This window comes from Brucella sp. NBRC 113783 (assembly GCF_040372265.1).
In the GTDB taxonomy this organism is placed as follows: Bacteria; Pseudomonadota; Alphaproteobacteria; order Rhizobiales; family Rhizobiaceae; genus Brucella; species Brucella teleogrylli.
In genome coordinates this window covers 56,763-111,334 of the sequence record NZ_BAABRX010000008.1, presented here as the reverse complement: position 1 = coordinate 111,334, position 54,572 = coordinate 56,763, and the positions used below count along the sequence as shown (strand labels likewise).

Below are 54,572 nucleotides of genomic sequence, written 5' to 3'. Positions count from 1 at the left end.
GCCCACAATGGCCGCAATGGCGCCGCCCGCGATCGTCAGGTCGAAGCGCATTGCGGTTTCGCCATAGCTGAAGCGCACGTCGGTAAGGCGGATGTCGGCGGATGCAGTCATGCGTTGAAATTCACTTTCCGGGATATGGCAGCACGGTCGGCAAGCATCATCAGACCAAGGCAGAGAAGCCCCAGAATGAGCGCCAGACCGGCGGCATCGAATGTGCGGTAACTGCCCATGCGCTGCAAGAGAAGATAGGGCAGGGTCATCAGCGCATCGCTGCCGAACAGTGCGATTGTGCCAAGATCGCCGATGGAAAGCGCCATGGCGAAAGCGAAGGCCATGCCGAAAGGCTTGCGGATCGACGGCCAGTCGATGAGCCGCAGCCGGTTGAAGCCCTGAATACCAAGCTGGGCGCAAAGCCGGTTGTGGCGCGCTGCTGCCGTATCCCAGGCCGGGCGCAGCAGGCGAACGGCAAAAGGCATGGCCATGGCCGCGTTGACCGTCACCACCATCACCGGCGCAATTGTGAAGGGATCGGTGATGTGGCGAAGCAAGATGAACCATCCTGCACCGATCACGATGGGCGGCATGACGAGAATGAGGCTCGCGCCGGTATCGAACAGGCTGGCTATCCGGTTGCTCCTGACCGCTTCCCGCGCTGAAACCAGCGCCAATGAAAGGATGACCGACAAAGTGGCGGCAGAAAAACCGAGCGCAAGGCTCGTGACGATGGCCCGCCAGACGGTCCTTTCGCTGAGCAGGCGGGCGAGGTCGGCAGCGAGGCCAGACACGACCACGCCGGCAATCGGCAAGGCGACATAAAGAAAGCCGATGAGAATGGCGACGATGTTGAACAGGCATTCGCCCCCGGAAGGCTTGCCGTAGCGGCGTGGTGTTGCCGTGTGGGTAAAGCCTTCTTCGGAAGGACGACCGGTCAGACGCAAGGCCAGCAGGATCAACAAGGTCAGGCCGAGCTGGGTGGCGGTGAGCGCAACCGCACGCGCCGGGTCGAAATCGAAATGCAGGCTTTGATAGATCGCCACTTCCAGCGTTGTGGCGCGCGGGCCACCGCCGAGCGTCAGCACGGTGGTAAAACTCGTCACGCAGAGCATGAAGATCAGCCCCGCCATGCCGGGCAGGCTGCGGCGGATAACCGGCCACTCGATCAGCCGGAAACGGGCGCGGTTGCCCATGCCAAGCTGGGCCGCGAGTTTCCAGTAATCGGCGGGTATCGATTCATAGGCGGCGAGGATGAGCCGCACTGCCAGCGGCATGTTGAAGAACACATGCGCGATCAAAATGCCGGTAATGCCATAGATATCCGGCTGGAAAGGGTATCCCACGGCGTCCGACATATGAGCGATGAGGCCGTTGCGGCCATAGATACTGGTCACACCCAGCACAGCGACGAGGGCAGGCAGTGCGAGCGGCAGAGCGAAAAGCCGCAGGATAAGGCCGCGTCCGGGAAAATGCGCTTCCGAATGGAGGGCGCGGGCAACGGGGATCGCGAAGGCGACCGAAAGCAGGCTGGATGCGATGGCTTGTGTGATGGTGAAACGGGCGGTTCGCCAGAGATAGGCATCGAAATTTGCGGCGGCATCGAAGCCGCCGCTGGCCTCAAAGGCAAGTGCGACGAGCGCACCACCGGCCAGCACGGCAAGGAAAGCCAACGCCAAAGCCCCCGCGATGGGTTTCATCGCGGGGGTGGGGTGCGTAGCTTTGCTTGCCGGAGCGTTTATCATTTGCTGGTGGCTGCCAGCCATTCATCGACCCAGGCCTTGCGGTTCTTCGCAACCTCGTCGGATGGAATGAGCAGGGTCTTTTCCGGCTTCGGCAAAGCGTCGAATGCGGCGGGCAACGGCGTCGAGGTCTTGCCTGCCGGGAACATCCAGTTGGTTTCGGGAATCACATCCTGAAAGCCGGGGCCGGTCATGAAGGAGAGGAATTTCTGCGCCAGCGGGTTCTTGGCGCCGGTCGTCGTCTGGGCGGCCAGTTCGATCTGCAGATAATTGCCTTCCGGAAAGGCCAACGCCTTGTAGCGATCCGTCTTCTCCGCGATGACATGATAGGCGGGCGAACTGGTATAAGAGAGCACCATCGGCGCTTCACCCTTGGTGAAGAGACCATAGGCTTCCGACCAGCCCGGCGTGACGGTGAGAATGCGCTTTTGCAGCTTCTGCCAGGCGTCGTCCGCCTGATCGCCATAGACGGACTTCATCCACAACAGCATGCCTAGGCCGGGCGTCGAGGTGCGCGGGTCCTGAAGCACGAGCTTCTGCGACGGGTCGCCTTCGACCAGTTCTTTCAGGCTCTTGGGCGGATTGGGCAACTTTTCCGAATCATAGACGATGGCGAAATAGCCATAGTCATAGGGTACGAAAATATCGTCCTTGAAGCCGCCCGGCACGCTGACATTGCCAAGATCGATGCCGCTTGGCGCAAAGTAGCCGCTGGCGCGCGCTTCCGTGGTCAGATTGGTGTCGAGACCCAGCACGATATCGGCCTTGGTGTTGCCGCCTTCGAGCTTCAGCCGGTTGAGCAGCGCCACGCCATCGGCGGAAGCAACCCAGTTGATCTCGCAGTCGCATTCCTTCTCGAAGCTTTCCTTCACCTTGGGACCGGGGCCCCATTCGGAAATGAAACTGTCATAGGTGTAGATGGTGAGCTTATCTTTCGCCTGCGCTGCGGGCGTAAGGCTTACCGCTGCCGCGAAAGAGAAGGCCAGCAAAGATAACAGCCGCATAACGGCACGTCCTTTCATCAAGTTAAAAGGATATAGCGCCGCTTGGGTTCAGGAACACAATCATCACCGAAAGGTTGGAACTTGAAGCTGCAACTTTTCGGGATCGTGCCGCAGAGCAGCATCTAATCCCTCCGCCGGTGCAAACCGGATCAGGTTCGGCGGGTTGGCTTTTTGAAAAGCCTCTCAGCCATCTGCTTGCGCCGATGGCACCCCGTTAGAGCGTTGCGACATTAATATGTCAGGCCGTGAAGGGCAAGAGAGGCAAAACCATCGACAAGTCGGGCACAACGGACTTCCGGCTGCGATTCGCCCATGATATGAGCGACTTATGAGCACATTCGTCATCCTTCTCGGCGGCGATCTCGTCGTAACCGAACGGCTGCGGCAGCAGATAGCTGGCGCGCGCATTCTTGCCGCCGACGGCGGCATTCGTCATGCGGCGGCATTGGGCGTCGAGCCAGAACTTTGGCTTGGCGATTTCGATTCGACGCCACAAGCGCTCGTTGAACAATATGCGCATGTGCCGCAAAAGACATTTCCCCGCGCCAAGGACATGACGGACGGTGAACTGGCTTTCGAGGAAGCGTTTGCCCGTGGCGCAACGCGCGCCATTTTGTGCGGCGCTTTCGGCGGACAGCGCACCGATCACACGCTTCTGCATCTCACCATGGCGACGGCGCAGGCGGAAAAGGGGCGGAACGTCTTTCTTTCCAGCGGTGCGGAAGAAGCCTGGCCGGTGACATCCGGCGAATTTGCCTATGATTTTCCAGATGGTACGCTGTTCAGCGTCATCAGTTTCTCGGCTTTGGACGGACTTTCAATCACAAATGCCGAGTGGCCGTTAGACAACGTGACCTTGCCTTTTGGTTCTTCGTGGACTGTTTCCAATATAGTGCGTGGAACACTTCGTATTACTGTGCGTTCTGGCTTAGCGATACTTGTCGCAAACTTAAGTTCTGAACACGCCAACAGTGTGCCGCTAACCTTACCGATTGAAAAGGCTTGACGCTCGATAGCGAAACGTATTTCAAATGCAGCAAGCGGGTAAATTCGCTAACGCCGAAATTGGGGACGCAAAATCGGCACCTGAAATGTCAACTTTGACAGGAGATTGTTTGATGAAATCACGTCTTTCCATGATTGCGGTTGCCGGGGTGCTCGCTTTGTCAACAGCAGCCTGCACGACCAACGAACAGCGTACGGCTGGTTACGGCGTTGGCGGTGCAGCAATCGGCGCTCTCGCCGGTGGTGCAATTGGCGGCAATGGCCGTGGCGCTCTCACGGGTGCAGCGATCGGCGCTGTCGCCGGTACGCTGGTGGGCGCTGCCCAGTCGCGCAATGGCGTGCAGTACTGCCGCTATCGTGACAATTACGGCCGCATCTACGAAGCGCGTTGCCAATAAGTTCGCGCTACTAAGCTCGGCAAGCTCGCAGAGCTTGAGCCAGCTTAGGCTTGAAAACCAATCACGGCAGGCCGGGGAAACCCGGCCTGTTTGTTTTTCATGCCTCTTTCCTATCGATCCATTTGACAGAACGGCTTTTGTCGCGGACAAGCAGGGCGGAATTTCAAAGCCCATCGCGCGAACCGCCCAGAAAGCCTCAGAAGAACCATGGCACCACCGCTCCTTCGTCTAGACCAGATCAAGCTCACCTTCGGCGGCACGCCGCTTCTGGAGGATGCGAGCCTTTCGGTGAGCGAGGGCGACCGCATCGCGCTGGTCGGGCGCAATGGTTCTGGCAAATCCACGTTGTTGAAGATCGCCGCAGGCATGGTCGAGCCGACCTCGGGCGAAGTGTTCAAGCATCCGGGCGCGACGATTCGCTATCTGCCGCAGGTGCCGGACATGGACGGTTTTGCCAGCGTGCGCGCCTATGTCGAAGCGGGACTCGGACCGACCGACGATCCGCATCGCGTGACCTATCTTCTGGAGCATCTGGGCCTGACCGGCGAAGAAAATCCGGATCATCTTTCAGGTGGCGAAGCGCGCCGCGCAGCGCTGGCGCGTGTGATCGCGCCGCAGCCTGATGTGCTTTTGCTGGACGAGCCGACCAACCATCTCGATCTGACGACGATCGAATGGCTGGAAGGCGAGTTGCGCCAGATCCGTTCGGCTATCGTGCTGATCTCGCATGACCGTCGCTTTCTGGAAAATGTCAGCCGCGCGACCGTCTGGCTTGACCGTGGTATCACACGCCGTCTGGAGCAGGGATTCGGTCATTTCGAGGAATGGCGCGACAAGGTTCTGGAAGAGGAAGAGCGCGATCATCACAAGCTTGGCCGCCAGATTGCCCGTGAAGAGCACTGGCTGCGCTATGGCGTGACGGCGCGCCGCAAGCGCAATATGCGCCGCCTTGGCGAACTGCATTCCATGCGCGCCGATTTCCGCAACCACCGCAAGGCGCAAGGCACGGCGGTTCTGACCGCCAGCGATTCCAAGGAATCCGGCAAGCTGGTGATCGAAGCCAAGGGGCTGAACAAGGCCTATGGCGACCGCGTGCTGGTCAAGGATTTCTCGACCCGCGTACAGCGCGGCGACCGGATCGGTCTGGTTGGACCGAATGGTGCCGGAAAAACCACGCTGCTTTCGCTTCTGACTGACAAACTTGCGCCGGATTCCGGTACGCTTCGGCTGGGCGTCAATCTGGAAATGGCCGAGCTTGACCAGAAGCGTGACAGTCTCAATCTGGATGAGACGCTGTCGCATTATCTGACCGATGGGCGTGGGGAGAACCTCGTCATCAATGGCGAGCAGCGCCATGTCGTTTCCTACATGAAGGATTTTCTGTTCCAGCCGGAACAGGCGCGCACGCCGATCCGCGAACTTTCCGGTGGCGAAAGAGCGCGTCTGATGCTGGCCCGTGTGCTGGCCCGTCCGGCCAATCTGCTGATCCTCGACGAACCGACCAACGATCTCGACATGGAAACACTGGATCTGTTGCAGGAACTGGTGGCGGGTTTTCCGGGCACGGTCATTCTGGTCAGCCATGATCGCGATTTCCTCGACCGCACCGTGACATCGGTGATTGCGCCGGAAGGCGATGGCCGTTGGCTGGAATATGCGGGCGGCTATGCCGACATGATGGCGCAGCGCAAGGAACAGGCGCTGGAGCGTCGCAACGTGAAGACAGCGACTGCCCGCGATAAGAGCGACGACAGCGGTGACGAGGCTTCGCAGCCGAAGCGTGAGGAAAAGCGCAAGCTTTCCTACAAGCAGAAATTCGCGCTGGAAACGCTGCCGGGCAAGATGGACGCCTTGGGCAAGGAAATCACCGTGCTCGAAGGCAAGCTTGCCGATCCGCAGCTTTACGCCAAGGACCCGACGCTTTTCGCCAAGACCGCCGATCTTTTGGAAAAGAAGCGCAGTGAGAACGCGGCCATGGAAGAAGAGTGGCTGGAACTCGAAATGCTGCGCGAGGAGATTGAAGGTTAATCGAACCTGCCGATATGTCGACGAGGATGGTCTGCAAATGGCAATTTGCGACGCTTCCGGTGCTCACGTACATTGAGTACGCTGCGCTCCGGGTCTCGGAAATCACCATTTTCGCCTCATCCTGGCCGACATATATGCCAACTGGATAGGACTTTTAAGCGCTTGCCTTGTTGAGCAGGGCCAGATCGTTTTTGCTGAGCTTCAGCTCGGCGGCGCTGATCAGTTCTCCTAATTGGGTCAGGCGCGTGGCGCTGGCAATCGGCGCAGTGATCGACGGGTGAGCAACCAGCCAGGCGATGGCCACCTGCGCCTGCGTGGCGTCGACACTGCGGGCCACCTGGTCCAGCGCGGCGATGATCCGCGATCCGCGATCCGTCAGATATTTCTCAACCGACTTGCCGCGAGCGCTCTGGCCAAGATCGTCGGCAGAGCGGTATTTGCCGGTCAGAAAACCGGCGGCCAGCGCGTAATAGGGAATGACGCCAATTTCATTGTCGCGGCAGATGGCTTCCAGCCCATCCTCGAACCCCGACCGGTCATAAAGATTATAGAGCGGCTGCAAGGTTTCGTAGCGCGGCAGGTTGTGCTGTTTTGCAACGTCCAGCGCTTCCGTTAGCCGCTCCGGCGTCAGGTTGGACGCGCCGATGGCGCGCACTTTGCCCGCATCGATCAGCTCTTTATAAGTTCCGAGCGTATCCTCGAACGGTGTTTCAGGATCGTCCCAATGGGACTGGTAAAGATCGATATAGTCGGTCTGCAGCCGTTTTAGGGAGGCGTCCACGGCTTTGCGAATATAAGCGGGTGAAAGCCCCTTTTCGTCCGGCCCCATTTCCGAGCCGACCTTGGTGGCGATGACGACCCTGTCGCGCAAGCCGCGGGATTTCAGCCAGTTGCCGATGATGGTTTCGGATTCGCCGCCGACATTGCCATTTGCCCAGGCGGAATAGACGTCCGCCGTATCGATGAAATTCAGTCCTGCATCGACAAAACGGTCGAGCAGCGAAAACGACGTCGCTTCATCGACCGTCCATCCAAAGACATTGCCGCCGAAACAGAGCGGCGAAACTTTCAGTTCGGTACGTCCGAGCTTCTTATATTCCATGGACCCAATCCCCTTCCTCTGAATGCGAATCAGGCGTGATCCGCCGGGTTCCGATTTCAGGAAGAAGGGGTAAAAGCTCCGGGTAGAGCTTTGGGTCAGCCCATGCCAAGCGCGTCCATATAGAGCTGGAGCATCGCTTCTTCTTCCTGACGTTCATGGTCTTCTTTTTTACGCAGACGAATAATGGTCCTCACGACCTTGCTGTCAAACCCCGAACCCTTCAATTCCGCGTAAACTTCCTTGATATCGTCGGCGATGGTCTTTTTTTCTTCCTCGAGGCGCTCAATGCGCTCGATGAAGGCACGCAATTGGCCGACGGCAATGGTTTGGGCTTCGCTGGTAATGTCGTCGCTCACGCGGCTTCTCCAATTCTTGTCTTGATGGGTGCGAACAGCGCGGAGGCACGATTTCGCATGTCTGAAATTCTGCACCGGTTTTCCCGCGAGTCGCGGGCAAAATTAAGAGCCTTTTCGATGCCCGGCACGATTTATGGGGCCAAACCTTGTGGAAGAGTGTGGAACACTGTGGAAAAGCGGTGGTTCACGCCACCGTGCCGGTGCGCGAGCCGAAATGCCGGACCTCGTGCATGCCGTCGAGCGTGTTGATCTGCCGCAGCATCGGAGCAAGCCGTTCCGCCCATTCCACCGCTCCGGCCTCGTCTGCGATCAGATCCTGCCGCACCTCGATCAGCACATGGGCAAAGCCCTTGGCCGTGGCGTGGCGATACATGGCGTCGTTGCGCAATGCGCCGTCATAGGGCTCGTTGTCGCCGACCACCAGACCGGGCTCGGCGCGCAACAGCGACAGAAGCGGCGCGACGGCGCGGTTGTCCTTGTCCCACAGTAGGCCGATCTGCCAGGGGCGGGCCCTGTCTTTCCAGCGCGGTGTGAATGAATGGATGGATACGATGAAGGGCGCATGTCCGCTTTCGCGTTCCACGCGGGCACTCATTTCCGTCACAGCCTCATGATAGGGACGGTAAAAACGGGTCAGCCGATCTTCCCGCTCACCCGCCGACATCGGATAATTGCCGGAAATAACCGCGCCATCCGATAGCTGCATGATGAGCGTCGGGTCATCCTCGCCGCGATTGGGATCGATCAGCAGACGGGAAAAGCCGCCAAGCACTGCGGGCGCCTGAAGGCGGCCAGCCAATGCCCGCGTCAGGGCTTCGACACCGATGTCATAAGAGATATGACGGTCGAATTCGCTTTCTTCCAGACCCAAACTACCGTATTCGGCAGGCACGTCGCGCCGTGCGTGGTCGGCGGTCAGAAGCAGGCCGAGGCGAAAATCGCCTTCAATCCTGTAAACGGGCGAGAACGAAGTGGCTGACGGTTTTGCGAACGACACGGATTGAATTCCCAGGAACAATTCGGGATTGATTTTCATCGGGCGCGGGAAGCTGTTTCAGGTCTGTCATGAGAAAGCCGGGATTGCAACGATCATTCTTTCGTCATGTGCTTTCTTCTCGGCGGGACTGCGTTGACATCACCGGCGAAACTGCCGAAAAGAGAGCGACCGAAATGGGATTTCCAGACGTGAAACAAAAGCGATTGCGGGCTGAAGGGGTTCGGCGGATGCGACTTCCACACTTCCTGGCTGTATTTTCCGCCGTGTTGCTTGGTGCGCTCGGCATGACCTCTGTGGAGGCGCGGGCCGATTTCCGCGTCTGTAATTCGACGCAGAATCTTGTCGGCGTCTCCATCGGTTACCGGGCCAAGACCGGCTGGGTAACGGAAGGCTGGTGGCATATCGAAGGCTCGACCTGCAAAACGCTGATCGAAGGCCCGCTGACGTCGCGCTATTATTATCTCTATGCCGAGGATGCCCAAGGCGACGGCCGCTGGCAGGGCAATGTGAATATGTGCGTCGCGGAAAAGGAATTCCGCATCTCGGGCGTGCAGGATTGCTACGCGCGCGGCTTCCAGCGCAACGGCTTCCAGGAATATGATACCGGGGAACAGTCGAGCTGGATGGTTCAGCTTGCAGACGAAACACCGCCGGAAACCCCCACTGTTACAGGAACGAATAGTCAATGAAGCGCAACCGCAAGGTCAAGATTCTCGCAACGCTGGGTCCGGCGTCTGGCGAGGAAGCCGTCATCCGCAAGCTCTTTGAAGCCGGTGCCGATGTTTTCCGCATCAATATGAGCCATGCCGACCATGACCTGATGCGCACCCTCGTGAAGCGCATCCGCAATGTGGAAAAGGCCATTGGCCGCCCGATCGGCATTCTCGCCGACCTTCAGGGGCCAAAGCTGCGCGTCGGCAAATTCAAGGACGGAAAGGTCGATCTCGTTCCCGGCCAGACCTTCACGCTCGACAATAACGAAGCGCCCGGCGACGAAACCCGCGTCTTTCTCCCGCATCCAGAAATTCTGGAAGCGGTCGAGTCGGGCCACCGCCTGCTCATCGATGACGGCAAGCTGCATCTCGTGGCTGAAGCCACCGACGGCAAGTCCATCCGCTGTAAGGTCGTTTCCGGCACCCGCATCTCCGACCGTAAGGGCGTCAGCCTGCCGGACACCACGCTCGGTGTCGGCGCACTGACTGAAAAGGACCGCAAGGACCTTGATGCCGTGTTGAAGGAAGAAATCGACTGGGTTGCGCTGTCCTTCATCCAGCGCCCGGAAGATCTGGCCGAAGTGCGCAAGGTTTCGCGCGGCAAGGTCGGCATCATGTCGAAGATCGAAAAGCCGCAGGCGGTAACACGCCTTGACGAGATCATCGAGCTTTCCGATGCCCTGATGGTCGCCCGTGGCGATCTCGGTGTGGAAATGCCGCTTGAAAGCGTTCCGGGCATTCAAAAGCAGATCACCCGCCGCGCGCGCCGCGCCGGCAAGCCGGTTGTGGTGGCCACGCAGATGCTCGAATCCATGATCACCGCGCCGGTGCCAACGCGCGCCGAAGTGTCGGACGTTGCAACGGCTGTGTTCGAAGGTGCGGACGCCATCATGCTTTCGGCTGAATCGGCATCGGGCCAATACCCGGTCGAAGCGGTCGCCACGATGAACCGCATTGCCGAACAGGTTGAGCAGGAACAGACCTATTCGACCATCATCGATGCGCAGCGCGCAGCACCTGAACCAACCGGTGCCGATGCGATTTCGCTTGCGGCCCGCCAGATTGCCGAAACGCTGAAGCTCTCGGCCATCGTGACCTACACGGCTTCCGGCACCACCGGCCTGCGTGCCGCCCGTGAGCGTCCGCGCACACCGATCATCGCGCTGTCGCCGGTCGTCGACACCGCCCGCAAGCTGTCGCTCGTCTGGGGCCTGCATTGCGTCGTAACCGCCGATGCCCACGATCTGGAAGATATGGTCGATCACGCTTGCCAGATCGTCTTCGAAGAAGACTTCGGTAAAGCCGGTTCGCGCATCATCATCACCGCCGGTGTGCCTTTCGGTACGCCGGGTGCGACCAACATGCTCCGCATCGCCTATATAGGCGCCGACGGAAAGTCCGGCGTCTAAACTGGCGATATTCGGGCTCTGGTGGCCTGCAAATGGCACGTCTTTGAGCTTCCGGTGCTCACGTACTTTATGTACGCTCCGCTCCGGGTCTCAAAGCCCCATCATTTTCGGCACACCATCATCCCGAATCTCATCCAGTTTCGGTGCTCTTGCGTATAAGAAAAAAACGCGCTCCTTCCGGGGCGCGTTTTGTTTTATGGGATAGGTCTGTTTGCAGACCGGCATCACAAAGAATGCAACTGTAGTGTTAGGTGCGCGTGTCGGCCAGCTCATCGGCTAGATCGCTGAAATTTTTCTGGGCGTCCCGCATCATCGGATAAACAATCAGCGCCTGCTCATAAGCCTTCATGGCCTGCTCCTTGAGGCCACGGACGCGCAGAATGGCCGCCATGCCCGTCAGGGCGCCGTAATGGCGCGGCTCCAGCTCCAACGTACGATTGATGTCATACATGGCGTGAGCATAATCTTTTTGCAGGAAATAAACCGTCGCGCGGCGGTTCCATGCTTCCGCATAATCCGGATTGAGAGCGATGGCTTCGTTCAGGAAATCGAGCGCTGACGTATAGCGATGTTCCAGCATGGCGGCGTTCGCCCATTGGACCAGAAGGTCGATGGTGGCGCTGCCGGATTGCGACCAGAGCGTATTGATCTGTGATGCGATGCGTCGTGCCTTGGCTTCGTCCGTTGTTTTGCGAAGCTCGGCAAACAGCTTGTCGAGACGCTCTTCCGGCGTCTGGGGCGCTGCCGCTTTGGCGGGGGCTGTTTGCGAGGAGGAGGGCTTCTGCTCGCTGTCTGCGCCGATCTGTACAGGCGTGAGCGGAGCAGTCAGCTGGGCGTTCAACGGCGCCTTATCGGGTGCCATCTCGGCGCGTGCGCCGTGAATGGTCAAAGTCGCCGCGCTGAATGCGGCAACCGTCGCAAAAATCTTCAGACATGCAAAAACGTTCCGCATATGCATAGATTTCCCTATGCACGGCGGAACGTCAAATGCAAAATCAAAAATAAGATTAGCCCTGACGAGCCTTGTAGCGCGGAGCAGTCTTATTGATGATGTAAACGCGGCCCTTGCGGCGGACCAGCTGGCAGTCGCGATGACGGCCCTTAAGCGCTTTAAGCGAGTTCTTGATCTTCATGTCAATCACCGGTCTGGTTGGCCCATCGACATGAACACGCCGCCGGGCTTCATAAAAACAGCGCCCAAGGCGCCAATTGATTACAGACACGGTATATGTGCCTGAAGGGTTGGCCGAAATACACAAGGTTTCGGGTAAATGTCAACTCCTGCGCGGCAGATTCACGGGCGGGAGCCTGAAAATCTTGTCGCAGCGGGCGGAGTCATCGGGAATCGTCCAGATTCCCGACAAAGCCTAGCGCGCGCGGGGCTTGATATGGGTCACATGGCCCATTTTCCGGCCTTCGCGAGCTTCCTTTTTGCCATAGAGATGCAGCACGGCATTGGGTTCCGATAGAATCGCTGGCACGCGATCAATATCGTTGCCGATCAGGTTTTCCATCAGGCAATCGGAATGCCGGTCCGTATTGCCAAGCGACAGCCCGGCAACGGCGCGGATATGCTGTTCAAACTGCGAGATCGCGCAGGCGGCTTCCGTCCAGTGGCCGGAATTGTGCACACGTGGCGCAAATTCATTGGCGAGCAGCGAACCGTCCTTGAGGACGAAGAATTCGAGCCCCAGAACACCGACATAATCCAGCGCATGCAAAAGCTTCTCTGCCGCCTGCCGCGCAGCATCCGCCGTCTGTGCGGAAATGCGGGCAGGAACGGTCGATGTCGAGAGAATGCCGTCCTTATGGACGTTTTCGGCGATGTCGAAAATGGCAACATTGCCGCTGCGGTCGCGCGCGGCGATGACCGAGACTTCACGATCGAAATCGACAAACCCTTCGAGGATCGCCGGGGCCTTGTTGATGGCGGTCAGCGCGTCATGGGCAGCTGTTTCGTCCAGCGAAGTCAGGCGCACCTGTCCCTTGCCGTCATAGCCGAGGCGGCGGGTTTTCAGGATACCGCGTTCGCCAAGCGCACCAAGTGCTGCGATCAACGTTTCTTCGTCATCGACCAGACGCCAGGGGGCGGTTTCGATGCCGCTTTCATTGAGGAACTGCTTTTCGTTGAAGCGATCCTGCGAAATTTCCAGCGCCGCTGGCGGCGGCAGGACGATTGCGGTCTCGGCAAGCTTGTCTGCGGCGCTGACCGGCACGTTTTCGAATTCATAGGTAATGACGTCGGACGCTGCGGCCAGTTCGGCCAGCGCTTTCGGATCGTCATAGGCGGCGACGATCTGGCGGTTGGCAACCTGCGCCGCCGGGCAATCTGCCTGTGGCTCCAGAATGACCGTCTGGAAGCCGAGCCGCGCTGCGGCCATGGCCAGCATGCGGCCCAATTGTCCGCCGCCGATGATGCCGATCGTTGCGCCGGATGTGAGTGCGGATTTTTCCATATCAGACCTCATTGGTAGGACGTTCAGCCACGCTCTCGGTCTGGGCGCTCCGCCACTCATCGAGACGGGCAGCAAGAGCATCGTCGTGCAGCGCCAGAACGGCGGCAGCGAGCAGGGCGGCGTTGACAGCGCCGGCGCGTCCAATGGCCAGCGTGCCGACGGGAATGCCAGCCGGCATCTGCACGATGGACAGGAGCGAATCCTGGCCGGAAAGAGCTTTTGACTGAACCGGCACACCAAACACCGGCAGTGGGGTCATGGCGGCGGCCATGCCGGGAAGATGTGCGGCACCGCCTGCGCCAGCGATCACAACCTTGAAGCCGTCGGCCTTCGCACCCTTGGCAAAGGCGACCAGCCGGTCGGGCGTGCGGTGCGCGGAAACGATACGGGCGTCAAAGCCGATACCGAGCGCCTCCAGCGTATCTGCGGCATGGCGCATGGTTTCCCAATCAGACTGGCTGCCCATGATAATGGCGACGTCGGCGGTAACGCTCATTGGTCTTTCCTGCTCCGTTTCATGCTTTCGCGGATGAGATATTGTGTGGGTAAAAATGATAAAGCCGGGCGGACCCCGGCTTTGCTTTCGATATGAGGCGCGATCAGGCGATGATGTCAGGAATGACCTGATCTTCCATTTCCTGAAGCTTGTCCTTGATCGCGAGTTTTTTCTTCTTCATGCGCTGGACGCGCAACTGGTCGCAGCCGACGGCAATCATCGCATTAATTGCCGCATCGAAATCCGCGTGCTCCTGTTTCAGACGTGCGACGGCCAACCTGATCTCGGCCTGTTCCTGATCGGACATGCGAACCCCATTCTGTTGAATAGTTTTACGGGCTGCGCCGAACCTCGTTCAAGGCGCTGCGCAAGCCCGTTTCGGGCGAAGCCCTTATCACATTTTTCGCGATTGGAAAATGCTACCACGACAAATTCGACTTTGCACCAAACTCATGCCAAACTGTCATGGTTCTGTCATGGATGGCGGCTGTCGAAGGCGACAAATCAAAACCGCATGCATGGCAGCCGGGACTGCGTGTTGGCCCGGATAAACAGGAGGTGTGCCGGGCGTTCATGCAGTTAAGCAGATGGAACAACAGCACCTGCCGCAATGGTTGATCTGGGGTCGGTCTGGCTGTTCCGTTATCGTGTGGAAATCAACCAAAGGAGAACTGATGATGGCTATCGAGTCCCATCTTGCCACGCTTGAAAAGAAGCACGGCGCTCTGGAGCAGGAAATTTCCGATGCTTTGGCGTCACCGGCAATGGATGATCTTCACGTTGCGTCTCTCAAGCGCAAGAAGCTTATGCTGAAGGACCAGATAGAGAAGCTTAGATCTCAGGTAACGCGTCACTGACGCAAACCCAAGGGGCATGGACAGGGAAGCCGCAAAGGCGCTTCAAGCCATTTCATATCGGACGTGGAACAGACCGGCTTAAGCCGGGTGTTGCTGCAGCCTGATATAGCGATAAGCATCTCGGCCAGAACGGTCGATGGCGGCAGCGCCTTTGAGAGCGCATCTTGAAAACCGAAAAACGGTTTTCAGAAAAGATGTGCGTTGAAATAGACAGTTAGAGCGCCGATGTGATGAATCAGATCGAACCTCGCTCTCACGGCTGCACCTTGCCCGACCTGAGTTTAATATTGGCGGCTGTGCCACAGCCGCCGAACATTTTGATTCATGTTTTTTCTATCGGCGCGGTTTCAGCGCTATCCCGCTTCTTTCAATAGACGATCAGATCAGCTTTCCGTTTCGGCTCTCGGATCGAGGTTCATCGCTTCCGGTGTCGCACCACGTTCAGATGGCATGCTCTTGAACTGATCCTTCTCTTCCTTGGGCACAGCGGCGCGTTGGCGCGAGCGGAACAGCGCGTAGCCGGTAATCGAAATATGCGCCAGCATGGTTATGGCAAAGAGCCCGGACGGCCAGAATATATCCATGGCCGCAGCGGCCAGAAGCGGGCCGAGCATGGTGCCGAAACCGTAGAGCAACAGCAGGCCGCTGGAGACTTTCACAAAGCTTTCCGCCGTTGCATGGTCGTTGGCGTGCGCCACGGCGACCGGATAAAGCGCATACGCAAGTGCGCCGTAACAGCCTGTCATAACGATGATGACCGAGCCGTTCGACGGCCCGATGATGAATGCGACGAGGCCGACAAGCGCGGCCAGTGCGGCAACGCCCGCAAGTACAAAACGGCGATCCACCAGATCGGAAATGCGCCCGATAGGGATCTGCATCAATGCGCCTGCCGCAATGGTCACGCTGACCATGAGGGCGATTTCTGTGGTCGATATGCCGGATTTTGCGCCGAAGACAGCGCCAAGCGTGCCCCATGCGCCATTGGCGATGCCGATCAATATGCAGCCGACGAAGGCAGCGGGCGAGTTGCGGTAGAGCGCCTTTAGGTCGAGTTGCACTTCGGTCAGCGGTCTTGGGCTGACGGCTGTTGAAATGGCGGTCGGAATGAGCGCCAGACAGAAGAGAATGCCGCAAATCATGAACAGATGATCGGAGCGCACGTCGCCGCCCGCGACCAGCATCTGGCCGGTCATGGTCGCCCCGTAATTGACCATCATATAGAGGCCGAAAATCTTGCCGCGCGATTCGTTGGTGGCGCGCTCATTCAGCCAGCTTTCAATGACCATGAAGGCGCCGGCCATCGAAAAGCCGGTAAATGCGCGCAGGATCACCCATATGGTCGCATCGACGAATATGCCGGAGAGAAGTGCGATGACCGCCGCCGATGCGGCAAAGCAGCCGAAGGCGCGCACATGCCCGACACGGCGCACAAGGCGCGGAGCGAAAAGACAGCCCGCCACGAAACCGCCTGCCCAGGTGGTGCCCAGCATACCGAGCGAGGTGACCGAGAAACCTTCGGCACCGCCGCGCAGGGGCAAAAGCAACCCATGCAGACCCGATGCCATCAGGAGAAAGGCTGTTCCACAGAGAAGGGACAGGACCTGAATGTAAACGCGCACAACGACATTCCTATGTGATTGCCCCGCATTGATGCCGGGGATTTATGGAAGCCGCTGGCGTGGCTTCCACTGGCATTTTTAGCGAAACAAAGCTTCTGCCGCGGCGCGACTGTCGCCTTTCTTCAGTCTCTGGGTTTTCAGACGCTCGATTTCCGATTGCAACAAGACAATGCGCTGATCGATCTCCGCGACTGAAAGCAGCGACAATTCATCTTCGCTGAGCACAGCGCTGTCGCGTGGTTTTATCGCATCTTCTTCGAAACCGCTCATGGCCTTCCTCCGTGGTCAATGATGCCATAGTTACCGAGAAAAGATTTAACACCTTGAATCTTCGCATATACATTTGGGAAAATCGATTACGATTTCTCTAACGGAATTGCGTGTGGCCAGGATCGAACCCAGATCAGACCTTTTGTGAGGTATTTCTGCGACGGTGCGAAACTGTGTATGACGCATGCGCTTCCGGCTGCGTTGGAACAGGAGTTTTGATGATGATGGCCGATTTACCTTCACGGATGACTGCAATCGAGATTTCCGAACCGGGTGGCGCGCATATGCTGCGCCCCGTGCAGCGGTCCATGCCGGAGCCGGGGGAGGGACAGGTGCTGGTGCGTGTGCGGGCTGCGGGCGTCAATCGGCCCGACGTGCTGCAAAGGCAGGGAAATTATGCGCCGCCGACGGGTGCATCCGATATTCCGGGTTTGGAAATCGCAGGCGATATCGTGGCGGTTGGTGCGGGCGTGCAGCGCTTCAAGAAGGGCGATCAGGTCGTGGCGCTGCTGCCCGGCGGCGGCTATGCCGAATATGCTGTGGTGCATGAAACCAATGCGCTGCCGCTGCCCTCGGGCTATGGCTATATCGAGGCTGCGGCCATCCCTGAGACTTTTTTCACCGTCTGGCACAATGTTTTTCAACGTGGGGGCCTGAAGGAAGGCGAGACCCTGCTGATCCATGGCGGTTCGTCGGGCATCGGCACGACTGCTATCCAATTGGGCAAGGCGTTCGGAGCGACGGTGATCGTGACCGCCGGGTCCAAGGGTAAATGCGATGCCTGCGTGAAGCTCGGCGCCGATCACGCGATCAATTATCGTGACGAAGATTTCGTTACTGCCGTGAAGGAGCTGACTGGCGGGAAGGGTGCCGATGTCATTCTCGACATGGTGGGTGGCGATTATGTCGACCGCAATTATAAGGTTGCCGCCGAAGATGGCCGCATTGTGCAGATCGCGTTTTTGAACGGCGCCAAGGCGACCGCCAATTTCGCGCTGCTGATGACCAAGCGTCTGACCCATACCGGATCGACCCTGCGCGCCCGCCCGGTTGAATTCAAGGCAGAACTCGCACGCGAGCTGGAAGCAAAAGTCTGGCCGCTTCTGGCGGAGCGTCGTGTCGCGCCGGTCATGGATATGATCTTTTCCCTGAAGGATGCCTGGCGTGCCCATGAGCGCATGGAAGAGGGGCGGCATATCGGCAAGATCGTGCTCGATATCGCCTGAGAGTTTCGGCTCGTCATAGCCGCAATCGAGAAATCACGCACAGATTGTTGTGCGGGCTTCAGCGCATTCTTGCCCTGCTGCCAAAAAACCTATATATAGGCCGTGATTTCCCGGAAATTGTGGTTTTTTCCACGTCCCGCGCCACCGGAGCGGACGAACAGAAGGATTATATCTAATGGCCACTCAGCTTCTTATGCCGAAGGCAACGGCCGTCTGGCTTGTCGATAATACGGCTCTGTCGTTTGACCAGATTGCAGCTTTCTGCAAGCTGCATCCGCTGGAAGTGAAGGCGATTGCCGATGGCGAAGCCTCTCAGGGTATCAAGGGTCTCGATCCGGTCATTACAGGACAGCTTTCGCGCGAGGAAATCGCGAAGGGCGAAAAAGACCAGTATTACCGTCTGAAGCTTGCTGACCCGAAGGTTCGCGTTCCTGAAGCCAAGCGCAAGGGCCCGCGCTATACGCCGCTGTCAAAGCGTCAGGACCGTCCGAACGCGATTCTCTGGCTGGTGCGCAATCATCCCGAGCTGAAGGATGCGCAGATTTCGCGCCTGATCGGCACGACCAAGTCGACCATCGAACAGATTCGCAATCGTTCGCATTGGAACTCGGCCAATCTGACGGCGATGGACCCGGTCACGCTCGGCCTCTGCTCGCAGATCGATCTCGACATCGAAGTCGAACGCGCAGCCCGCAACCGTCCGGCTGCACCGGAATCCGACAGCACGCTGCTGCCGGCTTCGGCAACGGAAAACTTCGATTATCGCGACGAACCAGCTGCGGAAGAAGAACTCGACGCGGACAAGGTTTTCGCGAAGCTTTCGTCCCTCAAGGGCACGAACACCGACGAAGACGAAGAATAATCGTCAGGCATCCGCCTCTCGATATCTGTCAGTTGGCGCCCGGCTTTATGCCGGGCGTTTTCGTTCAGGCCGCCTTGTGTTCGGTTTTGTCCACGGGTGTTGCGTCTATCCAGCGCTCCAGAACCTGAACGTAGCGGCTTGCCGCGCTTTCGAGCGCATCCGGTGCCAGTTTGTCTGCTACATAGACGAAGAACGGCTCTGCCCATTCCAGCCCGCACCGATTGGCTGTGGCACGCAACGGAGCCATAAGATCATTCATTGGAAACAGGTTGCGTCCGCCGGGCGTATAGGCCTCGGGCACGTTGCCAGCGGTCGCGGCGATCATGATGGGCGTTCCTTCCAGTGCCCGGCCTTCCTGTTCATAAGTCACGTAAAACATGCGGGTCAGCACGGCATCCTGCCAGGCTTTTAAAAGCGGCGGCGTTGAATACCACTGGAGCGGAAATTGCAGCACGATGCGATCCGCCGCGAGAAGGCGTTGCGCTTCACGCTCGCCATCTTTGTAAAAGTCGATCCCGGTGGGATAGGCAGTCTGCATATCGACAATGTCCACTTCCGGCAGTTGGGCGGCTGCACCTGCCAGCGTGGCATTGGCTTTTGATTGCGACAAATCGGGATGAAAAAGCAAAATCAAAGTTCTGGACATCATCTGTTCCTTTCAACGGCTCCTTATGTTGGAAGGATGATGAAATCGATGCGGTAATTATTCCAATCTATTATTTATATATGTTATTATTGATTTTATGAATTTAAGGGCGCTCGATCTCAATCTTCTGGTCATTCTGGATGCACTTCTCGACGAGGCGCATGTCAGTCGCGCGGCGGATCGTCTGCATCTGACACAGCCAGCTGTGTCCAACGCCTTGCAACGCTGTCGAGCCGTCTTCGCCGATGAGTTGCTCGAACGCGGGCGCGGTTCGATGCGGCGCACGGCGCGCGCCGAAGCCTTGCGCGCGCCGTTGAAGACCTTGCTTTCCGATGTCATGGCGCTGGTCGACCCGCCGCATGTGCCATTGGCTTCGATCCGACAGACAATCAAAATCTGCATGGCCGATTATCCGGCCATCTTTGTGATCAAGCCGTTGTTGCAGGTCCTTGCTGCGGATGCGCCGGGCATCGATATCGTGGTGCAGCCGTGGCATGGCGCGGCGGCCGCAAAAGAAGCGCTGGTGAGCGGCGCAAGTGACCTTGCACTATCGGTGTTTCCAGATGCGGACGACGATCTTCAGCGCAAGCATCTGCTGGACGAGACGTACCGTGTCGTCATGCGCCGTGATCATCCAGCGGCCAGAGGGTTTACGCTCGATCACTGGCTGGCTTATCCGCACATACTGGTGTCGGGACGCGGCGACACCAACAGCCCGGCAGACAAGATTCTCGCTGAAAAGGGTTTGAAGCGGCGCATCGGTCTCGTGGTGCCCAATTTTGGCATGGTGCCGGATCTGCTGAAAAGCACGGATATGATCGCCATGCTGCCTTCGCATTGCGTTCTGGATGCGGATAGCGACCTTGTTGCCTTCCCGCCGCCTATCACAGTCAGCGGCTTTCCGTTGCATATTGCCTGGCACAAGCGCCGACAGGAGGATCAGGCGCTTCGATATATCGTGGCACAACTCAGTGCGATTCTGACGGAGCAATGAAGAAAAAACTCCGTCGAATGCAGAACATTCGACGGAGCAGAGGCTGCAGTCTTCTTGGGTGATTTCAATCCTTGAATGCGTTGTACTCGCTCATTTCCATCAGGCGGTAGAAATCGGCCAGCGTTTTGCCGCGCTCGGCGCGAAACCGGCGGCCCGCTTCGCTTGCTTCGACAATACGGTCGGTGCGGAAGGTGCGGAACGCATTGCGCAACTCGCACCAGCCGATGACGGTCCACACCTTGCCCCAGAACCACAGGCCGAGCGGGCGAATGTCGCGTTCGCTCTCGCGCGCTTCGAGGTCGCGGTAGCGGATATTGAGCACACTGCTTTCATCCACGGCGCGCTCGACAGCATCGATGATGCGGCGCTCGTCAATGCTGATTCTGGCAGTAGGGGCGTGGATCTGCGTGCCGGTGATCCGCGCACGTTCTTCCTTGGGCAGAACGGCTTCGATCTTGACCAGCGCTTCCTCGGCGCCGCGCGCCATGGATACGCCACCCCAGGCGCGGATGAGGCGCGCTCCTGCCACCAGCGCGACGATTTCATCCCGCGTGAACATCAGGGGCGGCAGCTCGAAACCCTGCCGCAATATATAGCCGACACCGGCCTCGCCATCGATCGGAACGCCGGTTGATTGCAGGTCGGATATGTCGCGATAGATCGTTCGTTCGGAGACTTCCAGCCGTTCGGCAAGCTGGCGCGCGGTGACAAGCCTGCCACCGCGCAGGTGCTGAACGATCTGGAAAAGACGGTCTGCTCTGCGCATTCCGGTTCACTCTCCGTTGCAATATTTTGTCTTGCGCTGTTCCAGATAGCGATCCGGCCAGCCCAAATCCTTGCGCAGATCTTTCGGTAAACCGTCCAGTGCCCGCTGGGTGCGGACAAAACGGCGGCGCTCATCATGCTTGCGCCGGTATTCCTTCAAGATTGCGATCAGCGGTGCGATTGCGAGTGCCATAGTTCATCTCCCTCATCCTTAGGGAAACACTATCGCACACCCCTCCTGACAGCTTTCTGTCAGGAGCAAAGCGATATTATTATGTCGCTAATATATGCCCACTGCAACAAGGGCGCGGGGTCTGCTTATGGTTTGAAGGGCGGTTCAGCCAGATAGCTGAGCGGCAGGCGACCGCCATCGGCATAGATCGTCTGGCCGGTGATGTAGCTTGCGTCCCGCGATGCGAGGAAGGAAGCGATGGATGCGATTTCCGCCGGATCGCCAATGCGGCCAAGTGGCGTTCGCGACAGGATCGTCTTTCGCGCCTCGGCGTCCGCATTCACTGCTGACAGCATATCGGTCTGGATCGAGCCGGGGCCGATGGCGTTGACGCGAATGCCCCATTTCGCCAGCGCCACGGCCATGGTGCGTGTCAGCTGACTGAGCCCGCCCTTGGAGACGGAATAGGCAAGCTGGTCCGGCAGTCCGAAAATCGCGTTGATCGATGACATATTGATAATCGTGCCCGCTTCGCCGCCAGCTTCCACACGCGCGACCATGCGTTTGGCGACGGCTTGCCCGCACAGAAATGCGCCCTTCAGATTGACGCGCATGACGCGGTCGAAATCCTCTTCCTTGAGGTCAAGAAAATCCGTCTTGTGAACGATACCGGCATTGTTGACGAGAATATCGATCTCGCCAAGATTGGTGACGGTATAGGTCATCAGATTATGGATATCGAGCTTGTCGCCGACATCCGCCGCCATGGCGCGCGCATCGCCGAATTGTTCGAGGTCTTTGACCGCCTGCAAGGTGGCCGTGTTGTCGATATCCGACAGAACGACGCTGGCGCCGTCCATGAGGAAGCGTTTTGCGATGGCATAGCCAATACCGCGGGCAGCGCCGGTGACGATGGCTACCTTGCCTTCAAGCTGCATGGTCTGTTCTCCGTTTCGCGCGGAGAGTGGACCGGCGAAAACCGCCGGTCAATAGTTTGGCTGATGCCGCTATAAAGCTCAGGCGAAGGCCATTCCGATATGGCGCTCCCGCAAAAGAGTGCTGATTTCATCGAGAACCGCCGGGTCTTCGATGGTGGCGGGCATTTTCCATGTCTCGCCATCGGCGATCTTCTGGATGGTTGAGCGCAGGATTTTGCCCGAGCGGGTCTTGGGCAGGCGCTTCACGGTCAGGGCCAGCCGGAAGGCGGCGACCGGGCCGATGGCGTCGCGAACCATGGCCACGCATTCCTTTTCGACTTCGTGCGGATCGCGGTCGATATTAGATTTCAGCACCAGAAAACCGCAAGGCGCTTGCCCCTTTACGGGATCGGAAATGCCCAGCACCGCGCATTCCGCCACATCGGGATGACCGGAAAGGACCTCTTCCATCGCGCCGGTGGACAGGCGATGGCCCGCGACATTGATGATGTCGTCGGTCCGGCTCATGATATAGAGATAGCCGTCGCTATCCATATATCCGGCATCGGCGGTTTTATAATAGCCGGGGAACTCCGCGAGATAGGCTTTCCTGAAGCGTTCATCGGCATTCCACAGCGTCGGCAGGCAGCCGGGCGGCAGTGGCAGCTTGATCAGGATATTGCCGAGCTGGCCGCGTTCCACCTCATGGCCTTCATCATCCAGCACGCGGATATCGTAGCCCGGAAGGCAGACCGCAGGCGATCCGTATTTCGTTTCCAGAAGGCCGAGACCAAGCGGATTGGCTACCATCGGCCAGCCGCTTTCGGTCTGCCACCAATGGTCAAGCACCGGGCGTCCGATCAGGTTCTCCGCCCAGTGGATTGTGTCCGGATCGGCGCGTTCGCCTGCCAGAAACAGCGCACGGAATTTCGACAGGTCATAGTTGCGGACGAAATTCCCGTCGGCATCTTCCTTCTTGATGGCGCGCAGCGCCGTCGGCGCGGTGAACATCACCTCCACGCCATGTTCGGCGATGATGCGCCAATAGGTGCCCGCATCCGGCGTGCCAATGGGCTTGCCTTCGAACAGGATCGTCGTGGCGCCTGCGAGCAGCGGCGCATAGACGATATAGGAGTGGCCAACCACCCAACCAACATCCGAAGCGGCCCAGAAGACCTGCCCCGGCTCCACGCCGAAGACGTGTTTGAGCGACCAGGCCAGCGCCACCATGTGCCCGCCATTGTCGCGCACCACGCCCTTTGGCTCGCCGGTGGTGCCGGATGTATAGAGCACATAAAGCGGATCGGTCGCGGCGACTGGCGTGCAGGGCACGTGTCGGCCCCGCGCGGCGTCCACAGCAGCCGTGTAATCGATGTCGCGCCCTTCAACCGGGGTATGGGCATGCTGCTCGCGCTGCAGAATGATGCAATGGCCGACCTTGTGGTGGGCGGATGCAATGGCTTTGTCGAGCATGTCCTGATAAGGCACCACGCGCGTCGGCTCGATGCCGCAGGAACCGGCAATGATCATCACCGGCTTGGCATCGTCGATGCGCGTTGCAAGTTCATTGGCGGCGAAACCGCCGAAAACGACGGAATGCACAGCGCCTATGCGCGCCGATGCAAGCATGGCAACTGCCGCTTCCGGCACCATCGGCATATAGATCAGAACGCGGTCGCCCTTCTTCACGCCATTGTCCAGCATGACGGCGGAGAGCGCCTCCACTTCCTCCAGCAATTCGCTATAGGTGAACTTGCGCACCTTGCCGGTGACGGGGCTTTCATAGATCAGCGCCAGTTGATTGCCGCGCCCATTGGCGACATGGCGGTCGAGCGCATTGTAACAGGTGTTGCATTCCGCACCGGTGAACCAGCGGCCATAGACGCCTTCGTCGCCTGCAAAAACCTGATCCCAGGGCTTGAACCAGTCGATCGCCTCTGCGGCTTCCGCCCAGAACCGTTCAGGATCGGCCTGCCATGCGGCATAGGTCTCGGCATATTTCGAAGTCATGCTGTTCCTCCCAGAAACACGCACCGCGCACCGCCCGCATGACGGACGTTCCAAGGTGCGATTTTTCATCCGATGTCAGCGCGAGCGCGGCCTCCTCAGACCGGCATCCTCCCGGATTTCTCCGTGCGCTTTCATCTCCTCCATCCTTAATTTACGCCGAGCCGTGAAGCTTCGTCCATGGGACTTAAGATGAAGATTGGAATAGAACAAGAAGACTTGCAGCTCGCAAGCGCCTGCGTCACAAGGAGGGGAGAGGTGTCGCCCGTGACCAAAGTTTTGCCTGTGCTGCTTGTCCTTTTGATGGGAATGCACATCATCAAACCGCTCGGCCTGCCGGGATTGAAGCGTCGCGGCGATTTCTGGAAAATTGCCGTCATCGCCATATTCGTCATGGCGCTGGCTGTCGGTTTTCATTTCCACGAATCATGAAAAAGCCCGGCCCAAAACCGGGCTTATCCTTTCTATCGCTGCCCTGAAAAAAATCAGGCTGCCTGTTCTAGTTCTTTTTTCCAGCCGCCGGTTGCGGCAAGGCCGTTCATGCGGGCGCGGTGGGTGAAGGCACGCTGACCGGCGGCGACGTTCTCCGGCTTGCCACCCCACGCTTCGAGGGCTGCCGCCTGCAAGGCGCGTCCGTAAGAAAATGTCATTTTCCACGGCATGTCGTAAGCTTCATTCATGGCCGAGAGATGCGCTGTCGCCTCTTCGCCCGTCTGACCGCCGGACAGGAAGGCGATGCCCGGAACTGCGGCGGGAACGGTGTTGAGGAAGCAACGCACGGTCTTTTCAGCCACTTCCTCGACCGACGCCTTGCGCGCATTCTTGCCATCGAGAACCATGTTCGGCTTCAGGATCATGCCTTCCAGCTTGACGCGGGCGTCATAAAGCTCGGCAAAAACCGTCTTTAGAACCAGCTCGGTCACTTCATAGCAGCGGTCGATGCTGTGATCGCCCGGCTTGCCATCCATCAGGACTTCCGGCTCGACAATCGGCACAATTCCAGCTTCCTGACAAAGCGCAGCATAGCGCGCCAGCGCCTGTGCATTCTGCCTGACCGCGCCCCATGTCGGCAAAGCGTCGGAAATTGATATGACGCCGCGCCATTTGGCGAAACGCGCCCCCAGGCCGTGATATTCGTTCAGGCGTTCGCGCAGGCCATCCAGACCTTCGGTGATAGTCTCCCCGGGGAAACCAGCCAGAGGCTTCGCGCCCGCATCGACCTTGATGCCCGGAATCGAGCCCGCATTGCGGATGATGTCGTTGAGCGGCGTGCCGTCCTTGGCTTTCTGGTGGATGGTCTCATCGTAAAGAATGACGCCGGAAATATAGTTCTTCATCGCATCGTCGGCGCGGAACAGCATCTCGCGGTAGTCGCGGCGCGTCTCTTCCGTGGATGCCAGATTGATGGAATCGAAGCGCTTCTTGATGGTTCCGGAGCTCTCGTCAGCAGCCAGAATGCCCTTTCCGGAAGCGACCAGGGCAATCGCAATATCTTCAAGACGTTCGGTCATTCGTAAGCTCCTCTTCAGAACCGGCCGACTGGAGTTCGCCTCGGTCGGCATCGGAAATTGATGACTTATCGCCGATGGCAGAAGTGTCCGGTAAAAAGATGGCATGCGCAACTGATTGAAACGATTGAAAATTTTTTAAACGATTTAGACTGGACATGTTTTCTTGTCGCCAGTCGAACGAGGCCGGTTCAAGGTTTTTACGGTGAGGGGTTTCATCTGGGCGACAAGACCCCATGTAACGATAACCTGCCGTTCTCATCGCCCAACGCCTCCGAGGAGAAGACATGCGCGCCGCTCATCTTAGCCTGTTATTTGCTCTCGCCGCATCGGTTACATCTATTCCGATGCAATCCGCCTGGTCCGCCAGCATCAATGCGGGCGACCGCGAAACCAAGGCCGAAGCGCCATTCACCGTCACAAGTGTTGCGGAGTTCAACACGCCGTGGGCAATTGCGTTCCTGCCCGATGGCCGTCTGGTCGTGACGGAAAAACCCGGAAAGATTTTCATTGTCACACAGATGGGTAGAAAGTCCGAAGTTGCGGGCGTGCCCAAGGTTGCCTTTGGCGGGCAGAACGGTTTGCTCGACATAGAGGCTGCGCCGGATTTCGCGAAGAGCAAGGCGCTTTATTTCACCTATAACGAACCTGCGGACGGCGGCAGCAGCGTGGTGCTGGCGCGGGCGAGACTGGCAGAGAGCGGCGACAAGGCCACGCTTGAAGACCTGACCACGCTGTGGAAGCAGGATGTGGTCGCCAAGGGCGGTCAGCCGGGCGGAAAGATCGCCTTCGCACCGGACGGCAAGCATTTGTTTCTCACGGTCGGGGACCGTATGCAGCCTGCCACAGCGCAGGATGACAAGGCCCCGATGGGCAAGATTCTCCGCATGAATCTGGACGGGTCCGTGCCGCAAGATAATCCCAATGCGGGGGAGGGTGGCATTCGCGGCCTGACCTGGACGACCGGTCACCGCAATCCTTATGGGCTGGCCTTCGCGCCCGATGGCACGCTGTGGGAACACGAGATGGGGCCGCGCGGCGGCGACGAGTTCAATCTGATCAAACCCGGCCTCAATTATGGCTGGCCGGTGGTTTCCAATGGCGACAATTACAGCGGCAGGCCGATCCCGCGCCACAGCACGCGCCCGGAATTCGAAGCGCCGCGGGTCTACTGGAATCCGGTGATTTCGCCGGGCGGTCTGACCTTCTACAAGGGTAATTTGTTCAAGGCGTGGGACGGTTCCGCCCTGATCGCCGGTCTTTCTTCGATGGCGCTGGTGCGTGTCGCTTTCGACAGCAAGGGCCAGCCGGACGAAGCCGAGCGCTTCGATATGGGCAATCGCATCCGCGACGTGGCCGTTGGTCCAGACGGCGCGATCTGGCTGATCGAGGATGATGATCCCGGACGCCTATTAAAACTGACGCCGAAATCTTGAACTGAAAAAGGCCCCGTTTCCGGGGCCTTTGATTTGTTCTTCCGCATTGTCCTGCGCATCGAAGCGGGATCAGAAATCAGTCTAGTGGACTGATTTCCCCGCGTAGGCGCTTCGCACTTTTGCTGGAAATGCTTTATTTCTTCAACACATCGACGCCCGGAAGCGGCTTGCCTTCCATCCATTCCAGGAAAGCGCCGCCTGCGGTCGAGATATAGGTGAAGTCGTCGGCCACACCGGCATGGTTCAGCGCCGCGACCGTATCACCGCCGCCGCCGACCGAAACGAGCTTGCCAGCCTTGGTGCGGGCCGCGACATGCTTGGCGGTCTTGACCGTCGCGGTGTCGAACGGGCGCAGTTCGAATGCGCCGAGCGGGCCGTTCCAGACCAGCGTTGCCGCATCGTCGATGGCCGAGGCGATCAGATCGGTGGACAACGCACCTGCGTCGAGGATCATGCCATCGCTTGGTACAGCGTCGACGCCATAGGTCTTGTTCGGCGTATCGGCGGCAAAGTGCCAGCCCACAACCGCATCGACCGGCAGGATGATGGCGCATTTGGTGGTTTCGGCCTTGGCCATGATTTCACGCGCCGTATGGGCGAGGTCATGTTCGCAAAGCGACTTGCCGACATCGTGGCCCTGTGCCGCGAGGAACGTATTGGCCATGCCGCCACCGATCACCAGCGCATCGACTTTTTCGATAAGGTTCGAAAGAAGGTCGAGCTTGGTCGAGACCTTGGCGCCGCCGACAATGGCGACAACCGGACGGGCCGGATTACCGAGGCCCTTTTCCAGCGCTTCCAACTCGGCCTGCATGGCGCGACCGGCAAAAGCAGGCAGGACATGGGCCAGACCTTCGGTCGAGGCATGGGCGCGGTGGGCAGCCGAAAACGCGTCATTGACGTAGAGATCGCCATTGGCGGCCAGCGCCTTGACGAATTCTGGATCGTTCTTTTCCTCGCCCTTGTGGAAACGGGTGTTTTCCAGAAGCAGAACGTCACCGTCCTTCAGCGCATCGACAGCGGCCTTGGCCTTGTCACCGATGCTGTCTTCCGCGAAATGGACGCCCCGACCAGAAATATGGGGCCCGAGCACCTTGGCGAGCGGCTTCACGACATGCTTCAGCGAATTTTCGTCGGAGGCAACGCCTTTCGGGCGACCGAAATGGGCGAGCAGAATGACCTTTGCGCCCTTCTTCGACAGTTCGGCAATCGTTGGAACGATGCGCTCGATGCGGGTGAGGTCGGTCACCTGTCCGTCGGCCATTGGCACGTTGAGGTCAACGCGGACCAGAACGCGTTTGGATTTGACGTCGGCGTCGTCGAGAGTGCGGAAACCCATAAGTTTTCTCCCTGGCTTGTTCCGGCGCGTGGTGAAGCCTTATCGCTCTGACAGTTTGGCTTAACCAGGCAGACGCTGGAACAGGGTTGGATAATCGGTAACAAGCCCGTCTTCATCGACGGGTAGATCGGCGGTGAAAGAGCGGTCCGCCGCCGCGTAACGATAGAGCCTGCCTTCTTCCAGACAGCGGTAACGCTGGCTGTCGCGGAGGGGCTGAAAACTGTCGAACGGCACATAAAGCATGTCCAGCTGAACGGTGCCGCTTTCCGGTGTCAGGCCAAGCCTGCGTATTGGCAGTGTGTTGGTGAAGGGCGTTCCTGCCAGATCGATGTCGATGCAGCCGTCGAATTCCGGCAAAGGCTCGCCAGTCACCGACTGCCAATGGCCCTCGCCATCGGAGGAGAATTCCAGCTTCTGGCCGGATGTGGTTTCGATAAGGAAATGAAGAACGCGCCACGTGCTGTCGCAGTCGATGCTGTAGCGGACACCGTAAGCATCGCCGCCGCGATTGCCGATCACCACGCTTTCGGCATGAATATTGCGGCCCGCGGGCGCAAGATTCAAATGTTCGAGCCCTTCTCCTTCCAGCGGACGCCAGCGGGCGACAGTGGGGAGAAGGGCGCGAAACATAGTCAGGCCACGGGGCTTAGATCAGCTTGCCGAGAGCGACGGCGGTGTCGCCCATACGGTTGGAGAAGCCCCATTCATTGTCGTACCACGACAGGATACGAACCATGGTGCCGTCCATGACCTTGGTCTGGTCCATGTGGAAGACCGAGGAATGCGGATCGTGGTTGAAGTCGTGCGAGACAAGCGGCTCGTCCGTGTAGCCGAGGATGCCCTTGAGGCGGCCATTGGCGGCTGCTCGGATCGCGTCGTTGATTTCCTGCACGGTGGTCGAACGCTTGGCAATGAAGGTCAGGTCAACGACCGAGACATTCGGGGTCGGGACGCGGATAGCGACGCCGTCCAGCTTGCCCTTCAGTTCCGGCAGCACGAGACCAACAGCCTTGGCTGCACCCGTCGAGGTCGGGATCATGGAGAGCGCTGCCGCGCGGGCGCGGTAGAGATCCTTGTGCATGGTGTCCAGCGTCGGCTGGTCGCCCGTATAGGAGTGGATCGTGGTCATGAAGCCCTTTTCGATGCCGATGGCATCATTGAGGACCTGTGCCACCGGCGCAAGGCAGTTGGTGGTGCACGACGCGTTGGAGATGACCTGATGCTCTTTGGTGAGCTTGTCGTGATTGACGCCATAAACGACTGTCAGGTCAGCGCCGTCGGCAGGAGCCGAAACGATGACGCGCTTGGCGCCAGCTTCCAGATGCATTGCCGCCTTGTCACGCGCGGTGAAAATGCCGGTGCATTCCAGCGCGATGTCGACGCCTTCTTCCTTCCACGGCAGTTCGGTCGGGTTGCGAACGGCGTGCACCTTGATCGGACCATAGCCGACGTCGATGCTGTCGCCAGCGACCTTCACTTCCTTGGGGAAACGGCCGTGGACGCTGTCATAGCGCAGAAGATGCGCATTGGTTTCCACCGGGCCGAGATCGTTGATCGCGACGACCTGAATGTCGGTGCGGCCCGATTCCACGATGGCGCGGAGAACATTGCGGCCAATGCGGCCAAAACCGTTGATTGCGACGCGAACTGCCATTTTCTGTAAATCTCCCGATAGGATACTGCACTTGCAGTGCTTCATAATTCAGTCAGTGCCGGGCATTCGGACAAATCCCGCGCGGCACTGACCGGAAACTTAAACGCCGGCGTTTTTGAGACGCCGGCGTTCAAAAAATCATGCTGCGGCGTTGAGCTTCTTTTCCGCGGCTGCAACGGCGTGTTCTGCCGTGATGCCGAAGTGCTTGTAGAGATCGTTGATCTCACCCGAAGCGCCGAAGCCCTTCATGCCGATGAAAATGCCGTCTTCGCCGATGAAGCGCTCCCAGCCGAGCGAGATTGCCGCTTCGATGGCAAGCTTGACCGGCGCATTGCCGATGGTTGCCTGCTTGTAGGCGTCGCTCTGGCCTTCGAACAGTTCGAAGCACGGCACCGAGACCACGCGTGTGGCAATACCCTTGCCTTCGAGAAGGTCGCGGGCCTTGAGCGCGATTTCCACTTCCGAGCCCGTGGCGAAGATCGTCACCTTGGCGTCGTCGCTGGCGGTCGCCAGTTCGTAAGCGCCGTAAGCGGAGAGGTTTTCTTCGCGATGCTCGGTGCGCACGACCGGCAGGTTCTGACGGGTCAGGGCCAGCGTCGACGGGGTTTTGGTCGACTGCAGGGCGATCTGCCAGCATTCCGCCGTTTCCACAGCGTCAGCCGGACGGAAGACATTGTGGTTCGGAATGGCGCGCAGTGCTGCCAGATGTTCGACCGGCTGGTGGGTCGGGCCGTCTTCGCCCAGACCGATGGAATCATGCGTCATGACATAGATGACGCGGATGCCCATCAGCGACGACAGACGCATGGCCGGACGCGCATAATCCGAGAAGGTCAGGAAGGTGCCGGAATAAGGGATCAGGCCGCCATGCAGCGTGATACCGTTCATGGCTGCCGACATGCCGAGTTCGCGGATGCCGTAATGGACATAACGGCCGCCGTAGTTTTCCGGCGTCACTGCCTTGGTCTGGCTGGTCTTGGTGTTGTTCGAACCGGTGAGATCGGCAGAGCCGCCGATGGTTTCCGGTACGACGCCGTTGATGACTTCCAGCGCCATTTCCGAAGACTTGCGGGTGGCGACCTTCGGCTTTTCAGCAGAAAGCTTCTTCTTGTATTCGACGATGGCCGCATCGAAACCGGCAGGCAGATCGCCACGCATGCGGCGTTCGAATTCTGCGCGGGTTTCCGCGTCGGCAGCGGCGAAGCGCTTTTCCCATTCCTGGCGCTTCTTGGCGGCGTTGAGGCCAGCCACGCGCCATGCGTCCAGAACTTCAGCCGGAACGACGAAAGGTTCTGCCGACCAGCCGAGCGCCTTGCGGGTGGCTGCGATTTCTTCCGCGCCGAGCGGCGAGCCATGCACCTTGTTGGTGCCGGCCTTGTTCGGTGCGCCAAAACCAATGGTCGTCTTGCAGGCGATCAGGGTCGGCTTGTCGGAAACCTTGGCCAGTTCGATGGCCTTGGCGATGGCTTCCTGATCGTGACCGTCAACAGCCAAGGTGTTCCAGCCGGAAGCAGCGAAACGGGCTGGCTGGTTGGTGTTGTCGGCCATCGAGATCGGGCCGTCGATGGAAATGTTGTTGTCGTCCCAGAAGGCGATCAGCTTGTTGAGCTTCAGGTGACCGGCCAGCGAGATGGCTTCCTGGCTGATGCCTTCCATGAGGCAGCCGTCGCCGACAAGCACATAGGTGTAGTGGTTGACGAGGCTATCGCCGAACTGTGCGTTCAGGATGCGTTCGGAGAGCGCCATGCCAACGGCATTGGCAATGCCCTGGCCGAGCGGGCCGGTCGTCGTTTCGATGCCGGCAGCATGGCCGTATTCCGGGTGACCGGCGGTACGCGAGCCGAGCTGGCGGAAATTCTTGATTTCATCGATGGTGATGTCTTCGTAGCCCGAAAGATAGAGCAGCGAATAAAGCAGCATCGAGCCGTGACCGGCTGACAGCACGAAACGGTCGCGATCCGGCCAATGCGGGTTCTGCGGGTCGTGCGAAAGGAAACGGGTATAAAGCGTCGTCGCTATGTCAGCTGCGCCCATCGGCAGGCCGGGGTGGCCGGAATTGGCTTTCTCAACCGCGTCCATCGAGAGGAAGCGAATTGCGTTGGCCAACTGATTTTGTTTGTCGGAATTGCTCATGGTCTCAGCCGTCTTTCCATGGGAGGGTTTAACGGGGTTGCGGCGATGCCTTTTGGCTGAGCACGAATGGCGCCGAAAACCGTCCTCCGTTTTTCGGGTCCGTACTCCAGAAGGCACCGGGACACATAGCACCTGCGCATGAGGAGTCAATAAATGCGTGGCTTTTGGGCAATAAACTGTCTGCGACTAATCGATTGAGTTCTGTGGAAAGCAGCCCGATAATCGCTCAAAAGCCATTTTTGCACCGATTAACGGTGCATGAAAGCTCATATGGACACCTCATTTGTTGCTTATCCGGCGGTCGATTATTACAATCTTTTCAAAGAGGCCTGTCCGGCAGACGCGATTCGATGCCGTTGAATGGCATCAGAAAGGACATGGATGGCACCCGAAGCGACCCTCAGGCAAGTTTTGGAACGGCTGGAAAAAGCACTCAACACGCTCGAAGGCGCGGTTGATCTGCGGCTGGACAAGGAAGGCGATTTCGCCGAAGCCGAGGAAGAGGTGCAGCGCATGAATGCTGACCGCAGCCGTCTCGCTCAGGAACTCGACCAGTCCGAAGCCCGTGCAGAGCGGCTTGAAGCTGCCAACCGCGAAGTGTCGCGGCGCCTTGTCACGGCGATGGAAACCATTCGCGCCGTTCTGGATCGATAGGAGGCTATCATAGCGACCGTTACCGTAACCATCGATGGCAAGGCTTATCGCATGGCGTGCGATGAGGGGCAGGAAGAGCACCTCAGCGGACTTGCCGACCGTTTCGATCAATATGTCACGCATCTCAAATCGTCGTTCGGAGAGATCGGCGATTTGCGCCTGACCGTCATGGCCGGGATCATGGTGATGGACGAGATGGCCGAGATGCAGAAGCGCATCAATGGTCTGGAAAGCGAAGTCGAGACGCTGCGCCGCGCGCGTGATGAAGCGCTCGGGCGCGCCGACAGCAACGATGCGGCGCTAACCGGCATACTGTCGGATGTCGCGTCGCGTCTGGAACAGGTGGCGTCCCGCATTGCGCCACGCGCCAGTTCATAAGCTAAGCGCTTTCTGAATTTTCTGAAAAGATTTCGCGGTGAAAGCCTCGCAGCCTCTGGCGCAGCCCGTTGCGAGCGACTATATTCATCAGCGGCGTACTGCGCTTCCCGACAGGTGTAACAGCATCCCCGGGGCCTTATTGATCTCTAAGGGAACTGTCCCTGTGAAGGCTTGCGGGCTTTCGCATATGGTGCCCACCTACTTTGTAGGTTCCCGGGATCAATCACTACCATCGGTTGTCGTGGTCGCCGCTTTCCTTTCATCTTGCAATGCGTATGAAAATCCAGTCCTCAAGACTTGATCTGTGCTACGCATTGCCCGTAAACATGCGATAAACCTTAATTATTCGCATGTTCCGATGGAATCTCCCCAAGTTGCACCGCCCCAAAAGCCGCGCCCATTTGAAAGACTGTCGGTCGCCGTGCCGGTGGCTTTCGCCTATGGCCTGATTTTATACATGCTGATCTGGTCCGGTGCGGCTGACGATGAGATGCCGTTCTTTGCCGGGCTTATGCTGCTGCCGATGGCGGTGGCAAGCCTCGCATCCAGTCTGGCCGACCCGCGTGCCGAAAAAGACCTGTGGCGGCATGTCCGCATGGGCTGGGCCATCATAGGCGGGCTGGTCGTTGTCAGCATGGTGCTGTTCCACGAAGCGGGCATCTGCGTGGTGATCGCTGCGCCCTTCTTCGTGGTGTTCTCGACACTCGGCTCGACATTGACGCTGTGGATCATCCGCAAGCTCCGCTCGCGCCGTTCGACAATGCTGGTGGTCGCCCTGCCGCTGGCCGTCTTTCCGGCAGAGCTTCAGTTTTCCTATGCCCCGCATGACGGGTCGGTGACGACGGTGATCGATATTGCCGCACCGCCGGAAGTGGTGTGGAAGCAGACCGTCGAAATCCGCAATGTGCGCGCCGATGAACTGTCCTGGACATTCAGCCATGGTATTGTGGGCGTGCCGCAGCCGGTCGATGCGCGCATCGAAGGGGAGGGCGTGGGCGCCGTGCGCCAGTTGCAATGGACGCGCGGGGTGACTTTTCAGGAGATCGTGACGCAGTGGGAGGAAAACCGCCTGCTGGCCTGGGATTTCCGCTTCGGCCCGGGCTCCATTCCCGCAGCCGTCGAAGCCCATATCAAGGTGAACAGCAGCTATCTTCAACTGGCCAATGGCGACTACCGGCTGGAGCCTCTGCCCGATGGCCGCACCCGCCTGACGCTGACCACGCATTATCGCATCGCAACGCCGATCGACTTCTATTGCGACCTGTGGGGCAAGGTGTTTCTCAATGATTTTCATGGCGTCGTGCTGAAGGTGATCCGTGACCGGTCGGAGCGGATTGCCGACGCTGTCTGATCCATCACTTGACGGATCGTCTCATTGCGGTTCCACTGTTACAGTCGGATTATGCAAATGGAGAGGTTTTGGGGATGGCAGCAGCGGCTCCGGATGGCAGTCAGGAAAAACAGGCGCTCAGGCGTGCCGTGCTTGCCCGCCGCGATGCGCTGGAACCCCGTTACCAGTATGAAGCCTCGCTCGCGGCCGCGAAACACGGCGAAGAGGCGCTGGTCATTCCCAAGGGAACGCTCGTGGCGGGCTATTGGCCGATCCGCTCTGAAATTGATCCGCGTCCGCTTCTGTCCGTCCTGCGCGGCAAGGGCGCAAGGCTCTGCCTGCCGGTGGTGCTGGACAAGGAAACCATTGCCTTCCGCGAGTTTCTGCCCGATGCGCAGCTTGTGCAGACAGGGTTCGGCACGATGGGTCCCGATGCACGAGCGCCGCTGGTGGACCCGACCATCATGCTGATGCCACTTGCCGGTTTCGACCCGCGCGGGCATCGTCTGGGCTATGGTGCGGGACATTATGATCGCGCGCTGGCACGGTTTGCCGAACGTGGTTTGCAGCCCTTGCTCATTGGCATGGCCTATGATTGTCAGCAAGTGGAGCATGTGCCCGACGAGCCGCACGATATCGCGCTCAACCAGATACTGACGGAGAGCGGCTTGCGTTCGCTGGGCGCAGGCTTATAAGGCTCATCTCATGAGATTGCTTTTTCTTGGTGACATGGTGGGCCGGTCGGGGCGCACGGCAGTTTATGAAAAGCTGCCGGGGCTGATTTCCGATCTGAAGCTGGACTTCGTGATCGTCAACGGCGAGAACGCCGCGGGCGGTTTTGGCATTACCGAAGAGATTTTTCATGAAACGATCCGCGCTGGCGCGGATGTCGTGACCACCGGCAATCACGTCTGGGATCAGCGCGAGGCGCTCGATTTCTCCAAGCGCGAGGACCGCTTCCTACGCCCGGCCAATTTTCCGAAAGGAACGGCAGGCAAGGGCGAGGGACTTTACATCGCCAGGAACGGCGCGCGCGTGCTCGTGTCCAATGTCATGGGGCGCGTCTTCATGCATCCCGATCTGGATGATCCGTTTATCGCGGCGGAGAAGATCCTTGAAGCCTGTCCGCTGGGCGAGCAGGCCGATGCCGTGTTCTTCGATTTCCATGCGGAAGCAACCAGCGAAAAGCAGTGCTTCGGCCATTTCGTCGATGGCCGTGCGAGTGCTGTCGTCGGCACGCACACGCATGTGCCGACCGCCGATTGCCAGATCTTGCGCAATGGCACGGCCTATATGTCGGATGCGGGCATGTGCGGCGATTACGATTCGTCACTTGGTATGGACAAGGAAGAGCCGCTCAACCGCTTTCTGTCCAAGGTGCCGAAGGGGCGTTTTGAAGCAGCCAATGGTCCGGCGACCATTTGCGGTGTCGGTATTGAAATCTCCGACCGCACCGGCCTTGCCGAAAAGGCAGCACCTTTGCGCATCGGCGCGCGTCTGGAAGAAACTATCCCGGAATTCTGGCGCTAGAGCGGTTCCAGCGACGATTGAGTCGTCGCAACCGCGCTAGCTAATTGTTTTCGGCGCACATCTTATCCGAAAACCGCTTTGCACTTTTCGGGATGTGCTTTAACCGACAATCGCAAAGGAATCGCGCATCTTGCCGGAGGCCGTTCTGACCGGGCGGTGGCCAATCCATTGCACATGACGGGCGAGAATGGCGGCGGCGTGGTCGATGTCGTTCTTGCGCAGGGCATCGAGAATCGCCCGGTGATCGTGATCGGTGCGTGCTTCCCACTCCGACCGCCAGGTCGCAAACAGAAACCGCGCGCTGGCCGCATGCAGATCGTCAATGGCGGCAAGCAGGCGTGGCATCCGGCATGGTTCCAGAATGAGCCGGTGAAAGCGCCGGTTGGCGTCTTCCCAGCTTCGCACGTCCCGTGATTTGTCGCCGTCGAGCGTGGCGCGTTCGGCAGCATCAAGCGTGGCGCGGGTGATGTGCGCCGCCGCATGCCGTAAAGCCAGCACTTCGAGCGCTGCGCGCATTTCCGCCACTTCGCGAATCTCGCCAATGTCGAAGGAGGCGACGCGCACACCCCGGCGCGGCTCCGAAACGGCCAGCCCCTGCGCTTCCAGCCGCCGAAACGCCTCACGCACCGGCACATGGCTGGTCTGGAACTCTTCGGCGATGTGATCCTGCCGCAATTTGGTGCCCGGCTCGATTTCCCCTTCGATGATACGGTCAGCCAGAACCCGGCTGATACGGGCAGCGATGGTCTCGTTCGGGGCCTTCGGGGATGGGGCTTGCGGGCGTTGATTCATGATTTTATCGATAAGCTGCTTTGTCGCCCGGGTCGAGCCTTATTGAATTTTTTGACAGGTGAGGGCCTCGATCCGCGCTTTTGCTGGACGAATGAGGCTCAATTCCTTATAACGCCGCCATTCTGCACGGAAAGCATTGTGGCCGGACTTGCGGCCCCGCTTGTGTGATACTCTCTGCGTGAGATTGTCTGTTCATGCGTAACGCTTTTCCGTGCGCGACGATTAGAACAGAACAGGGGTGCCATGGCTGGCCATTCACAGTTTAAGAACATCATGCACCGCAAGGGCCGTCAGGACGCCGTGCGGTCGAAAATGTTTTCCAAGCTCGGACGCGAGATTACCGTCGCCGCCAAGCAGGGTCTGCCTGACCCGACGATGAATCCGCGCCTGCGTCTGGCGATTCAGAACGCCAAAGCGCAGTCGATGCCGAAAGATAACATTGAGCGCGCCATCAAGAAGGCCGCCGGCAATGACGGCGAAAACTATGATGAAGTGCGCTATGAGGGCCGCGGCCCCGGTGGCGTTTCGGTTATCGTTGAAGCGCTGACCGACAATCGCAACCGCACCGCGTCCAACGTCCGCGCAGCCTTCACCAAGTCTGGTGGCGCGCTGGGCGAAACCGGTTCGGTTTCCTTCATGTTCGATCGCGTTGGCGAAATCGTCTACAAGTCCTCTGTCGGCGATGCCGACAAGGTCATGGAAGCGGCTATCGAAGCTGGTGCCGAGGATGTGCAATCCGGCGAAGAAGAACACGTCATCATCTGCGCATTCGAAGATATCGGCGAAGTGTCGAAGGCGCTTGAAGCTGCTCTTGGCGAGGCCGAATCGATCAAGACGATCTGGAAGCCACAGACCAATACCGAGCTGGACGAAGAAAAGGCCCGCTCCGTTCTCAAGCTTCTCAACACGCTGGAAGACGATGACGACGTGCAGAACGTCTACACCAACTTCGAAGTCAGCGACGAAGTGATGGAAAAGCTCAGCGCCTGATTATAGCCGCTCATGCACTATCGAAGCTCCCGGTCAAAACACAAGTTTGTCCGGGAGTTTTTTATTGCCTGCTTCTGGCAAAGTGCAGGCAATAAAAAACCCCGCCGAAGCGGGGTTTTCCGAATAGGTAACCTGGTATTAGATGCCGAGGTTGCCGAAACGGTTCTTGAACTTCGTAACGCGACCGCCGCGATCGAGCAGGGTCTGCGAACCGCCAGTCCAGGCCGGATGGGTGGTCGGGTCGATATCGAGGTTCATCGTATCGCCTTCTTTGCCCCAGGTCGAACGGGTCTGGTATTCGGTGCCATCGGTCATCACGACCTTGATGGTGTGGTAGTCGGGATGGATATTGGCTTTCATCTTCTCAATCCTGATAGTCTGGCCTGAAAGTCTGGAAGAAAAGCGCAGCCTGAATGTCAAAACTGCGGCACTTTCGCCCAATGGCATTTACGAAGACCCATCACCCGCAGGTGACGGCTTCCAAAAGGGTTGCCGAGCCTATACATCAGGCGCACGGCAATAACAAGGGCACAATCTCAAGAATGGCCGATCATAATAATCCAACTGGTGTGAATCCGGAATCGAATGCAGACGAGGCGCGCAAGCGCCGCTCCCTCAAGCCTCTGCGGCGCATGGTTCCGTTCGTCGCCCGCTATAAGCTGCTGGTTATCGGCGCTCTCTTTTCGCTGGTTCTGGCCGCCGTCACGACGCTCGCAGTGCCGGTCGCGCTGCGCCGCATGATCGATCACGGCTTCACCGGCGCCAACGCCATTTTCGTAAACAATTATTTCGGGATGCTGGTGCTGCTGGCGCTGGTTCTGGCGGTTGCGTCGGGGCTGCGTTACTTCTTCGTGATCTCTCTGGGTGAACGGGTCGTGGCCGATTTGCGCAATGCGGTCTTCGCGCATGTGACAGCGCTTTCGCCGGAATTCTTCGACCGGTCGCAGTCTGGCGAAATCGTGTCGCGGCTTTCCGCCGATACGACACAGATCAAATCGGTGGTGGGTGCCACCGCGTCGGTCGCGCTGCGCAATGTCATTTTGGGTGTCGGCGCACTGGCCATGATGGTTGTCACAAGCCCGAAACTCTCCGTGCTGGTGATTGCAGCCATTCCGGTGATCGTCGTACCGCTGATCGCTTTCGGGCGTTCCGTGCGCCGCCGCTCGCGTTTGACGCAGGATATGCTCGCCAATGCCAATGCCTATGCCAGCGAGCAGATTGGCGCGATGCGCACCTTGCAGGCCTTCACCAATGAAAACATGGTGGTCGGGCGGTTTGCCCATGCCGTGGAAAACGCCTATCAGGCGGCGCGCTCGTCCATCAAGGCGCGGGCGGTGCTGACGGCCTTCGCCATCTTTCTGATTTTTTCCAGCGTGGTTGCGGTGCTGTGGTTCGGCTCGCGCGATGTTTTGTCCGGCACCATGTCGCCGGGCACGCTCGGTCAGTTCGTGCTCTATGCGGTTTTCGCGGCCAGCGCCTTCGGCGCCCTCTCGGAAGTCGGCGGTGAACTGGCGCAGGCGGCCGGTGCAACAGAGCGTCTGGCTGAAATTCTGGATGAAGACCCGGACATTTCAGCGCCTCGCAATCCGGTTTCCTTGCCGGAGCCGGCGCGTGGTGAGATCGTCTTCGATGACGTTTATTTCTCCTATCCGACGCGCCCTGATGCGCCATCGCTGAATGGCGTGAGCTTTGCGGTCAAACCCGGCGAAACGGTTGCCATTGTCGGCCCGTCCGGTGCGGGGAAGAGCACGGTGTTTTCGCTGGTGATGCGTTATTATGATCCGCAGTCCGGCAAGGTGCTGATGGATGGCGTTGCCTTGCCGGAGGCCGATCCGGCAGCCGTGCGCGGGCGCGTGGCCATGGTGCCGCAGGATGTGGCGATCTTTGCGACCTCGATCCGCGACAATATCGGCTTCGGCAGGCCGGGTGCGAGCGATGCGGAAATCGAGGCTGCAGCCAAGGCTGCACTGGCGCATGATTTCATCATGGCGCTCGCCAATGGCTATGACACGGAAGTCGGTGAGCGCGGGGTAACATTGTCTGGCGGACAGCGCCAGCGTATTGCCATTGCTCGCGCCATCCTGCGCGCCGCGCCGATCCTGTTGCTGGATGAAGCCACCTCGGCGCTCGATGCAGAAAGCGAAATGCTGGTGCAGAAGGCTCTCGACGGGCTGATGCAGGGACGCACGACGCTGGTGGTCGCGCACCGTCTTGCAACGGTGCTGAAGGCGGATCGCATTCTTGTGCTCGATAAAGGCCGGATCGTCGAAGAAGGCACCCATCAGAGCCTTGTGGAGCGCGGCGGCATCTATGCGCGTCTGGCCAAGCTGCAATTCGAAGTCGGGGCAGGGGTGTACTAAGCGGGGCTCGAAAGAAAGGGGCGCTTTATCCATACGCATTTCAGAACGCATCGAAGCAGGAACAGAAATCAGTCCGGGGGACTGATTTCCCTGCTTAGGCGCTTCGCACTTTTGCTGGAAATGCTTTTACGTCCCTTTTGTTTACCTCTCGGTCAGTTTCAACTCGATGCGGCGGTTTCGGGCGCGGGCATCAGGTGAATCCGAGGCTTCCAGCGGCTGATACTCGCCAAAGCCTGCCGCCACGAGGCGGTTGGCCGGAACGCCATTGGCGATCAGGAATTTGACGACCGCCGTCGCGCGGGCCGAAGACAGCTCCCAATTGTCTCGGAAACGTCCCGTACCGGCGAGCGGCACATTGTCGGTGTGGCCATCCACGCGCAGCACCCAATTGATATCGTCCGGGATTTCCTTGTTCAGCTCGATTACCGCGTCGGCGAGCTTCTTCATCTCCACTTCGCCAGCCGGGTTGATGTCCGACGATCCCGTCGGGAACAGCACTTCCGACTGGAAGACGAAACGGTCGCCGACAATGCGGATATTGTCCTTGTCGGAGAGAATTTCACGCAAGCGCCCGAAGAAGTCGGAGCGATAGCGGTTCAGTTCCTGCACGCGCTGGGCCAGCGCCACATTGAGGCGCTTGCCAAGGTCGGCAATCTTGGCGTTCGATTCGCGGTCGCGGCTTTCTGATGCGTTGAGCGCGTCTTCCAGTGCCGCAATCTGGCGGCGCAAGGCGGAAATCTGCTGGTTCAGCAATTCCACCTGACTGAGCGCGCGGGCGCTGACCTGTTTTTCGGCGTCAAGGCTTTCCGACAGTTCACCGGCGCGCTTTTCTGCAGCAGCACCCGCGCCGCTGCCCTCGTTCAGCAGCGTTTGCAGGCGCGAACGCTCGCTTTCGGCAGAGGAGAGCGAGGCTTGCAGATTGGCGATGGTGTCCTGCATGTCCTGCGAATTGCTCTTCTCCAGCGATAGTAGCTGGGTCAGTTCCTGAATCTGGCTGTTGAGGCGGGCCAGCACACTGTCCTTATTATTGACCTCGCGGCTGAGCAGAAACTGCGCCAGCACGAAGACTGTGAGCAGAAACATGATGGCGAGAAGCAGCGTCGTCAGCGCATCGACGAAGCCCGGCCAGTAATCGACATGTCTTTGCTGGCGGCGGTTGCGGGCAAGAGCCATGAGCCTTACTCCGCCTTATCGCTTTGATGTGTATCGTTGCGATCAGACTTGCGTTCGTGCGACGTCGCGCCAATGGCCTTGGACAGCCGGTCGAGCGTCTGGCGGATAGCCTTTTGCTCGTCAGCCTGCTTTTCCACCCAGTCACGCATGATCTGCTGTTCGCTACGCATGCTTTTCACTAGACCCTGAATACCCTCGGCCAGATTGGCGAGCGCAGCCGTCGTGCGCTGGGTGGAATCGCCGCCCTGCGTCTTCAGCCGCTCGGCCAATGCATGCAGTTCGCCTGCCTGACCATTTTCGGCGTTGAGGTCGGAACCAAGATCGGTCACGGAGGAAAGCCAGTTTTCGAGCTCGGTATAGAAACGGTTCTGGGCGCGGCCCGCCTGCAGGTCGAGGAAGCCCAGAATGAGCGAACCCGACAGACCGAACAGCGACGACGAGAAAGCGGTGCCCATGCCGGACAGCGGCGCCTGCAAACCGGCCTTCAGCGCATCTAGCACATCGCCGGTACTGCCAGAGCTTGGGTCCAGCGTCTGGATGGTGCGCCCGATGGAGCCAACCGTTTCTAGCAAGCCCCAGAACGTGCCGAGCAGGCCGAGGAAAACCAGAAGCCCGATGAGATAACGCGAGATGTCGCGGCTTTCATCAAGGCGTGTCGCGATGGAATCGAGGATCGAGCGCATTGACGTGGTCGTCAGCGCCATCGATTGCCGACGTCCGATCAGCGCGCGCATCGGCGCAAGCAGGACCGGCGGGCGGGTGGTGCCGTCGCGGTCGCCATCGCGGAAGGAATTGACCCAACGAATTTCGGGAAAAAGGCGCAGAACCTGCCCGAAAGCCAGCAATATGCCGACCAGCAGGACGCCGAGAATGAGGCCGTTTAGGCCGGGATTGGTAACGAAGAAAGTATGGATCTGCCGCATCAGCACCGCTGCCAGAAAGGCAACGATGATGAGGAAGATCACCATGGATAATATAACGATACGCGGGCTGCTCAGGCGATAGGGGTCATAATCGCGTCCCTCATCCAGACGTGTTCTCGGTTCCCTAAAGTCACTCATGCGTTCCGCTCCATCGTCGGCTGTTTGAGGGAGAGCCTACTTCATAAATTGGGGAAGCGGAATCGCCTGAGCAGGAAAAAATGAGCTGTAAAAAACTTCAGCGCGCCGGTGGCGCGCTGAATAAGGTTTCATCAGATGGAGTTTGGTCTGGATCAGATCGGCTTCTTGATCGTCTTGAGAAGTGCTGCTTGAACGGCTTCGTTCCCAGCAACAATGTTCTTCTTTTCGAACATGTTCTGTCCGCCGTCCTTATCGGAGACGAAACCGCCAGCTTCCCGGATCATCAGCATGCCTGCGCCGATATCCCATGGATTGACGCCTTCTTCCCAGAAACCATCGAGGCGACCGGCGGCGACATAAGCAAGGTCGAGTGCGGCAGCGCCCAGGCGGCGGACACCGGCTGTTTCGGCCATAACATTGCGCAGTTCGACCAGATAATGGCCATGATGGCCGCGACCAAGATGCGGGATGCCGGTGCCGATCACCGTATCGACCAGCTTGGTGCGGGCTGCAACGCGCAGACGACGATCATTGAGGAAAGCGCCACCACCGCGTTCGGCAGTGTAAAGCTCGTCCATGGCCGGATTATAGATGACGCCAGCTACGATCTGTCCCTGACGCTCAAGAGCGATGGAGACTGCGAAAACCGGGATACCGTGCAGGAAATTCGTTGTGCCGTCGAGCGGATCGATCAACCAGCGATGCTGTCCGTCCTTGGCTTCCACCTCGCCGGATTCTTCCATCAGGAAGCCGAAATCCGGGCGGGCGCGGCTCAATTCCGTATAGATGATCTGTTCCGCCTTGCGGTCCGCCTGGCTGACATAGTCGCCGGGGCCCTTGAGGGATACCTGAAGATTCTGGACTTCGCCGAAGTCGCGGGCAAGGTTACGGCCAGCTTTCATAGCGGCCTGTACCATAACGTTAAGAAGGGCTGAGCGGGCCATTTCTTTATCCTTTTTGGCAAGATCCCACGGCCATCGAAAAGGCGTGGATATGGGCGTGGATCGTGCAGTTAAACAGATCCTTGAAAATCCGAGGCGCGTGCACGCACACAGGCTTTCGAGGAATTGAGCAATCTGAGAAAGAACAGTCGCGGTACAATCGCGACAAGCTGCGATGCCCGTTGGGGCATCGCAAAAGACGGGCGCTGGATTAAGCGCGGCTGACGTAGGTCAGTTCATTGGTGTCGACGATCACGCGCTCACCGGAAGCGATGAAGGGCGGAACGAGGATACGGATGCCGTTTTCAAGCACGGCGGGCTTGTAGGACGAGGCTGCGGTCTGGCCCTTGACGACTGGATCGGCTTCGGTGATTGCCAGCGTGACCTGATCCGGCAGACGAATGCCGATCGGCTTTTCTTCGTAGAGTTCGACGGTGACCATCATGCCGTCCTGAAGGAAGGCAGCGCGGTCGCCCACGAAATCCTTCTGGAGTTCGAGCTGTTCGTAGGATTCCGTATCCATGAAAATCAGCGCTTCGCCCTGTTCATAGAGGAACGAAAAGTCCTTTTGCTCGAGGCGCACGCGCTCGACGGTTTCAGCGGCACGGAAACGCTCGTTGAGCTTGGTGCCGGTGATGAGGTTCTTCAGTTCGACCTGATTGTAGGCGCCGCCCTTGCCGGGCTTGACGGCGTTGGTCTTGACGGCAACCCAGAGCCCGCCGTCATGTTCGATGACGTTGCCGGGACGGATTTCGTTACCATTGATCTTCATGAGCTTGATCCGGAATGAATTGAAACCAATTGCGGTTCGTCACATGACAGCGAACGGGCAATCGCCCGCTTTGTCGAGAGATTGCGCAGGCGTCTATACTCGAACCGCGATAATCGCGTCTCCAAGACCACAAAACGGCGCTTTGTGCAAGCCTGAGCACGAAAAGAGAATCTTTTGGAGACGTAGAATCGTCAGAATTGCTAGCGAACTCTGAGATCGTTAGCCGTCTCGATAGCCTGTTTGATCTGATCATCGGCCAATCCGTCCATCAGATCGTTGAGGTCGGGAGAACGAAAACCGGCGCGCTGCGCAATGATATACCATGCCGCTGCCTTCACGGAATCGCCATCGGTGCCGATCCCGTCGCGATAAAGCCGGGCAAGCCAGACTTGCGCCATCACCATGCCGCGCCCGGCGGCAATCTGAATCCAGCGGAAGCCCTGTTCATAGTCCTTGTCGCCGCCACGGCCCTCCACCAGCCAGCGCCCAAGATCGAACTGGGCCGTGTCATAACCTTTGCGCGCCGCGCGGATCAGATATGTGCGGGCCTTGTTGTCGTCACGGGCGATCTTTTCGGTGCCATTGGCATAGATCTGGCTCATCGCATATTCGCCGTCGGCAAGCTTTGCCTCCGCCGCTTTCTCGAACCATGGGAAAGCAAGATCGAGGCCGGGTTTGCCTGGATGTTTCACCATCAGCATCTGGCCCCAGTTGAACTGGGCCATGGCATTGCCGCCTTCGGCTGCCTTCTGCATCAGGGCTTCGGCCTTGGCCTGATCCTTCTTGACGTAAGTGCCCTGTAGCAGCAGCGCCGCATAGCGGAACTGCGCCTCGGTGATGCCCTTTTCGGCGGCTTTGCCATACCATTCGGCTGCGAGCTTCTGGTCGGCAGGGATGCCCATGCCGCGCGCATACATTTCGGCAATCAGCGTCTGCGAAGCCGGATCGCCTTTTTCGGCCTGCGGTTTCGCCAGATTGAAGGCGGTCAGATAAAGCCCGCGCTGAAAAGCGCCGAAGGCCTCGTCGGCAGGCTTGTCGCCGAAGCGGCTCAGATCGATGGCGGGCATCGGGTCCGTCGTCGCGGGCTGTGGCAGCATCACCGGCTGCTTCGCGGGCTTGTCGCTTTTCTTGTCCTTGTGAGTACCCTTGGCACTATCGCTCTGGCTTTTCGCAGGCTCGCCTGCAGCGGCAGCCGGCAGGGCAGGCAGCGCGAATGTCAAAGCGGCAGCGAGAAGAAGTTTGCTCTTCGTGGGCATCAACAAGACCTTGGGAATGGAATGCGTTGGCTTAGTTTTCAAAACGCGGCGCGTGTTCATCGAGAAGGCGGTTTGCTTCCGCAACCGCTTTCGCCGGATCTTCCGCCTCGAACACGGCGCGACCGAGCGCCACGAAATCCGCGCCAGTCTCGGCTGCCGGGATGATGCTTTCAAGCGTGTTGCCAGCCTGCGCAATGGAGGGGATTTCGACCATTTGCGCCCACCATTCGGCTAGCGCAAGATTACGCGGATGTGCGTCCGGCTTGTTGTCCGCGCCGATCTTGCCGAAGAAAATATAGTCCGGCTGCAATTCGCCGATTTCCATCGCGCCATGACGGTCGCGCAGATTGCCGGTGCCCACGATCATTTTCGGCGTGTGCTTTTCGATGGCGTCTGCAAGCTCAGCCGCTTTGCCTTCAATATGCACGCCATCGGCGCCGACACGGCCAGCAATGCGCGTATCGTTCAAGATGAGGGCGGCTGCACCCTTTTCCTGGATGATCGGCACTGCCTTTGCGGCGACGGCCTGAAAGGTTGCTTCATCCAGATCGCCGGTGTCGAGAATCACACTTGCGACATCGCCGCCGGAAAGCGCTTCCGTCAAAAGTCTGGCCAAAACCGCGCTATCGGCAGTCGGCGGGGCGACCAGCACGATGCGGCAGCGTTCGGGTTCTGTCTTGGGAGCGGACTTGTTCATGGGGCGAAGCCTAACGAGAAAAACATGATGGAATTCGGGCAAGAGTGAAGTTCTGTTTATCCGAAACGGATGCAGCGCTCTATCTATTTGTTTTGGCGCAAATAGGCGCCTGGCTAATTGTCCTGATGCGTGTATGCGATCCAACGGGCCAAGAGCAAGCGCTGCGCGCGCGTCGTGGCAGCCCTGCCGGAGAAATCCGATAGCCGCTTAGCATTATGTTATCCACTGGAACGAAAGTTGATCGGAACCAACCCCGTTCTGCCGGGATTAATGGGTATATAAGGCCCATCAAACGTCGGGCAATAAACGCCCCGATGAAGCATGTGGCTTTCATCCGATCTCCCATTCGGAGAGCTGCAACTTGAGATATTGGAGAGCGTCGCGGTCCCAAGCGCCGGTGCTTTCCAGCAGAGACAGACAGGCTGGTAAATGACGATTGCGACCGCTAGAGAAGCGATGCCCGCGCCGACCGCGAAGGTGCGCGACACGCGCATTGACGTGTTTCGTGCACTTGCCCTGCTGACCATTTTCATCAACCACGTGCCGGGCACCATCTACGAGCATTTCACGCACAAGAATCTCGGCTTCTCCGATTCTGCGGAAGCCTTTGTGCTGATTTCCGGCATGGCCGTGGCGCTGGCCTATGGCGGCAAGTTCGGCCCCGGTAGCCGCCTTCTGCTGACATTGAAGATGTGGCGTCGTGCGGGTGTGCTTTATACGGCCCACATCATGACGACCATGGCTACGATCGCCATCTTTGCTTCCGCTGCGATTTTCCTGAAGCGCGCCGAGCTGCTCAAGGAAATCAATATCGAGCCGTTGCTCAAGCACCCGGTGGAATCGCTGTTCGGTCTCGTAACGCTGGGCCATCAGCTGGGCTACAACAACATCCTGTCGATGTATGCCGTCATGCTGGTCCTGACGCCGATCCTGCTACTGCTGGCGCGCATCAGCCTGCCCCTGATGCTGGGTGTCTCGGGCGTAGTGTGGTTCCTGTCGGGACTTTATAACGTCGCGCCGATCAATTATCCGACGGAAGGCGTCTGGTTCTTGAATCCGCTTTCCTGGCAGTTCCTGTTTGCCATCGGCATTGCAGGCGTGATGCATGTGCGCCGCGGCGGCCAGTTGCCCAACCATCCGGCGCTGATCGCCCTTGCCGTTGGCTATCTGGTGCTGGCGCTGGCCTGGGTCCGCATTCCGCTTTGGGGGATCGATGCCTCGATGGGCCTGCCGATGGTCATCACCGGTTTCGACAAGACTTTCCTGTCGGGCCCCCGTCTGCTGCACATTCTGGCGATGGCTTATCTCATTGCCGTTGTGCCGACGCTGAACAATATTGCCCGCACCGCGCCGGATAATCCGCTCGCCATCCTCGGCAAGCATTCGCTGCCGGTGTTCATCGCAGGCACGCTGCTTGCCATGGTGGCGCAGGTGATGAAGCTCGTGAACCCGGGTGGTCTGCCTTACGACACGCTGCTGATCGCAACCGGTATCGTGATGCAGTTCGCGCTGGCCTATTATCTGGAGTGGCTGCCGACAATTGGCTGGGGCAAGAACGGTGCGGCTGCCAAATCTGGCAAGCCTGTTGTGCCTGCCGCCGAGCCGGTGAAGATGCAGTCAGGACCGAAGCCGCAGCCAGCGCTGCAGCGCTATTGATAAAAAGCCGCCTTCGGGCGGCTTTTTCTTTCTGCGCGGCCGTCCCGCTGGCATTTTCCACAGGTCCAACTCAAAATTAACCATTCATTAATCTTAAGAGGGTTTAATCATTTACATCCAGTTCGGCTGGATTCTTACCGAGTGGTTTTGCCACTCTGTTTGACGCCTCCCTGTTAAACTCCTGAGAGCCGCCATTGCGGCTCTTTTTTTGTGCCTGCAAGGCTCTAGCCGCCAGCGTTTAAACGCATGAGGGGAACCGGAAACCGGTTCGACCCGTTCTGCTTGCAGGGATAGTTAACTACCCCTTGAAAATGTTAACCGAACGTTAAACATAATCTTGCGCGACCGTGCATGAAGGTGCAGTTTATCGTGGACTTGTTTGTCATGACAGTTCCGTCCGAACGTCCTGCGTGATCGAAAGACGGTTCAGCAATTTTCAGTCGCGTCCATTGTTCGGATGGATGCGGGCAACGGAATGGGCCGCCGATGCAGGCGGTCACGCAAGGTGGCAGAGCAGTGATTAGCGAACAGAGACAGATGCCGAGCAATATGATCAGCCTCGCGGAGCGCATGGTCTTCTCGGATTCGTTCAAGCCGATCTACAGCCAGGGCATGGATATGGTCGAGGAAGCGGCAAGCTATCTCGACGGTGAAGGCCGTGAAGAAGCGCGCAACCTGTCACGGATTGCCGCAACCCTTTATGCCGCCGAATCAATGCGCCTCACCACCCGTCTCATGCAGATCGCTTCCTGGCTGCTGCTCCAGCGCGCCGCCCGCAACGGTGAAATGAACCGCCAGCAGGTGTCTGCCGAAAAGGCCAAGGTGCGTCTCGACACGCCATCGGCGGGAGAAGGCGCGCCGGGCTGGAACGAGTTGCCTGCTGCCTTTGGCGAACTCGTGGAACGCTCGATGCGTTTGCAGGCGCGCGTGCGCCGCATGGACCGCGAAGTCTATGGCGATGTGGTTTCCTTGCAGGCCAATCCGCACGACAACCCGGTTTCCGAACAGATTGTGTTGCTGAAGACGGCTTTCGGCGCGTCTTAAGGGACAGCTGGTATTTCGGCTTTGACGGCCTGCTAATGGCGTTGTTTTCCGCTTCCGGTGCTCACGTACCTTATGTACGCTGCGCTCCGGTTCTCAAAGCCCACCATTTTCGGGTCGTCATAACCGAAATCTGCGCTGCCCCGACCGTGCTCTCGGCGCATGTTTCTCTTTTGTTCACTTTTCTGCTGTCAAGTGAATCCGTCTGAGGATAGGGTTCGCTTATGAAAGAAACGATTCGCATTATTGGCATCGATCCGGGCCTGCGCCGCACGGGGTGGGGCATTGTCGAATCGCTTGGCAATTCGCTGCACTTCATCGGCTCGGGCACGGTGACGTCGAATGCCGAGATGGATCTCGCCTCGCGTCTTTGCCAGTTGCATGAGGGGCTTTCCAAAGTCTTGCATGAATTCATGCCGCATGAAGCTGCGGTCGAACATACTTTCGTCAACAAGGATGCGACCGCAACGCTCAAGCTTGGCCAGGCGCGCGGCATCGCGCTGCTGGCACCGGCCCAGGCAGGTCTACCGGTGGCGGAATATGCGCCGAATGCGGTCAAAAAAGCGGTGATCGGCGTCGGTCACGGCGAAAAGCAACAGATTCACATGATGGTCAAAGTGCTGATGCCGCGTGCGTCGTTCGATACGAGCGATGCCGCCGATGCGTTGGCTATTGCGATTTGCCATGCCCATCATCGTCAGAGCATTGTAAGCGCCCGCCGGATGCAGGCGTTGTTAGCGGGGTAGAACCGGAATGATCGGCAAGCTTAAGGGCGTGATCGATGAAATTGCCGAGGATCATGCCGTCATCGACGTGCATGGCGTCGGCTATGTGGCGTTTTGTTCGGCGCGCACGCTGGGCAATCTCGGCGGAGCGGGCGAGGCGGCCATTTTGTTCATCGAAACCTATGTCCGCGAGGACATGATCCGCCTTTACGGTTTCGCCAATCAGCTTGAGCGTGAGTGGTTCCGCCTGCTGCAAAATGTGCAGGGCGTCGGCGCCAAGGTGGCTCTGGCCGTGCTTGGCACATTGTCGCCGTCGGAACTCGCCAATGCGATTGCGCTGCGAGACATCGCCATGGTGTCGCGTGCGCCGGGCGTCGGCAAGAAAGTGGCGGAGCGCATCGTCACCGAATTGAAGAACAAGGCCCCGGCTTTCGCTGGTGAGGCGAGCGGCACCATCGGGCTCAAGCAGGAGCTTGGAGCCGGTGCGGCCCCGGCCCCCGTCGCGGATGCCGTGTCGGCGCTTTCCAATCTCGGTTATTCGCGCGATCAGGCGGCGAATGCCGTCGCGGCTGCGCTGAAAGAAGCGGGCGAGGATGCCGATTCGGCAAAGCTCATCCGGCTTGGTTTGAAGGAATTGTCGCGGTGATTAGCTTGTGTCGGCGATATGTTCGTGCGAGGAGGAAGGCATGAGCGACCGCAACCCTCTCATCGATGCCGACAAACGCGTGGACGAAGACAATACGCTGCGCCCGCAGACGCTTGACGATTTCGTGGGGCAGGCAACGGCGCGCGCCAATCTCAAGGTCTTCATCGAAGCGGCCAAGGTGCGCGGCGAAGCGCTGGATCATGTGCTGTTCGTCGGACCTCCCGGTCTCGGCAAGACGACGCTGGCGCAGATCATGGCCAAGGAGCTGGGCGTCAATTTCCGCTCCACCTCCGGCCCGGTCATCGCCAAGGCTGGCGACTTGGCGGCTCTGCTGACCAATCTCGAAGAGCGCGACGTGCTCTTCATCGATGAAATTCATCGTCTGAGCCCCGCTGTGGAAGAAATTCTCTATCCGGCGATGGAAGATTTCCAGCTCGATCTCATCATTGGTGAAGGCCCGGCAGCGCGCTCGGTAAAGATCGATCTTGCCAAATTCACGCTGGTTGCGGCGACGACGCGTCTTGGTCTCCTGACCACGCCGTTGCGTGACCGCTTCGGCATTCCGGTGCGGCTCAATTTCTATACCGTCGAGGAACTCGAATATATCGTGCGCCGTGGCGCGCGCATCATGCAGATGGGCATTTCGCCGGATGGTGCGCTGGAAGTCGCGCGCCGCTCGCGAGGCACGCCGCGCATCGCCGGACGCCTGCTGCGCCGTGTGCGCGATTTCGCGCTGGTCGCCGGTAGCGACGTCATCGACCGCAAGATTGCCGATGAAGCGCTGTCGCGGCTTGAAGTGGATAATCGCGGCCTCGACCAGCTCGACCGGCGTTACCTCAATATCATCGCGCGCAATTTCGGCGGTGGTCCAGTCGGGATCGAAACCATCGCGGCGGGGCTTTCCGAACCGCGCGATGCGATTGAAGACATTATTGAACCCTATCTCATCCAGCAGGGCTTTCTGCAGCGTACGCCGCGCGGTCGCGTTCTGACGGCGATTGCGTGGCAGCATCTGGGATTGCCTGCGCCCGCCGAAATCATCCAGCAGGCGCAATTCGGCCTCTTCATGGAAGACAATGACTAAGACAACCGGGACTGATCGAAACGACCATGCGGCGCTTGAAGGCGTATCGGGTGCGCTGAAAGACGGGGCGCATCACCTTTATGCGCGCATCTATTATGCCGACACGGATTTTTCAGGTTTTGTCTATCACGGGCGCTATCTGGAATTTTACGAGCGCGGACGCACCGACTTCTTGCGCTTGCAGGACGTGCACCATATCGAGCTTGCCGAAGGTGCGCTTGGTGAAGAAATGGTCTGGGTCGTGCGGCGCATGGAGATCGATTACAAGTCTCCGGCCCGGATGGACGATCTGATCCTGATTGAAACGCGTGTCAGCGAAATACGCGGCGCGCGGGTCATCATGGCGCAGACAATCACCTGCGAAGGGCGCCTGCTTTCGGAAGCGAAAGTGGAAGCGGTGATGATCACCAAGGAAGGCCACCCGCGCCGGATACCGGACGAGTGGCGCGAAGCGTTTACCAAGGGACGCTGATTTTCTGCCGCCCTCCCAAGAATTGAGGGTGCGCCTATCGCGTTTATTTTTAAAGCGCTGGCTCATTTGATGACCGAATTTGGCATCCTGGGCCGTTATTGGTGCAAATGCTAACGCATCTTTAACCATAATCTCCGATTAATCATCCTGACGGAATCGGTTGAAGGGCAGGCGGCAAGCGCAGCGCCTTCCTTTCACCAAAATTAACCGTAACAAGCGCCGTAGGGATTTAAAGTTGTAAATCCGGCATGTGTGCTTTGGGGCGGTTGCGATGCGAATGTCTGCATGTCCTGCCTGGATGTGCGAACAGCGCTTGAAGCAGTTTCGGGAAAAGTGCCGAGCGTTTTTCCTGATCCAACTGCATCGAACAAGACGTAAAGCTGCGCAGATTTGGATCACCCGCATCAAAGGGCGATCCGTGACGATTTGCGATGCCGCCCGGTCCCGTGCCGGGCGTTTGGATTCAAAAACAGGATATTTCCAGCAGAAGTACGAAACAGCTCTGCGGATGGAAATGCCTAAAGACAGAGAAGGTTGGGGTCTGCGGTCCGGGTGTCGGACCGGCAAGAACCTCGAAACGGTGGATCGATGGAAAATGTTGCGTTAGCGGCCCCCGCCGCCGATGTTACCCTCTGGGGCCTGTTCATGCAGGCAAACTGGGTGGTCAAGCTGGTCATGCTGGGCTTGCTTGGCGCTTCGGTCTGGACCTGGGCTATCGTCGTGGACAAGGTGATCGCATATAGCCGCGCACGCCGCGCCATCGACCGCTTCGAACAGGCTTTCTGGTCGGGCCAGTCTCTGGAAGAACTCTATCGCAATCTCGGCGAACGCCGCACCACCGGCATGGCGTCGATCTTCATGGCCGCCATGCGCGAATGGAAGAAATCCTTCGAAAAGGGCGCGCGTTCCCCCATCGGCCTTCAGATGCGTATCGACAAGGCGATGGATGTCGCGCTGGCGCGTGAAAGCGAAAAGATGGAATCGCGCCTCGGCTTCCTTGCCACCATCGGTTCCGCGGCGCCGTTTATCGGTCTGTTCGGTACGGTTGTCGGCATCATGACCTCGTTCCAGGCCATCGCGGCCTCCAAGAATACCAGCCTTGCGGTTGTGGCGCCGGGTATCGCCGAAGCCCTTCTCGCGACGGCCATCGGTCTTCTTGCCGCTATCCCGGCCGTTATCGCCTACAACAAGCTCTCGTCCGATGCGGGCAAGATCGGCGGACGACTTGAGGGTTTTGCGGATGAGTTCTCCGCCATACTGTCGCGCCAAATTGATGAGAAGCTGACGCCGCGCAGCTAAGCGCCTTCCAGCGAATACGGCAAATCGAGCTTTCGGGAATTTTGCAATGGGCATGTCGGTCGGAAATGGAATGCAGTCGGGCGGACGCCGCAGGCGCGGTCGCAGACAAGCATTGATGAGTGAAATCAACGTTACGCCGTTCGTCGACGTAATGCTGGTGCTGCTCATCATCTTCATGGTCTCTGCGCCGCTTTTGACGGTTGGCGTGCCGATTGACCTGCCGGATACGCAGGCCAAGGCGATGAACGCCGATACGCAACCGATTACCGTTTCGGTCAGCAATGAGGGCAAGATCTACTTGCAGGAAACCGAAATTCCGATCGAAGAGGTTGTGCCGAAGCTTCAGGCCATTTCCAAGACGGGGTATGACGAGCGCATTTTCGTGCGCGGTGACAAGGCTGCCGATTACGGCACCGTCATGAAGGTCATGGCCCGCATTTCCGCCGCCGGTTTCAAGAATATCGGCCTTGTGACTCTCCAGGAGCAGGATAGCTGACGCCATCATGAAGGCTGGCCTGACATCTTCTGTAGCGCTCCATACCATCGTCATTGCGCTGGGGCTCTTTTCCTTTTCCTCGCCGAAGGCTTTCGACGTGCAGGATTCGGAATCGTTCCCGGTCGACATCGTGCCGATTGAATCCATCACGCAAATTCAGCAGGGCGAAAAGACGGCACCCATGAAGGAGAAGTCTGCGCCGATCCCGACCACCAAGCCGCAGACCGTTCCCGATGCCCAGAATGTCGGCGATCAGGACGTAGACACCACGACCCCGCCGAAGCCCGATACCAAGGCAAAGCCTATCGAGGCGGCGGAAGAGCCCAAAGCCCAGCCGGAACCGGTGAAAAAGCCGGAACCGAAGCCGGAGCCAAAACCCGAACCAAAGCCGGAAGAAAAGCCGACGCCGGTTCCCGCAACAGAAATGCAGGCCAAGCCTGAACCGAAGCAGGAAGTAAAGCCTGACCCGGTGGCGGAAGCCATCGAAAAGCAGGCCGAAACGCCGGATGCGAACACGCCGAAGCTGCCGGACAATGTTCCCGCGCCGCAGTCCAAGCCGAAGCCGCCCCAGGCGCAGACCGCCAAGACGCCGGATCGCAAGCCGACGGAAGAAAAGAAGCCGACGCAGTCCGCATCGCAGACCTCGCAGTCGAAGAAGGATGCGATTGCCGATGAGGTTGCAGCCCTTCTCAACAAGCAGAAGGCTTCCGGTGGTGGCGCGAAACGTTCGACCGATCAGGCTTCGCTCGGCGGCAAGAAGAATACCGGCGGCTCGAAGCTGAGCCAGAGTGAAATGGATGCGCTGCGCGGTGCGATTTCCAAGTGCTGGAACGTGCCAGCTGGTGTGGCCGATGCGCCGGGACTGGTTGTGACCGTGAAGATGAAGCTGAATCAGGACGGCTCCATTCAGGGCGTCCCGGAAGTGACATCGGGCGGTGGCGGCGACGGCGTTGGTCGCGCGGCGGCGGAAAGCGCCAAGCGCGCGGTTGCACGCTGCGCCCCGTATAATCTGCCCGTCGACAAATATGATTCATGGTCGGAAGTGATCGTCAACTTCGACCCGAGCGAAATGTTCTGATCGGGATTTCCCGGTCGCCAGACTAAATGAAGCCCA

The 54,572-nt window shown here is 58.8% G+C and carries 59 protein-coding genes, 1 other RNA gene and 1 riboswitch (1 of these 61 only partly in view); of the genes, 28 read left to right on the top strand and 32 right to left on the bottom strand.

Translation table 11 applies throughout. The annotated features are described in order from the left end of the window. The 3 genes in view from thiQ to thiB are tightly spaced (each overlapping or abutting the next) and all read right to left on the bottom strand, a layout consistent with a single transcriptional unit that may run on beyond the window. On the bottom strand, positions 1-111 hold the start of the coding sequence (gene thiQ / locus ABWW11_RS20495; RefSeq protein ID WP_109369787.1) for a thiamine ABC transporter ATP-binding protein. The gene continues 612 nt to the left of window position 1, outside the view; only the first 111 of its 723 coding nucleotides appear in the window; it begins with the start codon at positions 109-111; the stop codon falls past the left edge of the window. Then, positions 108-1,757, bottom strand: a complete 1,650-nt coding sequence (thiP, locus tag ABWW11_RS20490; protein ID WP_371830923.1) for a thiamine/thiamine pyrophosphate ABC transporter permease ThiP — start codon at positions 1,755-1,757, stop codon at positions 108-110. The genes thiQ and thiP overlap by 4 nt, the downstream gene beginning before the upstream one ends. After that, positions 1,733-2,737 (bottom strand): thiamine ABC transporter substrate binding subunit, encoded by a 1,005-nt coding sequence (thiB, locus tag ABWW11_RS20485; protein ID WP_109369785.1) that lies wholly within the window; start codon positions 2,735-2,737, stop codon positions 1,733-1,735. Before thiB ends, thiP begins: the two co-directional genes overlap by 25 nt. 109 nt (positions 2,738-2,846) lie before the next feature. Further along, positions 2,847-2,961, bottom strand: a riboswitch (TPP riboswitch). Positions 2,962-3,065: 104 nt separating this feature from the next. Between thiB and ABWW11_RS20480 the strand changes: the two genes are divergently transcribed. The 3 genes from ABWW11_RS20480 to ABWW11_RS20470 all read left to right on the top strand — a co-directional run bounded on the left by ABWW11_RS20480 (position 3,066) and on the right by ABWW11_RS20470 (position 6,168). Further along, positions 3,066-3,743 (top strand): thiamine diphosphokinase, encoded by a 678-nt coding sequence (locus ABWW11_RS20480; protein ID WP_109369784.1) that lies wholly within the window; start codon positions 3,066-3,068, stop codon positions 3,741-3,743. 112 nt (positions 3,744-3,855) lie between these two features. Next, positions 3,856-4,140, top strand: a complete 285-nt coding sequence (locus ABWW11_RS20475) for a YMGG-like glycine zipper-containing protein (protein ID WP_109369783.1) — start codon at positions 3,856-3,858, stop codon at positions 4,138-4,140. A gap of 207 nt (positions 4,141-4,347) precedes the next feature. Next, a complete protein-coding gene (locus ABWW11_RS20470) occupies positions 4,348-6,168 on the top strand; it encodes an ABC-F family ATP-binding cassette domain-containing protein (RefSeq protein WP_109369782.1) in 1,821 nt (606 codons plus the stop codon). A 154-nt stretch (positions 6,169-6,322) separates the two neighbouring features. Here the strand turns inward: ABWW11_RS20470 and ABWW11_RS20465 are convergent, their stop codons facing one another. The 3 genes from ABWW11_RS20465 to ABWW11_RS20455 form a co-directional block, all read right to left on the bottom strand. After that, positions 6,323-7,270: an aldo/keto reductase gene (locus tag ABWW11_RS20465; RefSeq protein ID WP_109369781.1), complete on the bottom strand. Its 948-nt coding sequence runs from the start codon at positions 7,268-7,270 to the stop codon at positions 6,323-6,325. 95 nt (positions 7,271-7,365) lie between these two features. Continuing rightward, positions 7,366-7,626 (bottom strand): DUF2312 domain-containing protein, encoded by a 261-nt coding sequence (locus ABWW11_RS20460; RefSeq protein ID WP_061348000.1) that lies wholly within the window; start codon positions 7,624-7,626, stop codon positions 7,366-7,368. Between the two features lie 184 nt (positions 7,627-7,810). Next, on the bottom strand, positions 7,811-8,662 hold the full coding sequence (locus ABWW11_RS20455; RefSeq protein ID WP_109369780.1) for an N-formylglutamate amidohydrolase: 852 nt from the start codon (positions 8,660-8,662) through the stop codon (positions 7,811-7,813). Between the two features lie 188 nt (positions 8,663-8,850). Between ABWW11_RS20455 and ABWW11_RS20450 the strand changes: the two genes are divergently transcribed. Together ABWW11_RS20450 and pyk are read left to right on the top strand one after the other, a co-directional pair. Next, positions 8,851-9,312 (top strand): DUF1036 domain-containing protein, encoded by a 462-nt coding sequence (locus tag ABWW11_RS20450; protein ID WP_109369779.1) that lies wholly within the window; start codon positions 8,851-8,853, stop codon positions 9,310-9,312. Further along, entirely contained in the window at positions 9,309-10,745 is a 1,437-nt protein-coding gene (gene pyk, locus ABWW11_RS20445; protein ID WP_319080533.1) for a pyruvate kinase, read from the top strand. The genes ABWW11_RS20450 and pyk overlap by 4 nt, the downstream gene beginning before the upstream one ends. A gap of 247 nt (positions 10,746-10,992) precedes the next feature. Here the strand turns inward: pyk and ABWW11_RS20440 are convergent, their stop codons facing one another. The 5 genes from ABWW11_RS20440 to ABWW11_RS20420 all read right to left on the bottom strand — a co-directional run bounded on the left by ABWW11_RS20440 (position 10,993) and on the right by ABWW11_RS20420 (position 14,004). Beyond that, positions 10,993-11,715, bottom strand: a complete 723-nt coding sequence (locus ABWW11_RS20440; RefSeq protein WP_109369777.1) for a tetratricopeptide repeat protein — start codon at positions 11,713-11,715, stop codon at positions 10,993-10,995. A gap of 37 nt (positions 11,716-11,752) precedes the next feature. Then, positions 11,753-11,878 carry a type B 50S ribosomal protein L36 gene (gene ykgO / locus ABWW11_RS20435; protein ID WP_010661422.1) on the bottom strand — a complete coding sequence of 42 codons (126 nt, stop codon included), beginning with the start codon at positions 11,876-11,878 and terminating at the stop codon, positions 11,753-11,755. Between the two features lie 234 nt (positions 11,879-12,112). Next, the gene (locus tag ABWW11_RS20430; RefSeq protein ID WP_109369776.1) at positions 12,113-13,201 is read right to left on the bottom strand and encodes a 5-(carboxyamino)imidazole ribonucleotide synthase; all 1,089 of its coding nucleotides are present in this window, start codon (positions 13,199-13,201) and stop codon (positions 12,113-12,115) included. 1 nt (position 13,202) lies between these two features. Continuing rightward, positions 13,203-13,697, bottom strand: coding sequence for a 5-(carboxyamino)imidazole ribonucleotide mutase (gene purE, locus ABWW11_RS20425; RefSeq protein ID WP_109369775.1), 495 nt, complete (start codon positions 13,695-13,697; stop codon positions 13,203-13,205). Positions 13,698-13,800: 103 nt separating this feature from the next. Further along, on the bottom strand, positions 13,801-14,004 hold the full coding sequence (locus ABWW11_RS20420) for a YdcH family protein (RefSeq protein ID WP_078339590.1): 204 nt from the start codon (positions 14,002-14,004) through the stop codon (positions 13,801-13,803). A gap of 367 nt (positions 14,005-14,371) precedes the next feature. On the opposite strand from ABWW11_RS20420, the gene ABWW11_RS20415 reads away from it, so the two are divergent. Beyond that, positions 14,372-14,554, top strand: coding sequence for a YdcH family protein (locus ABWW11_RS20415; RefSeq protein WP_171058804.1), 183 nt, complete (start codon positions 14,372-14,374; stop codon positions 14,552-14,554). Between the two features lie 383 nt (positions 14,555-14,937). On the opposite strand, the gene ABWW11_RS20410 is transcribed toward ABWW11_RS20415, so the two are convergent. Both ABWW11_RS20410 and ABWW11_RS20405 read right to left on the bottom strand, forming a co-directional pair. After that, entirely contained in the window at positions 14,938-16,176 is a 1,239-nt protein-coding gene (locus ABWW11_RS20410) for an MFS transporter (RefSeq protein ID WP_109369774.1), read from the bottom strand. A 78-nt stretch (positions 16,177-16,254) separates the two neighbouring features. Further along, positions 16,255-16,446: a DUF1192 domain-containing protein gene (locus ABWW11_RS20405; RefSeq protein WP_078339509.1), complete on the bottom strand. Its 192-nt coding sequence runs from the start codon at positions 16,444-16,446 to the stop codon at positions 16,255-16,257. Between the two features lie 221 nt (positions 16,447-16,667). On the opposite strand from ABWW11_RS20405, the gene ABWW11_RS20400 reads away from it, so the two are divergent. Continuing rightward, positions 16,668-17,672: an NAD(P)H-quinone oxidoreductase gene (locus ABWW11_RS20400; RefSeq protein WP_109370314.1), complete on the top strand. Its 1,005-nt coding sequence runs from the start codon at positions 16,668-16,670 to the stop codon at positions 17,670-17,672. Between the two features lie 175 nt (positions 17,673-17,847). Then, positions 17,848-18,534 (top strand): DUF1013 domain-containing protein, encoded by a 687-nt coding sequence (locus tag ABWW11_RS20395; protein WP_078339508.1) that lies wholly within the window; start codon positions 17,848-17,850, stop codon positions 18,532-18,534. Between the two features lie 64 nt (positions 18,535-18,598). Here ABWW11_RS20395 and ABWW11_RS20390 read toward each other — a convergent pair whose 3' ends face one another. Continuing rightward, a complete protein-coding gene (locus tag ABWW11_RS20390) occupies positions 18,599-19,180 on the bottom strand; it encodes an NAD(P)H-dependent oxidoreductase (RefSeq protein WP_109370313.1) in 582 nt (193 codons plus the stop codon). Between the two features lie 97 nt (positions 19,181-19,277). Here ABWW11_RS20390 and ABWW11_RS20385 point away from each other — a divergent pair, with 97 nt between their 5' ends. Next, positions 19,278-20,174 (top strand): LysR family transcriptional regulator, encoded by an 897-nt coding sequence (locus ABWW11_RS20385; RefSeq protein WP_109369773.1) that lies wholly within the window; start codon positions 19,278-19,280, stop codon positions 20,172-20,174. Between the two features lie 64 nt (positions 20,175-20,238). Here the strand turns inward: ABWW11_RS20385 and ABWW11_RS20380 are convergent, their stop codons facing one another. The 4 genes from ABWW11_RS20380 to ABWW11_RS20365 form a co-directional block, all read right to left on the bottom strand. Next, positions 20,239-20,940, bottom strand: coding sequence for a helix-turn-helix transcriptional regulator (locus ABWW11_RS20380; RefSeq protein ID WP_078339507.1), 702 nt, complete (start codon positions 20,938-20,940; stop codon positions 20,239-20,241). A 6-nt stretch (positions 20,941-20,946) separates the two neighbouring features. Then, entirely contained in the window at positions 20,947-21,132 is a 186-nt protein-coding gene (locus ABWW11_RS20375; protein ID WP_109369772.1) for a hypothetical protein, read from the bottom strand. A gap of 125 nt (positions 21,133-21,257) precedes the next feature. Continuing rightward, positions 21,258-22,049 carry an SDR family NAD(P)-dependent oxidoreductase gene (locus ABWW11_RS20370; protein WP_109369771.1) on the bottom strand — a complete coding sequence of 264 codons (792 nt, stop codon included), beginning with the start codon at positions 22,047-22,049 and terminating at the stop codon, positions 21,258-21,260. A 78-nt stretch (positions 22,050-22,127) separates the two neighbouring features. Beyond that, positions 22,128-24,038 (bottom strand): propionyl-CoA synthetase, encoded by a 1,911-nt coding sequence (locus ABWW11_RS20365; RefSeq protein WP_124915887.1) that lies wholly within the window; start codon positions 24,036-24,038, stop codon positions 22,128-22,130. A gap of 264 nt (positions 24,039-24,302) precedes the next feature. On the opposite strand from ABWW11_RS20365, the gene ABWW11_RS20360 reads away from it, so the two are divergent. Next, entirely contained in the window at positions 24,303-24,467 is a 165-nt protein-coding gene (locus tag ABWW11_RS20360) for a hypothetical protein (protein ID WP_167836096.1), read from the top strand. 53 nt (positions 24,468-24,520) lie between these two features. Here the strand turns inward: ABWW11_RS20360 and ABWW11_RS20355 are convergent, their stop codons facing one another. Continuing rightward, on the bottom strand, positions 24,521-25,546 hold the full coding sequence (locus tag ABWW11_RS20355; protein ID WP_124915886.1) for a class I fructose-bisphosphate aldolase: 1,026 nt from the start codon (positions 25,544-25,546) through the stop codon (positions 24,521-24,523). Continuing rightward, complete coding sequence (locus ABWW11_RS20350) at positions 25,530-25,805, bottom strand: hypothetical protein (RefSeq protein ID WP_124915885.1); 276 nt, start codon at positions 25,803-25,805, stop codon at positions 25,530-25,532. The genes ABWW11_RS20355 and ABWW11_RS20350 overlap by 17 nt, the downstream gene beginning before the upstream one ends. Positions 25,806-25,830: 25 nt before the next feature. Here ABWW11_RS20350 and ABWW11_RS20345 point away from each other — a divergent pair, with 25 nt between their 5' ends. Then, entirely contained in the window at positions 25,831-26,979 is a 1,149-nt protein-coding gene (locus ABWW11_RS20345) for a PQQ-dependent sugar dehydrogenase (protein ID WP_319080530.1), read from the top strand. Positions 26,980-27,112: 133 nt separating this feature from the next. Here ABWW11_RS20345 and ABWW11_RS20340 read toward each other — a convergent pair whose 3' ends face one another. From ABWW11_RS20340 to tkt, 4 genes are all read right to left on the bottom strand, one after another. Next, complete coding sequence (locus tag ABWW11_RS20340; protein WP_109369767.1) at positions 27,113-28,318, bottom strand: phosphoglycerate kinase; 1,206 nt, start codon at positions 28,316-28,318, stop codon at positions 27,113-27,115. A 60-nt stretch (positions 28,319-28,378) separates the two neighbouring features. Further along, complete coding sequence (locus tag ABWW11_RS20335) at positions 28,379-28,948, bottom strand: putative glycolipid-binding domain-containing protein (RefSeq protein WP_109369766.1); 570 nt, start codon at positions 28,946-28,948, stop codon at positions 28,379-28,381. A 16-nt stretch (positions 28,949-28,964) separates the two neighbouring features. Continuing rightward, positions 28,965-29,972 carry a type I glyceraldehyde-3-phosphate dehydrogenase gene (gap, locus tag ABWW11_RS20330; RefSeq protein WP_109369765.1) on the bottom strand — a complete coding sequence of 336 codons (1,008 nt, stop codon included), beginning with the start codon at positions 29,970-29,972 and terminating at the stop codon, positions 28,965-28,967. Between the two features lie 138 nt (positions 29,973-30,110). Further along, positions 30,111-32,105 carry a transketolase gene (tkt, locus tag ABWW11_RS20325; protein WP_109369764.1) on the bottom strand — a complete coding sequence of 665 codons (1,995 nt, stop codon included), beginning with the start codon at positions 32,103-32,105 and terminating at the stop codon, positions 30,111-30,113. A 381-nt stretch (positions 32,106-32,486) separates the two neighbouring features. On the opposite strand from tkt, the gene ABWW11_RS20320 reads away from it, so the two are divergent. The 6 genes from ABWW11_RS20320 (at position 32,487) to ABWW11_RS20295 (ending at position 35,997) form a co-directional block, all read left to right on the top strand. Beyond that, positions 32,487-32,759 carry a DUF4164 domain-containing protein gene (locus ABWW11_RS20320; RefSeq protein ID WP_109369763.1) on the top strand — a complete coding sequence of 91 codons (273 nt, stop codon included), beginning with the start codon at positions 32,487-32,489 and terminating at the stop codon, positions 32,757-32,759. Between the two features lie 9 nt (positions 32,760-32,768). Then, a complete protein-coding gene (locus ABWW11_RS20315) occupies positions 32,769-33,137 on the top strand; it encodes a cell division protein ZapA (protein ID WP_109369762.1) in 369 nt (122 codons plus the stop codon). Positions 33,138-33,229: 92 nt separating this feature from the next. Further along, positions 33,230-33,388, top strand: a non-coding RNA gene (ssrS, locus tag ABWW11_RS20310) — 6S RNA. A gap of 107 nt (positions 33,389-33,495) precedes the next feature. Continuing rightward, positions 33,496-34,488 (top strand): SRPBCC family protein, encoded by a 993-nt coding sequence (locus ABWW11_RS20305; RefSeq protein ID WP_109369761.1) that lies wholly within the window; start codon positions 33,496-33,498, stop codon positions 34,486-34,488. 74 nt (positions 34,489-34,562) lie between these two features. Next, complete coding sequence (locus ABWW11_RS20300) at positions 34,563-35,162, top strand: 5-formyltetrahydrofolate cyclo-ligase (protein WP_109369760.1); 600 nt, start codon at positions 34,563-34,565, stop codon at positions 35,160-35,162. Between the two features lie 10 nt (positions 35,163-35,172). Then, on the top strand, positions 35,173-35,997 hold the full coding sequence (locus tag ABWW11_RS20295) for a TIGR00282 family metallophosphoesterase (RefSeq protein ID WP_109369759.1): 825 nt from the start codon (positions 35,173-35,175) through the stop codon (positions 35,995-35,997). Positions 35,998-36,096: 99 nt separating this feature from the next. On the opposite strand, the gene ABWW11_RS20290 is transcribed toward ABWW11_RS20295, so the two are convergent. Further along, positions 36,097-36,789, bottom strand: a complete 693-nt coding sequence (locus ABWW11_RS20290) for a GntR family transcriptional regulator (protein ID WP_109369758.1) — start codon at positions 36,787-36,789, stop codon at positions 36,097-36,099. A gap of 243 nt (positions 36,790-37,032) precedes the next feature. Between ABWW11_RS20290 and ABWW11_RS20285 the strand changes: the two genes are divergently transcribed. Beyond that, positions 37,033-37,779 carry a YebC/PmpR family DNA-binding transcriptional regulator gene (locus tag ABWW11_RS20285; protein ID WP_078339492.1) on the top strand — a complete coding sequence of 249 codons (747 nt, stop codon included), beginning with the start codon at positions 37,033-37,035 and terminating at the stop codon, positions 37,777-37,779. Between the two features lie 138 nt (positions 37,780-37,917). On the opposite strand, the gene rpmE is transcribed toward ABWW11_RS20285, so the two are convergent. Further along, a complete protein-coding gene (gene rpmE / locus ABWW11_RS20280; RefSeq protein ID WP_078339491.1) occupies positions 37,918-38,139 on the bottom strand; it encodes a 50S ribosomal protein L31 in 222 nt (73 codons plus the stop codon). 80 nt (positions 38,140-38,219) lie between these two features. Between rpmE and ABWW11_RS20275 the strand changes: the two genes are divergently transcribed. Beyond that, entirely contained in the window at positions 38,220-40,139 is a 1,920-nt protein-coding gene (locus tag ABWW11_RS20275; RefSeq protein WP_109369757.1) for an ABC transporter transmembrane domain-containing protein, read from the top strand. A 141-nt stretch (positions 40,140-40,280) separates the two neighbouring features. Here the strand turns inward: ABWW11_RS20275 and ABWW11_RS20270 are convergent, their stop codons facing one another. The 6 genes from ABWW11_RS20270 to ABWW11_RS20245 form a co-directional block, all read right to left on the bottom strand. Beyond that, positions 40,281-41,312: a peptidoglycan -binding protein gene (locus tag ABWW11_RS20270; protein WP_109369756.1), complete on the bottom strand. Its 1,032-nt coding sequence runs from the start codon at positions 41,310-41,312 to the stop codon at positions 40,281-40,283. A 5-nt stretch (positions 41,313-41,317) separates the two neighbouring features. After that, positions 41,318-42,373: a MotA/TolQ/ExbB proton channel family protein gene (locus tag ABWW11_RS20265; protein WP_319080529.1), complete on the bottom strand. Its 1,056-nt coding sequence runs from the start codon at positions 42,371-42,373 to the stop codon at positions 41,318-41,320. 152 nt (positions 42,374-42,525) lie between these two features. Then, a complete protein-coding gene (locus ABWW11_RS20260) occupies positions 42,526-43,317 on the bottom strand; it encodes an inositol monophosphatase family protein (protein WP_109369754.1) in 792 nt (263 codons plus the stop codon). Between the two features lie 208 nt (positions 43,318-43,525). Continuing rightward, positions 43,526-44,086, bottom strand: a complete 561-nt coding sequence (efp, locus tag ABWW11_RS20255) for an elongation factor P (protein WP_109369753.1) — start codon at positions 44,084-44,086, stop codon at positions 43,526-43,528. Between the two features lie 200 nt (positions 44,087-44,286). Beyond that, a complete protein-coding gene (locus tag ABWW11_RS20250) occupies positions 44,287-45,342 on the bottom strand; it encodes a tetratricopeptide repeat protein (RefSeq protein ID WP_109370312.1) in 1,056 nt (351 codons plus the stop codon). Positions 45,343-45,373: 31 nt separating this feature from the next. Further along, positions 45,374-46,039, bottom strand: a complete 666-nt coding sequence (locus ABWW11_RS20245; protein WP_109369752.1) for a thiamine phosphate synthase — start codon at positions 46,037-46,039, stop codon at positions 45,374-45,376. Positions 46,040-46,495: 456 nt separating this feature from the next. Between ABWW11_RS20245 and ABWW11_RS20240 the strand changes: the two genes are divergently transcribed. The 9 genes from ABWW11_RS20240 to tolA all read left to right on the top strand — a co-directional run bounded on the left by ABWW11_RS20240 (position 46,496) and on the right by tolA (position 54,536). Beyond that, positions 46,496-47,695 (top strand): OpgC family protein, encoded by a 1,200-nt coding sequence (locus tag ABWW11_RS20240; RefSeq protein WP_109370311.1) that lies wholly within the window; start codon positions 46,496-46,498, stop codon positions 47,693-47,695. Between the two features lie 537 nt (positions 47,696-48,232). Beyond that, entirely contained in the window at positions 48,233-48,739 is a 507-nt protein-coding gene (rcdA, locus tag ABWW11_RS20235; protein WP_109370310.1) for a protease adaptor protein RcdA, read from the top strand. 221 nt (positions 48,740-48,960) lie between these two features. After that, positions 48,961-49,482 (top strand): crossover junction endodeoxyribonuclease RuvC, encoded by a 522-nt coding sequence (gene ruvC / locus ABWW11_RS20230; protein WP_002964793.1) that lies wholly within the window; start codon positions 48,961-48,963, stop codon positions 49,480-49,482. 7 nt (positions 49,483-49,489) lie between these two features. Next, complete coding sequence (ruvA, locus tag ABWW11_RS20225; RefSeq protein WP_109369751.1) at positions 49,490-50,107, top strand: Holliday junction branch migration protein RuvA; 618 nt, start codon at positions 49,490-49,492, stop codon at positions 50,105-50,107. Between the two features lie 40 nt (positions 50,108-50,147). Continuing rightward, the gene (gene ruvB, locus ABWW11_RS20220) at positions 50,148-51,191 is read left to right on the top strand and encodes a Holliday junction branch migration DNA helicase RuvB (RefSeq protein ID WP_109369750.1); all 1,044 of its coding nucleotides are present in this window, start codon (positions 50,148-50,150) and stop codon (positions 51,189-51,191) included. After that, the gene (locus ABWW11_RS20215) at positions 51,184-51,663 is read left to right on the top strand and encodes a YbgC/FadM family acyl-CoA thioesterase (protein WP_109369749.1); all 480 of its coding nucleotides are present in this window, start codon (positions 51,184-51,186) and stop codon (positions 51,661-51,663) included. The genes ruvB and ABWW11_RS20215 overlap by 8 nt, the downstream gene beginning before the upstream one ends. 588 nt (positions 51,664-52,251) lie before the next feature. Next, a complete protein-coding gene (tolQ, locus tag ABWW11_RS20210) occupies positions 52,252-52,962 on the top strand; it encodes a protein TolQ (RefSeq protein WP_078339480.1) in 711 nt (236 codons plus the stop codon). A gap of 46 nt (positions 52,963-53,008) precedes the next feature. Beyond that, the gene (tolR, locus tag ABWW11_RS20205; RefSeq protein WP_109369748.1) at positions 53,009-53,458 is read left to right on the top strand and encodes a protein TolR; all 450 of its coding nucleotides are present in this window, start codon (positions 53,009-53,011) and stop codon (positions 53,456-53,458) included. 7 nt (positions 53,459-53,465) lie between these two features. Further along, a complete protein-coding gene (gene tolA / locus ABWW11_RS20200) occupies positions 53,466-54,536 on the top strand; it encodes a cell envelope integrity protein TolA (protein WP_109369747.1) in 1,071 nt (356 codons plus the stop codon). The last annotated feature ends 36 nt before the right edge of the window (positions 54,537-54,572 follow it).

Excerpts from the sequence above, each read along its gene's own strand:
- ABWW11_RS20320 (WP_109369763.1), top strand. The coding sequence starts at position 32,487 with ATGGCACCCGAAGCGACCCTCAGGCAAGTTTTGGAACGGCTGGAAAAA.
- rcdA (WP_109370310.1), top strand. The coding sequence starts at position 48,233 with ATGCCGAGCAATATGATCAGCCTCGCGGAGCGCATGGTCTTCTCGGAT.
- tkt (WP_109369764.1), bottom strand. The coding sequence starts at position 32,105 with ATGAGCAATTCCGACAAACAAAATCAGTTGGCCAACGCAATTCGCTTC.
- ABWW11_RS20385 (WP_109369773.1), top strand. The coding sequence starts at position 19,278 with ATGAATTTAAGGGCGCTCGATCTCAATCTTCTGGTCATTCTGGATGCA.
- ABWW11_RS20395 (WP_078339508.1), top strand. The coding sequence starts at position 17,848 with ATGGCCACTCAGCTTCTTATGCCGAAGGCAACGGCCGTCTGGCTTGTC.
- ABWW11_RS20415 (WP_171058804.1), top strand. The coding sequence starts at position 14,372 with ATGATGGCTATCGAGTCCCATCTTGCCACGCTTGAAAAGAAGCACGGC.
- ABWW11_RS20430 (WP_109369776.1), bottom strand. The coding sequence starts at position 13,201 with ATGGAAAAATCCGCACTCACATCCGGCGCAACGATCGGCATCATCGGC.
- ABWW11_RS20350 (WP_124915885.1), bottom strand. The coding sequence starts at position 25,805 with ATGAGAACGGCAGGTTATCGTTACATGGGGTCTTGTCGCCCAGATGAA.
- ABWW11_RS20455 (WP_109369780.1), bottom strand. The coding sequence starts at position 8,662 with ATGAAAATCAATCCCGAATTGTTCCTGGGAATTCAATCCGTGTCGTTC.
- ABWW11_RS20295 (WP_109369759.1), top strand. The coding sequence starts at position 35,173 with ATGAGATTGCTTTTTCTTGGTGACATGGTGGGCCGGTCGGGGCGCACG.
- ABWW11_RS20260 (WP_109369754.1), bottom strand. The coding sequence starts at position 43,317 with ATGGCCCGCTCAGCCCTTCTTAACGTTATGGTACAGGCCGCTATGAAA.
- ABWW11_RS20465 (WP_109369781.1), bottom strand. The coding sequence starts at position 7,270 with ATGGAATATAAGAAGCTCGGACGTACCGAACTGAAAGTTTCGCCGCTC.
- ABWW11_RS20405 (WP_078339509.1), bottom strand. The coding sequence starts at position 16,446 with ATGAGCGGTTTCGAAGAAGATGCGATAAAACCACGCGACAGCGCTGTG.
- ABWW11_RS20245 (WP_109369752.1), bottom strand. The coding sequence starts at position 46,039 with ATGAACAAGTCCGCTCCCAAGACAGAACCCGAACGCTGCCGCATCGTG.
- ABWW11_RS20285 (WP_078339492.1), top strand. The coding sequence starts at position 37,033 with ATGGCTGGCCATTCACAGTTTAAGAACATCATGCACCGCAAGGGCCGT.
- ykgO (WP_010661422.1), bottom strand. The coding sequence starts at position 11,878 with ATGAAGATCAAGAACTCGCTTAAAGCGCTTAAGGGCCGTCATCGCGAC.
- rpmE (WP_078339491.1), bottom strand. The coding sequence starts at position 38,139 with ATGAAAGCCAATATCCATCCCGACTACCACACCATCAAGGTCGTGATG.
- ABWW11_RS20365 (WP_124915887.1), bottom strand. The coding sequence starts at position 24,038 with ATGACTTCGAAATATGCCGAGACCTATGCCGCATGGCAGGCCGATCCT.
- tolA (WP_109369747.1), top strand. The coding sequence starts at position 53,466 with ATGAAGGCTGGCCTGACATCTTCTGTAGCGCTCCATACCATCGTCATT.
- ruvB (WP_109369750.1), top strand. The coding sequence starts at position 50,148 with ATGAGCGACCGCAACCCTCTCATCGATGCCGACAAACGCGTGGACGAA.
- ABWW11_RS20345 (WP_319080530.1), top strand. The coding sequence starts at position 25,831 with ATGCGCGCCGCTCATCTTAGCCTGTTATTTGCTCTCGCCGCATCGGTT.
- ABWW11_RS20480 (WP_109369784.1), top strand. The coding sequence starts at position 3,066 with ATGAGCACATTCGTCATCCTTCTCGGCGGCGATCTCGTCGTAACCGAA.
- pyk (WP_319080533.1), top strand. The coding sequence starts at position 9,309 with ATGAAGCGCAACCGCAAGGTCAAGATTCTCGCAACGCTGGGTCCGGCG.
- ruvC (WP_002964793.1), top strand. The coding sequence starts at position 48,961 with ATGAAAGAAACGATTCGCATTATTGGCATCGATCCGGGCCTGCGCCGC.
- ABWW11_RS20370 (WP_109369771.1), bottom strand. The coding sequence starts at position 22,049 with ATGCAGCTTGAAGGCAAGGTAGCCATCGTCACCGGCGCTGCCCGCGGT.
- purE (WP_109369775.1), bottom strand. The coding sequence starts at position 13,697 with ATGAGCGTTACCGCCGACGTCGCCATTATCATGGGCAGCCAGTCTGAT.
- ABWW11_RS20475 (WP_109369783.1), top strand. The coding sequence starts at position 3,856 with ATGAAATCACGTCTTTCCATGATTGCGGTTGCCGGGGTGCTCGCTTTG.
- efp (WP_109369753.1), bottom strand. The coding sequence starts at position 44,086 with ATGAAGATCAATGGTAACGAAATCCGTCCCGGCAACGTCATCGAACAT.
- ABWW11_RS20390 (WP_109370313.1), bottom strand. The coding sequence starts at position 19,180 with ATGTCCAGAACTTTGATTTTGCTTTTTCATCCCGATTTGTCGCAATCA.
- ABWW11_RS20400 (WP_109370314.1), top strand. The coding sequence starts at position 16,668 with ATGATGGCCGATTTACCTTCACGGATGACTGCAATCGAGATTTCCGAA.
- ABWW11_RS20250 (WP_109370312.1), bottom strand. The coding sequence starts at position 45,342 with ATGCCCACGAAGAGCAAACTTCTTCTCGCTGCCGCTTTGACATTCGCG.
- thiP (WP_371830923.1), bottom strand. The coding sequence starts at position 1,757 with ATGGCTGGCAGCCACCAGCAAATGATAAACGCTCCGGCAAGCAAAGCT.
- ABWW11_RS20375 (WP_109369772.1), bottom strand. The coding sequence starts at position 21,132 with ATGGCACTCGCAATCGCACCGCTGATCGCAATCTTGAAGGAATACCGG.
- ABWW11_RS20335 (WP_109369766.1), bottom strand. The coding sequence starts at position 28,948 with ATGTTTCGCGCCCTTCTCCCCACTGTCGCCCGCTGGCGTCCGCTGGAA.
- ABWW11_RS20470 (WP_109369782.1), top strand. The coding sequence starts at position 4,348 with ATGGCACCACCGCTCCTTCGTCTAGACCAGATCAAGCTCACCTTCGGC.
- ABWW11_RS20270 (WP_109369756.1), bottom strand. The coding sequence starts at position 41,312 with ATGGCTCTTGCCCGCAACCGCCGCCAGCAAAGACATGTCGATTACTGG.
- tolR (WP_109369748.1), top strand. The coding sequence starts at position 53,009 with ATGGGCATGTCGGTCGGAAATGGAATGCAGTCGGGCGGACGCCGCAGG.
- tolQ (WP_078339480.1), top strand. The coding sequence starts at position 52,252 with ATGGAAAATGTTGCGTTAGCGGCCCCCGCCGCCGATGTTACCCTCTGG.
- thiB (WP_109369785.1), bottom strand. The coding sequence starts at position 2,737 with ATGCGGCTGTTATCTTTGCTGGCCTTCTCTTTCGCGGCAGCGGTAAGC.
- ABWW11_RS20450 (WP_109369779.1), top strand. The coding sequence starts at position 8,851 with ATGCGACTTCCACACTTCCTGGCTGTATTTTCCGCCGTGTTGCTTGGT.
- ABWW11_RS20355 (WP_124915886.1), bottom strand. The coding sequence starts at position 25,546 with ATGACCGAACGTCTTGAAGATATTGCGATTGCCCTGGTCGCTTCCGGA.
- ABWW11_RS20305 (WP_109369761.1), top strand. The coding sequence starts at position 33,496 with ATGGAATCTCCCCAAGTTGCACCGCCCCAAAAGCCGCGCCCATTTGAA.
- ABWW11_RS20420 (WP_078339590.1), bottom strand. The coding sequence starts at position 14,004 with ATGTCCGATCAGGAACAGGCCGAGATCAGGTTGGCCGTCGCACGTCTG.
- ABWW11_RS20380 (WP_078339507.1), bottom strand. The coding sequence starts at position 20,940 with ATGCGCAGAGCAGACCGTCTTTTCCAGATCGTTCAGCACCTGCGCGGT.
- ABWW11_RS20215 (WP_109369749.1), top strand. The coding sequence starts at position 51,184 with ATGACTAAGACAACCGGGACTGATCGAAACGACCATGCGGCGCTTGAA.
- ABWW11_RS20340 (WP_109369767.1), bottom strand. The coding sequence starts at position 28,318 with ATGGGTTTCCGCACTCTCGACGACGCCGACGTCAAATCCAAACGCGTT.
- gap (WP_109369765.1), bottom strand. The coding sequence starts at position 29,972 with ATGGCAGTTCGCGTCGCAATCAACGGTTTTGGCCGCATTGGCCGCAAT.
- ABWW11_RS20275 (WP_109369757.1), top strand. The coding sequence starts at position 38,220 with ATGGCATTTACGAAGACCCATCACCCGCAGGTGACGGCTTCCAAAAGG.
- ABWW11_RS20265 (WP_319080529.1), bottom strand. The coding sequence starts at position 42,373 with ATGAGTGACTTTAGGGAACCGAGAACACGTCTGGATGAGGGACGCGAT.
- ABWW11_RS20300 (WP_109369760.1), top strand. The coding sequence starts at position 34,563 with ATGGCAGCAGCGGCTCCGGATGGCAGTCAGGAAAAACAGGCGCTCAGG.
- ABWW11_RS20290 (WP_109369758.1), bottom strand. The coding sequence starts at position 36,789 with ATGAATCAACGCCCGCAAGCCCCATCCCCGAAGGCCCCGAACGAGACC.
- ruvA (WP_109369751.1), top strand. The coding sequence starts at position 49,490 with ATGATCGGCAAGCTTAAGGGCGTGATCGATGAAATTGCCGAGGATCAT.
- ABWW11_RS20240 (WP_109370311.1), top strand. The coding sequence starts at position 46,496 with ATGCCCGCGCCGACCGCGAAGGTGCGCGACACGCGCATTGACGTGTTT.